Here is a 42,299-nt window from a genome sequence, read left to right as displayed (position 1 = left end):
CGAATTCTACAGCGTTACACGCTGCTGTCAACACCTCTTTTTCTCCGCTTTCGACCGAGAAGATCGAAACGTTAATAAAGCTAAACAACACTGCTCTATTAACTCCTTCTGGGCTTCGATGAACTGAAGCAACTCGCTGTCGATTCTTGCGTAACTCTTTGTTTACTAAGGAGTTTTCCGTTTCGACTGCGCCGGAAGTGGGGCGAATTATAGACTTCCAGAATCTGCCGTCAACCCTTTATTACGCTTTTCTATCAATTACTTAGGTTTGATCAAAAAACCACCAAAAAGAACCAATTAACTCTTCTATATAGAAGAGCGCACTCAGATAACACCCGACTCTTTTAAAGCAGCCACGTTGGCCGCCCCCAGCCCTAGAACGTCTTGCAGTACCTTGGCCGTATGCTCTCCTAATAGAGGAGGCGCACTGCGATACTCCACAGGCGTCTTGGACAAACGCATCGGGCTGGCAACCTGAGGCACCATCCCCGCCAGCGGATGCGGTAATGCCATTGCCAACCCGCGCGCTTTCACCTGGGGGTCGGCAAACACCTGCTCCAGATCATTGATCGGCCCGCAGGGCACACCCACGCGTTCCAGCTGCGCCACCCACTCAGCCGTCGTCTTGAAGACCGTGGCCTGACGAATCAGCGGAATCAGCTCAGCGCGATTGGCCACCCGCACCTTATTAGTGGCGAAGCGCGGATCATCCGCCCACTGCGGCTGCCCAGCCACTTCAGCGAACTTGCGAAACTGCCCGTCATTACCCACGGTCAGGATGAAGTCGCCATCTGCCGTGGGGAAATCCTGGTACGGCACGATATTAGGATGAGCATTACCCAGCCGCTTGGGTGACACACCCGTCGTCAGGTAATTCATTGCCTGGTTAGCCAGGCAGGCGACCTGCACGTCCAGCAATGCCATGTCGATATGTTGCCCGCCACCGTCATGATCCCGATGAGCCAACGCCGCCAGAATCGCAACCGTCGAGTAGAGCCCCGTCAGGATGTCGGTCAGCGCCACGCCGACCTTCACCGGCCCGGCACCCTCATCGCCCTCAGGTCGGCCGGTGAGACTCATCAGCCCACCCAAGCCCTGAATCATGAAGTCGTAGCCTGCACGCCCCGCGTAAGGCCCGGTCTGACCAAACCCGGTGATCGAGCAATAGATCAACTCCGGATTAATCTCCTTCAGCGATTCATAATCCAGCCCATAGGCTGCCAGACCGCCCACCTTGAAGTTCTCGATCAGGATGTCGGACTTGGCCGCCAGGTCACGCACCAGCTTCTGCCCCTCCGGCCGCGTGAAGTCGATGGTCACCGACTCCTTATTGCGGTTGGCCGACAGGTAGTACGCCGCCTCACTGGTGTTCTCACCATAGGCATCCTTAAGGAAGGGCGGCCCCCACGCACGCGTGTCATCCCCATTACCCGGCCGCTCGACCTTGATGACCTCCGCACCAAGGTCCGCAAGAATCTGCCCGGACCAGGGGCCCGCCAGCACTCGCGATAAATCCAGTACCCGCAGATGTGAAAGCGCGCCCATGCCGTGCTCCTATTAATAGAAAGCCTGAAGACCGGTTTGCGCGCGCCCAAGGATCAAGGCATGCACGTCATGGGTCCCCTCATAGGTGTTCACCACTTCCAGGTTGACCAAGTGACGCGCCACCCCGAATTCGTCGGATATGCCGTTGCCACCCAACATGTCCCGCGCCATGCGCGCGATATCCAGGGATTTGCCGCACGAGTTGCGCTTCATGATCGATGTGATCTCAACCGCCGCCGTACCTTCATCTTTCATACGCCCCAAACGCAGACAGCCCTGCAAGGCGAGGGTGATCTCCGTCTGCATATCCGCCAGCTTCTTCTGGATCAACTGAGTCGCTGCCAGTGGGCGGCCAAACTGTTGACGGTCCAGAGTGTACTGGCGGGCGGTGTGCCAGCAGAACTCGGCAGCACCCAGCGCCCCCCAGGAAATGCCGTAGCGCGCCGAGTTAAGGCAGGTGAATGGCCCCTTCAAGCCGCGCACATCCGGGAAAATGTTCTCGTCCGGCACAAACACATTGTCCATCACGATCTCACCGGTGATGGAGGCGCGCAGGCCGACCTTGCCGTGAATCGCCGGAGCGCTCAGCCCCTTCCAGCCTTTCTCGAGGACAAACCCGCGGATATCGCCGGCATCGTCCTTGCCCCACACCACGAACACATCGGCGATCGGGCTATTGGTGATCCACATCTTCGCGCCGGTCAGGCTGTAGCCGCCGTCCACCTTGCGCGCACGGGTAATCATCGCACCCGGGTCGGAGCCGTGGTCAGGTTCAGTCAGGCCGAAGCAGCCGATCCACTCGCCGGAAGCCAGTTTTGGCAGGTACTTCTGCTTTTGCGCCTCGGTGCCAAACTCATTGATGGGCACCATGACCAGTGAGGACTGCACACTCATCATCGAGCGGTAGCCGGAATCGACACGCTCGACCTCACGGGCAATCAACCCGTAGCTGACGTAGTTCAAGCCACTGCCGCCGTACTGCTCTGGAATCATTGCGCCCAGCAGGCCGATTTCGCCCATTTCGCGAAAGATTGCAGGGTCGGTCTTCTCATGACGGAAGGCTTCGAGCACACGGGGCGCCAATTTGCTCTGGGCGAACTGCTCAGCACTGTCGCGCACCATGCGCTCTTCTTCGGTGAGCTGTTGATCCAGCAGCAGTGGATCGATCCAGTTGAAGCTTGCCTTGCCAGCCATGAATAAGTCCTCGCGAAGAAATCAGAAGTCGTAGAAGCAGACTAGGCCGCGCAGGCGAGGAGGGCAAACGAGGTTTGTGCATAGGGTTGTGCTAATTTCTCACTTCGAAACCGCGACGAATGCCATAAAAGCGTTTTTCAAGTGAGGACAAGGTACATGCGCAGAAAAATTCCCAGCACCACCGCCCTGGTCAGTTTTGAGGCAGCAGCCCGCCACGAGAGCTTTACAAAGGCGGCGCACGAGCTTTCCATCACCCAAGGCGCGATCTGCCGACAAATTGCGAGTCTTGAGGAGTTTTTGAGTGTCGAGCTGTTTCGCCGCTCTCGGCGCGGCGTAAAACTGACTGAAGCCGGGCTGTCTTACAGCCGCCGCGTGGCCATGCAGCTGGATGCCGTAGAACGCGACACCTTGTCAGTAATGGGACAGCAGGGCGCCAACGTCATCGAACTGGCGGTGGTGCCTACCTTCGGCACCCAATGGCTGATCCCTCGCCTCAAGGATTTCCAGGTCAAGCACCCGGAGGTCACGGTCAACCTTACCAACCGCACGCGACCCTTCCTGTTTGCCGATACCGAATTCGACGCAGCGATCTACTTCGGCGATGCCGACTGGTCCGGTACCGAATCCCACCGGCTGATGGGCGAGAACCCCGTGCCCGTCTGCAGCCCGCGATTACTCGGGACGCGAACCCGTTTCAGTCCACATGAAATCGCAGAGCTGCCACTGCTGCAGCAAACCACTCGGCCTTACGCTTGGCGCCAGTGGTTTAACGCCCGGCAGCTCAACGTGCCCCGCGACATGACAGGCCCTCGTTACGAGCTATTCTCGATGTTGTCCCAGGCGGCCATGCATGACATGGGCATAGCGCTGATACCGCCGTTCCTCATTCAGCGCGAGCTGGACGAGCAGCAATTAGTGATCGCCAACCCTGAAGCACTGACCAGCTCGAAAGCTTATTACCTGATAATTCCTGAGAGAAAGGTCGAATCGGCCTCATTGCACGCATTCAGAGACTGGTTAATTGATCAATCGCAGCACTACAGCCCAAGCGTTTAAAGGTGATCAGCATATTGCTGACCCTGTAGTCAGCTAAATTAAGACGCTACAGATATACGTATATGTCGCATTTAAGCAGACTGTACTTATCGATCATAAATCCCCTCCAACACCTTATTTTTCATGGCTTGCAGCGACTATTACCTGCCAATGCACGACCATTCACAGCAATCATTCAAAACCACTCAAAAAACAGCCAAATCTCTTTAAACACCTGTATTTAAAGCGGTTATTCCAAACCAATGCGACAATCAGTCACAGGGTGACTTGTAGTTAATTTTTCGTCACCCGTCATAATTCCTTGATGACCGTAAAGTTCGCCTGCAAAATGCCGCGCCCCGCTGTCATTTCGGCGGGATCGTGCTGATCGGTCGCCCCAGATGCGCTCCTCACGGTGCACTGGCCTTTTTACAAAAAGATCAAAAGCAAAAAGATCATGCAGGAGATTTGACGTGCACATTGGTGTTCCTCTCGAAACCCAGACCGGTGAAACGCGGGTGGCTGCCACCCCGGAAACCATCAAGAAGCTGATCGGCCAGGGCCATAAGGTCACTGTACAAAGCGGCGCAGGCATTAACGCCAGCATCGTCGACAGTGCCTATGAAACGGCAGGCGCGACCATTGGCAGTGCCAACGATGCGTTTGGCGCAGAGCTGATTCTCAAGGTGGTTGCCCCCAGCGACAGCGAACTGGCGCGAATCAAAAGCGGCACCGTATTGGTGGGCATGCTCAACCCGTTCAGCAACGAAACCATCGCCAGGCTGGCCGAGCGCGGCATCACCGCCTTTGCGCTTGAAGCTGCGCCGCGCACCTCTCGGGCCCAGAGCCTGGACGTGTTGTCGTCCCAGGCCAACATCGCCGGCTATAAAGCAGTATTGCTGGCCGCCCATCACTACCCGCGCTTCATGCCGATGCTGATGACCGCCGCCGGCACTGTTAAGGCTGCCCGCGTGCTGATTCTCGGCGCAGGCGTCGCAGGCTTGCAGGCCATCGCCACAGCGAAACGTCTGGGTGCGGTGATCGAAGCGTCTGACGTACGCCCGGCCGTGAAAGAGCAGATCGAGTCCCTCGGCGCCAAGTTCGTCGACGTGCCTTACGAAACCGATGAAGAACGCGAATGCGCCGTCGGCGTCGGCGGTTACGCACGCCCGATGCCGAGCAGCTGGATGCAACGCCAGGCCTTGGCTGTGCACGAACGCGCCAAGCTTGCCGACATCGTCATCACCACTGCGCTGATTCCAGGCCGCAAAGCACCGACGCTGCTGAGCGCCGACACCGTGGCGCAAATGAAGCCTGGCTCGGTGGTCATCGACCTCGCCGCTGCCCAAGGCGGCAACTGCCCGCTGACCGTCGCCGACCAGGTGGTGGTGCAGAACGGCGTGATCATTTGCGGCCCTACCAACCTGGCCGGTGCCGTCGCCGCCGATGCTTCTGCTTTATATGCACGCAACCTGCTGGACTTTCTGAAGCTGGTCTTCAACAAGGAAGGGCAGTTTGAAATCAACCTCGAAGACGACATCGTCGCCGCGTGCCTGATGTGCCGCGACGGCCAAGTCATCCGCAAAAACGCCTAAGCAGGGATCCAGACGATGGAAGAGCTTATCTCCCCCGGTATCTACAACCTGATCATCTTTGTGCTGGCGATTTATGTCGGTTACCACGTGGTCTGGAACGTAACGCCCGCGCTGCACACGCCGCTGATGGCGGTGACCAACGCGATTTCCGCGATCGTTATCGTCGGCGCCATGTTGGCTGCGGCGCTCACCGTGACTCCGCTAGGCAAAACCATGGGCACGCTGGCCGTGGCGCTTGCGGCGGTTAATGTGTTCGGTGGTTTCCTGGTCACGCGCCGCATGCTCGAGATGTTCAAGAAGAAAGCCCCGAAAGTAAAAGAAGAGGCGCCATCGTCATGAGCATGAATCTCGTCACGACGCTCTACCTGATCGCGTCGATCTGCTTTATCCAGGCCCTCAAAGGCCTGTCGCACCCAACCACCTCGCGACGCGGCAACCTGTTCGGCATGCTCGGCATGGCGCTGGCGGTGCTCACCACCGTGGGCCTCATCTATAAGCTCGGCGCTGAGCTTGCCACCGCTGGAATCGGCTATGTGATTGTGGGCCTGCTGGTCGGCGGCACTGCCGGTTCGATCATGGCCAAGCGCGTTGAAATGACAAAGATGCCGGAGCTGGTCGCATTCATGCACAGCATGATCGGCCTGGCAGCGGTGTTTATTGCCATTGCGGCGGTGGTCGAGCCGCAATCGCTGGGCATCGTCAAACACTTGGGCGACGCGATCCCGGCGGGTAACCGCTTGGAGCTGTTCCTCGGCGCAGCCATTGGTGCAATTACCTTCTCCGGTTCGGTTATCGCGTTCGGCAAGCTGTCGGGCAAGTACAAGTTCCGCCTGTTTCAGGGCGCACCGGTACAGTTCGGAGGTCAACACAAACTCAACCTGGTGTTGGGCCTGGCGACGCTGGGTCTTGGACTGGTGTTCATGTTCACCGGCAACCTCACAGCCTTCGCGCTGATGCTGGCCCTGGCCTTCGTGTTGGGCGTGCTGATCATCATCCCGATTGGCGGTGCCGACATGCCGGTCGTGGTCTCGATGCTCAACAGCTACTCTGGCTGGGCGGCGGCGGGCATTGGCTTCTCGCTGAACAACTCGATGCTGATCATCGCCGGCTCACTGGTGGGCTCCAGCGGCGCGATCCTGTCGTACATCATGTGCAAGGCGATGAACCGTTCCTTCTTTAATGTACTGCTGGGCGGTTTCGGCAACGCACCGGACGCCGGCGCAGCGGCAGGTTCGAAAGAGGCCCGACCGGTGAAATCCGGTTCGGCCGATGACGCAACCTTCCTGCTGACCAACGCCGACACCGTGATCATTGTGCCGGGCTATGGCCTCGCGGTTGCCCGGGCGCAACATGCGCTCAAGGAACTGACCGAGAAGCTGACCCACCGCGGCGTGACCGTGAAGTACGCGATCCATCCGGTGGCAGGCCGCATGCCCGGCCACATGAACGTGCTGCTCGCCGAGGCGGAAGTGCCTTACGACCAGGTGTTCGAGATGGAAGACATCAACTCCGAATTCGGCCAGGCCGACGTGGTGCTGGTGCTCGGCGCGAACGACGTGGTCAACCCGGCCGCCAAGAATGATCCCACCTCGCCGATTGCCGGCATGCCGATCCTCGAAGCGTTCAAGGCCAAGACCATCATCGTCAACAAGCGCTCGATGGCCAGCGGCTACGCCGGCCTGGACAACGAGTTGTTCTACCTGGACAAGACCATGATGGTCTTCGGTGATGCCAAAAAGGTCATCGAAGACATGGTCAAAGCCGTCGAATAACACTGCGCCAGCGCAATACAAAAACCCTGGCCTCCCGTAGGCTGGGGTTTTTTAACGCTTATGAAACCCGACCAAAGGCTCTAAATCGCGCCCCGGCATTCGACCATGGTAGCGGGCCGAATTTTTTTGAAATCACTAAACTGCCCACCTTGCTTCCGTAGCCCGAGATAACAATCCATGCACCGTGAACGTATCCGCTTGCCTTCGTTGTTGAACAAGGTCATGAGCGCGGCAGACGCCGCAGCGCTGATCGAGGACGGCATGACCGTCGGCATGAGCGGCTTCACCCGCGCCGGTGAAGCCAAGGCCGTCCCCCACGCCCTGGCCGAACGCGCCAAGACTTCCCCGCTGAAAATCACCTTGATGACCGGCGCCAGCCTGGGCAATGACCTGGACAAGCAACTGACCGAAGCCGGCGTGCTGTCCCGCCGTATGCCATTTCAAGTCGACAGTACCTTGCGTAAGGCCATCAACGCCGGCCAAGTGATGTTTATCGACCAGCATTTGTCGGAAACCGTCGAGCAACTGCGCAACAATCAGCTCAAGTTGCCGGACATTGCCGTGATCGAAGCCGTCGCCATCACTGAGCAAGGGCATATCGTGCCCACGACCTCCGTCGGCAACTCGGCCAGCTTTGCGATTTTCGCCAAGCAGGTGATCGTCGAGATCAACCTCGCGCACAACCCGAATCTGGAAGGGCTGCACGACATCTATATCCCGACTTACCGGCCGACCCGCACGCCGATCCCGCTGGTGAAAGTCGACGACCGCATTGGCAGCACCGCGATTCCGATCCCGCCGGAGAAGATCGTCGCCATCGTGATCACCAATCAGTCCGACTCCGCCTCGACCGTAACGCCGCCGGACGCCGATACCCAAGGCATTGCCAATCACCTGATCAACTTTCTCAAGCAGGAAGTGGACGCCGGGCGCATGACCAACAAGCTCGGCCCGCTGCAGGCCGGGATCGGCAACATCGCCAACGCAGTGATGTGTGGCCTGATCGACTCGCCGTTCGAAGACCTCACCATGTATTCAGAAGTGTTGCAGGACTCGACCTTCGACCTGATCGACGCCGGCAAACTGAGCTTTGCCTCCGGCAGCTCGATCACCTTGTCGGAGCGGCGCAATGCCGACGTTTTCGGCAACCTGGAGCACTACAAGGACAAGTTGGTACTGCGCCCGCAGGAAATCTCCAACCACCCTGAAGTGGTACGGCGCCTCGGGATTATCGGGATCAACACCGCGCTGGAGTTCGATATCTATGGCAACGTCAACTCCACCCACATCTGCGGCACGCGGATAATGAACGGCATTGGCGGCTCCGGGGACTTCGCGCGCAACGCGCACCTGGCGATCTTCGTGACCAAATCGATTGCCAAAGGCGGCGCGATTTCCAGCGTGGTGCCGATGGTCAGTCATGTGGACCACACCGAGCATGACGTGGACATCCTTGTGACCGAAGTAGGCCTGGCCGACCTGCGCGGCCTGGCGCCACGCGAGCGTGCACGGGTGATCATCGACAACTGTGTGCACCCGGCCTACCGCGATGCGCTGAACACTTACTTCAATACAGCCTGCGCCATCGGCGGCCACACGCCGCACATCCTGCGCGAAGCACTGAGTTGGCACATTAACCTGGAAGAAACCGGGCATATGCTCAAGGCTTGATTGATACAGATTCGGGCTGATGCAAACACAGTTTCATCAGCTCGGCTTCCCAACTCGCACTTCTGCAAAAAACTGTACTGCTGTACCGGTCTTTTCCTACCGAAATATCCCGCACACTTCACTGAAAACACCTATTTCGCACTGTTTAAGTGCGGACAGGTACAGTTGCCCCATTTACGTACAGTACAGCCGCTATAAACAGTTAACTGGCCTCTCACAATACAGGTGAACTGTATCTGGAGAGTCTTGCGCCGGAAGCGGATCATTGGCATCAGTTAAACCACTACCTAATCCCGCCACAAGCGGAAGGATGTCACCATGGAACGTACACTCAGTTCCGATCTGTTCTCCGAAAAAGCTGTAAACAACCAAGCTGCAATGCCTTTGCGCGTTCTCGCCAACCTGATGTTGTGGCAGCGTCGCATCTCCAGCCGCCATCAACTGGCTCGCCTGGATTCGCGTCTGCTGGCTGACGCCGGTATCAGCGAAGCTCAACGCTACGAAGAGCTGAGCAAGCCGTTCTGGCGCTGATTCAGCGCTCGCTGGCCCTGACCTGACGGGTCCACTGCCAGCACTCTGATTTGTCAAAACAAAGCCCGCCCCGGGAAACCGGAGGCGGGCTTTGTTGTTTCCGGCATCTGGATTTCAAGGGCCAAACAAACCCATTGCATGCAGACAAGTACAGTTTAAAAAACATAACAATTTATAGGTACAATTCTGCATGGGTGTATCTGTAATGGTTGTGTCAGGCCGCTCAACATGGTGTTCCAGGACCTCACTAAAGGCGCTCACCATGACAACCCACCAACTGGCCCAGCTCGATTCCCGTGAACTGTCCGACGCCGGTATCACCTCGGGCGACCGAACGGCGGAGTTGTCCAAGCCCTTTTGGCGTGGCTAACCCGCCAAGAGGCTTCCCCAACGGATAAACGGCAGCTTAAGATCCACTCCCTACGTGGCGAACCTTGTAGAACTGGCGTCTGATGCTCAACAGCAACAATGCCCGTTTCACAGTGGCCGCTTTGCGCCGCTTTATTCGTTCATCTACAGGAGTCATTCCATGTCCCGTCTTCGTCTGCTGAGTGCTGCCGCCCTGTTGGCCGTAGCTGCCAACGCCAACGCGAGCAGCTTCATTGTGACCACCGACTCCATCGTCGGCGCACTGAAAGCCACTTCCGACGCCAGCTCCGATGCCACTTCGTCCCTGCGCGACAACAAAGTGGTGCAGGCCGCCCGTGACGACGCTGCCAGCTTTGTCGCCAGTGAAGGCGCCATCCGTGGGGTGAAACTGGAAAGCGCCCTGGCTGAGATCCGCCAACAAGCGCCGCAACTGAATACCGCCACCGACGCACAGTTGGCCCAGGCCATTCTGGCCATCTGACGGTAGATGAAATTTGGAAGCGCCAGGCGCTTCCAAATGTGTCAGCGCTGGCTCTCGCTTGGGCATTGCGCTAGCCTTGGCGCTCGCTTTCAGTTGTCGAGTCCCATGGCTTTTTCATACCGTCTATTGATTGTTCCCGTGTTGTTTTCCGCCTGCTGGTCGCCCTTGGCTTCGGCCTTTGAAACGACCGCCCAGAGCACCGTCATCAGTGCGTACGCCACCAGCAAGGTGACGTCTGCACCTTTTGACAGAAAGTTGGTATTGGCCGCCCAGGATGATGCAGCCGCGTTTATTGCCACTGACGGCCAATGGCGGGGTGCACGACTGGAATCCGCACTGGATTACCTGCGCCGCACCCGGCCAAAACTTCATGCAAGCGACCTTGAACTGGCGCAGGCAATTCTCGTCCAATAATCATCGTGTATTTCCATCTTTGTATTCTGGAGTTATTCCATGCGTAGCCCGCTGATCGCCGCCGCTCTCGGCCTGCTGTTGTTGGCCGATGTTGCCCACGCGCAAACCTTGAAGGCCACCAGTAACATTATCGTGCGAGCCTCTGCGCGCACCATTGATTTCACCTCGGACACCACCACCTCAATCCGCGACTCCAAAGTCGTACGCGAAGCCCACGATGACGCCGCCAGCTTCGTCGCCAGCGACGGCGAAATCCGTGGCGCGCAACTGGAAGCCGCGTTCGACACCCTGCGCACCCGCGTACCGGAAGCCCGCGACGCCACCGACCAGACCCTCGCCGAAGCTATCCTCGCTCTGTGAGGCGATTCGTCGCGTGGCTCCTGGCCGGGACTGTGCTGCTCTGTGCAGGCGCAGCCCAGGCCAGCCTGCAACTGCGGCTCAAGACCGACGGCCTGAGCCCGGCCGAACAGCAGGCCAGCCAGGCATTGCTCGATGAAGCCATGCGCTCTTTGCCACCGCGCTTTATCGAGCAGTTGGACCGGCGCATTGATGTCGGCTGGACCGACAAGATGCCGGAAAACGCTTACGGCCAGGCCTCTTTGGTGTCCGAACTGGACCTCAACAGCAACCTGCTCGCCAGCCTGACCGACGGCAGCGCCGCCACCCAAAAGACCAATCGCCCCCACGGCACTGTGCGCCGCGAAATGCTCGCCACCGTGCTGCACGAACTGACCCACATTTATGACCGCGCGCGCCTATGGACCAAAGAGGACCGCGCGCTGATCAATCGCTGCAGCCGCCAGAACAACATCACCGGCCTGATTGGTTTGCCCGATCAATGCCGGGGTCAAAACGACCGCCGCTTTACCCTCAGTGACGATCCGCGCCTGCTGGACCTTGCCGGCTGGCCGCAATACGTGGGCCGTCGCGGAGAGCGCGAACAAAACAACCATCAGGTTGCGCGCAGCCCGGACATCTACGAAACCACCAGCCCGCTGGAGTTCGTGGCGGTCAACATGGAGTATTTCCTGCTCGACCCAAGTTACGCCTGCCGCCGTCCCTCGCTGTTCCGCTATTACAAGGAACACTTCGGCTGGGCGCCGCCGGAACAGGACACCTGCGCCAAGACTTACGCGTTCCTGAACGCGGGCAACGATTTCGCCAAGACTCCGCTGGGCCAGATCGACCCGGAGCGCGTTTACGAAATCGACTACCTGCTGGCTGAAGCCAATGAAAATCTGGTGAGCCGCTGGGGCCACAGCATGTTGCGCCTGGTGATTTGCGCGCCCGGCCGCCCGCGCGGCCCGGATTGCCGGCTGGATCTGGACCAGCATCTGGTGTTGTCCTACCGCGCCTTCGTCGGTGACGTACAGCTGTCGAGCTGGGACGGCCTGGTCGGCAAATACCCGTCGCGCCTGTTTGTATTGCCGCTGTCCCAAGTCATCGATGAATACACCAAGACCGAACTGCGCGGCCTGGCCTCTGTGCCGCTCAAGCTCTCGCGCCAGGAAATCAACGACACCGTCGAACACGCCGCCGAGATGCACTGGAGTTACGACGGCAATTACTTCTTTATTTCCAACAACTGCGCGGTAGAGAGCCTGAAACTGCTGCGCAGTGGCAGTGCCAACCCGCAATTGACTGGCCTGGACAACATCACCCCCAACGGCTTGCTGGAAGTCCTCGCCGCGCGCGGTCTGGCCGACACCAGCGTGTTGAACGACAAACGCGAAGCGCTGCGTCTGGGTTATCACTTTGACTCGTTCCGCGAGCGCTACCAGGCGATGTTCGACGTGCTGCGCAAGCACCTGCCGATCAAGCAGACAAGGGTTGAAGACTGGCTGTCCCTCAGCGCAGAAGAACGCCGCCAATGGTTCAGCCAGGCCGACCTGCGCACCAGCGCCGCGCTGTTGTTGCTGGAACAGGCCAGCTATCGCAAGCAATTGATGCTGGCCCAGGACGAAGTCAAACAGCGCTACCTCAATGCCCGTGAGTTGAAAAACGGCGGCATGGAGAAAGCTAACAACACGCTGCAACAAATCCTCACCAATAGCGGCTTCCTCAGCCGCCCGGCGGAACTGCTCGGCAGCGGTGGCTACGGCTTGCCGCAACCGTCGGAATCCAAACGCCTCGAATCCGAAAGCGCCCAGCGCCAGAAGCAGCTGCAATCGTTGACCGGCGACCTGGATAAAGAGGTGAGGGCACTGTTGGATCCTTCCCGCGCCGACGAAATCGCCGCCTGCGAAGCCAACCTCAAGCAGATGGGCGAACACCTGCGCGCGTTGCACAAAGCCGTTGGCGGCCTTGAACTGCCCTGAAACCTGCTGCCGAACGCAGTCCAACTGTGGGAGCCTAAAGACCGTGTGTCCCCTGTTTTTCCAGCGAAAGCTGGCTGAAAGCTTCCCCGTCTAGGATCGCCTCCACTGCCGGCAACAGACCGGCTATTAACAACAACAATGGTGATTCCTGATGTCCGTTCCTACCCGCCTGTGTGCCCCAACTCCGCCCGTACGCCTCGTGCCTTTCGTACTGCGCTGACCGCCACCCGGTTCGCCATTCCCTAGCCACGCTACGCCTGGAGTATTCCTATGCTGACTTTCCTTGGCTTTGCCATGGTCATCACGTTCATGTTCCTGATCATGACCAAGCGCCTGTCTGCGCTGATCGCTCTGATCATCGTGCCAATCCTGTTCGCGCTGTTCGGCGGTTTCGCACCGAAGATCGGCCCGATGATGCTCGAAGGCATCACCAAGCTCGCGCCGACCGGCGTGATGCTGATGTTCGCCATCCTCTACTTTGCCCTGATGATCGACTCCGGCCTGTTTGACCCGGCCGTGCGCAAGATCCTCAAGATGGTCAAGGGCGACCCGCTGAAAGTCTCGGTCGGCACCGCCGTGCTGGCGCTGGTCGTCTCCCTCGACGGTGACGGCGCCACCACCTACATGATCTGCGTGGCCGCCATGCTGCCGCTGTACCAGCGCATCGGCATGAGCCCGCGGATCATGGCCGGCCTGATCATCCTCGCCGGTGGCGTGATGAACATGACCCCCTGGGGTGGCCCGACCGCCCGCGCCGCCAGTGCGCTGCATGTGGACCCATCGGATATTTTCGTGCCGATGATCCCGGCCATGGCCGCAGGCGTCGTGGCGATCCTGGTGATTGCCTACCTGTACGGCAAGCGCGAACGCGCCCGACTGGGTGAGTTGCACCTGCAAGGTGACGATATCGACCACAGCGAAATCAGCGTGTCGCAATACCCGGATGCCCGCCGTCCGAAACTGATCTGGTTCAACGGCGCGCTGACCCTGGCCCTGATGTGCACACTGATCGCTGGCCTGCTGCCATTGCCCGTGCTGTTCATGGTGGCGTTCAGTATCGCGATGATCGTCAACTACCCGTGCCTGCAACAGCAGAAAGACCGTGTCGCCGCCCACGCCGGCAGCGTACTGGCGGTCGTCGGGTTGATCTTCGCCGCCGGTATCTTCACTGGCATCCTGTCGGGCACCGGCATGGTCGACGCCATGTCCAAGAGCCTGCTGGCGGTCATCCCGGAAGCGATGGGCCCGTACCTGGCCGTGATCACCGCGCTGGTGAGCATGCCGTTCACCTTCTTCATGTCCAACGACGCGTTCTACTACGGCGTGCTGCCGGTACTCGCCGAAGCCGCCAGCCACTACGGCATCACCGCCGTGGAAATGGCCCGCGCCTCCATCGTTGGCCAACCCGTGCATTTGCTCAGCCCGCTGGTACCCTCGACCTACCTGCTGGTGGCTCTGGCCGGTATCGAATTTGGCGATCACCAGCGCTTCACCCTCAAGTGGGCAGTGCTGGTGTGCCTGTGCATAATGTTCGCTGCTTTGCTGATGGGGATTTTTCCGCTGTTCAGCACTCTATAATCCTACACACCCAACCGCGCGGCGCTGCAGCTTGCGCGGTTTAACACTTGCTCAAAGGAATACACATGGAATGGCTGACCAATCCGGAAATCTGGATTGCCTTCTTCACCCTGACGGCCCTCGAGATCGTCCTGGGCATCGATAACATCATCATGATTTCGATCCTGGTCAGCCGCATGCCCAAGCATATGCAGGCGCGCACCCGGATCTTCGGTTTGGCGCTGGCCATGGTCACGCGGATCCTGTTGCTGCTGTCGATCACCTGGGTCATGCAACTCACCGCCGACTTGTTCGTGGTGTTCGGCCAAGGCATTTCCGGTCGCGACCTGATCCTGTTCTTCGGTGGCCTGTTCCTGCTGTGGAAAAGCTCGCAAGAGATGTACCACGCGCTCGAGGGCGAAGACGAAACCCACGACGAGCCGGGTGGCAAGGGTGGCAAGTTCATCTACACCATCATCCAGATCGCGATTATCGACATCGTGTTCTCGCTGGACTCGGTGATCACCGCCGTCGGCATGGTCTCCCACGTGCCGGTCATGGTTGCAGCCATCGTCGTGGCGGTGCTGGTGATGATGCTGGCCGCCGGCACCATCAGCGAATTCATCGACAAGCACCCGTCGCTGAAAATGCTCGCGCTGTCGTTCCTGCTGGTCGTAGGTACCGTGCTGATCGCCGAATCCTTCGGTGTGCACGTACCGAAAGGCTACGTCTACTTCGCCATGGCGTTCTCGCTGGCGGTGGAAGCGGTCAACATCAAGATGCGCACCTCGATCGCGAAAAAGCGCAAACAGCAAGACCCAGTGAAACTGCGCAAGGACATACCGGGTCAATAAAACGCACCCGCTGCTGAAAAAGGGGCTTTCGAGCCCCTTTTTTTCATCTGCAAAAAGCTGATTTCATGACAGTTTTGTTTCAAACACTACTTTAGCTATGCGATGCTGGCGCCGAGTCCATTCGCCAACTACAGCTTAAGCACAAGACGTAGAACGGCACGCGGTCAATTCACTTCGCTCCACTTGGGGCACACCCACACGGGGGGCCGAGCATGCTGACCTTGCTCAATCTGCTTTCCGCCGTGACCCTGCTTATCTGGGGCACGCACATCGTCCGTACCGGCATCTTGCGGGTCTACGGTTCCAACTTGCGCCAAGTCATCGGGCAGAACATGTCCAAGCGCTGGCTGGCATTTGTCGCCGGTATTCTGGTGACGGCCATGGTGCAGAGCAGTAACGCCACGGCCATGCTGGTCACATCCTTCGTCGGCCAAGGCCTGATGGGCTTGATGCCCGCCCTGGCGACCATGCTCGGCGCCGACGTCGGTACCGCATTGATGGCGCGGGTGCTGACATTCGACCTGTCCTGGCTGTCGCCGCTGCTGATTTTTCTCGGGGTGATTTTCTTCCTGTCGCGCAAACAGACGCGGGCAGGGCAGATGGGCCGTGTCGGGATCGGCCTGGGCCTGATCATTCTGGCGCTGCAATTGATCGTCGAGGCCGCCGAGCCGATTACTCACGCCCAAGGCGTCAAAGTCATCTTCGCCTCGCTGACCGGCGACATCTTGCTCGACGCCCTGGTCGGCGCACTGTTCGCGATGATTTCCTACTCCAGCCTGGCCGCCGTATTGCTCACCGCCACCCTGGCCGGCGCGGGTGTAATCGGCTTGCACGTGGCCATCGGCCTGGTAATCGGCGCCAACATTGGCAGCGGCGTGTTGGCGTTTCTCAGCACCAACATGCAAAACGCCGCCGGTCGCCAAGTGGCGCTGGGCAGCCTGCTGTACAAACTCATCGGCTTGCTGCTGATTATCCCGGTACTCGACCCTCTCGTACGCTGGATGGACGGTCTGGACTACAGCGCCCAAGGCATGGTCATTACCTTCCACGTTCTATACAACCTCAGTCGCTGCCTGATCCTGCTGCCGACGATCGGCCTGATGGCCCGCCTGTGTGCCTGGCTGCTGCCGGAACAGCCGGAGCTGAACGGCAAAGCCAAGCCGCGCCACCTCGACCTGGCCTCACTTGCCACCCCAAGCCTGGCGCTGGCCAACGCTGCGCGGGAAACCCTGCGCCTGGGCGACCTGATCGACAACATGCTCATGGCGATGCTCGAGGTGCTGAAAGGCAAACAAACCGCGATCACCCAGGAAATGCGCAGCCTCAGCGATGACGTCGAAGCGCTGTACAGCGCGATCAAGCTGTACCTGGCGCAAATGCCCCGCGAAGACCTCAGCGAACACGACAGTCGCCGATGGGCCGAGATCATCGAGCTGTCGATCAACCTGAAACTGGCCGGCGACCTGATCGAACGCATGCTGCGCAAGGTCCAGCAGCAAAAAACCTCACAGCGCCGCCAGTTTTCCGAAGTCGGCCTGGAAGAGCTCGCCGGCCTGCATACCCAGTTGATTGCCAACCTGCGCCTGGGCCTGACGGTGTTCCTCAGTGCCGACCCGGAAAGCGCTCGCCAATTGCTGCGCGAGAAACGCCGCTTCCGCGCCCAGGAACGCCGCCTGGCCCACGCCCACGTCAGCCGCTTGCAGCGCAAGATCGTCCAGAGCCTGGAGACCAGCTCCCTGCACCTGGAGCTGATTGCCGACATGAAGCGCCTCAACTCACTCTTCTGCAGCAGCGCTTATGTGGTGTTGGAAACCTCCGACACTGGCGCACTCTCGGCCGAAGATATTGCCGACATCACCCATTCGCCCTGAACGTAAGACGGCGAGTGAAGTCAGTTACCAATGGACTCCACTCGCCAGGAAGCTTGTTATGCGTCGCCTGTTATTCGCCTGCCTGCTCATGGGCTCTGCACACGCCTTTGCCTTTGACCGCCTGCAAGTCGAGGGCTACACCTTGCCCAACGGCCTGCAATTGCTGCTCAAACCGGGCACCGAGCGCGGGCACGTGGCCATTCGCCTGGTGGTGGGTGTAGGCCTGGATGACTTCAAGTGCGAGGAAAAAGAGCTGCCGCACTTGCTCGAACATGTGCTGTTCAGCGGCATCGACGGCGGCGGTGAAGGCGACCTCGAAGACCGCATGCAAGCCCTCGGCGGCGAGTGGAATGCGTACACCAGCAACGCCGATACCACCTTCGTGATCGAAGCCCCGGCACAAAACCAGCGCAAGGTGCTCGACCTGTTGCTGGCGATCCTCACCCGCACCGAACTGACTGACGCGAATATCAACGCTGCCAAGCAGGTGGTCGAGCGCGAAGACGGCGGCCACTACTCGCACCTGCAACGCCTGCTCGACCGTCAGGACCTGGGCCACACCGCCAGCAATCAACTGGCCGTGGAACTGGGCCTCAAATGCGCCGAGCGTGCCGAGGTCGATCACCTGACCCGCGACCAACTGGAGAAGCTGCGAAAAAGTTGGTACGCACCGAACAACATGACCCTGATCATCGTCGGCGACCTCGACAAACTGCTGCCCGCCTACCTGGAACGCACCTACGGCCAACTCGACCCGGTCGAGCCGAGTGAGCATCTGCCACTGCCGCAAATCCAGCACGCCGCTGCCAGCCACCGCGACCTGATCCACGGCTGGGTCGGTGACAGCGCCAAGCTGCACCTGCTGCTTCCCGAACCGGTGCTGGACGACGGGCATGATGAAACCTACGACTTGCTCAAGGACTACCTCGACTGGGCGCTGTACCGCCAGCTGCGTCTTAAGCACGGCTTGTCCTACGGCCCCTGGAGCGAACGTGAAGTGCTCGGCGGCGTCGGTTTCCTCAGCTTGAATGCCGACGTTGAGCGGGAAAACCTCCCGGAGGCCGAACAGGTGCTGCAAGACCTCAAGGCCCAGTTGCTTAAAGACGGCCTCGACCCGGCAACCTTCGCCCGCCTTAAACAAGCCGCCATCGCGCGCCAAGCGTGGGCGATTCAAGGTAACAGCGCGTTGGCCGACTATTATTGGAGCGCTGCCGGCGACTACAACAACGGCCGCTTCAGCGACCCGGTCAAACGCATCAAAGCCGTTAGCCTGGAACAAACCGACAAGGCCATGCGTCAAGTGTTTAACCAGCCGGGTTACTGGCGTATCGAGAAACCGTTGCTGAGCTACGACAGCCTCAGTTGGATCGGCGCCGGCGTCGTTGCACTGATCGCCATTGCGTTGGGCGGTATGCGGCTTTATCGCAAACGGGTCACGTAATGAGGCACCGAACACCGGGCCAAGACGTTATTCTGTCCGGGATTTTTCCTACACCAAATGTGAACTGCCAATGCCAAACCTGCCGCCCCTCGTCCAGCGCGTCATCGAACTGATCAAGCGCTACCCAGGGGTGATCGCACTCGGCGGTTTTATCTCGGGTGTGTGCAGCTTCATTCTGGTGGACCGCCAGCAAGGCATGGCCAGCTGGATCGCGGTCATCATGCTGGTGAGCTGGCTGTGGCTGATGCTGGAAAACAGCTTTACTCAACTGTTCGCCAAGGTATTCAAGCGCGAAATCCCCGAACCGCTGCTGCGTTACGCCACCCAGATGATCCACCAGGAAAGTCTGTTCTTCGTGCTGCCGTTCTTTTTCGTCACCACCGCGTGGAACAGCGGCCAGTCGGTGTTTACCGGCCTGCTCGGCGCGGCGGCGCTGGTGTCGATCATCGACCCGCTGTACTACAAGTGGCTGGCGCCGAAACGCTCGCTGTTCCTGGCGCTGCACACCCTGACCTTGTTTGCCGCGCTGCTCACCGCGCTGCCGATCATCCTGCACCTGACCACCGCCGAAAGTTACAAACTCGCACTCGGCGTAGCCATCGCACTGTCGATCCCAAGCCTGGCCGTGAGCCTGCCACTGCGCAGCCTCAAAGGCTGGGCGATGCTGCTGGGTGTGACGGCCGTCATTGGCTGCGCCGGTTGGTTCCTGCGCAGTTGGGTACCGCCGGCCACCCTGTGGATGACCGAAGTGGCGATCAGCACGCAGCTGCAAGACCGCACGCCGGGCGATGACCTGCGCGAAGTCAACGCCGCTCAACTGCGCAGCGGCGGGCTGTACGCCTACACCGCGATCAACGCCCCGCGCGGGCTGGACGAGCGCATCTACCATGTGTGGAAATTCAACGGCAAGGAAGTCGACCGCATCGCCCTGGATATCCACGGCGGGCGCAAGGAAGGCTACCGCGCCTGGACCCACAAGCAGAACTTCCCGCCCGAGGCCGTGGGTCGCTGGCAGGTGCAAGTGCTCACCGAAGACGGCCAGGTGATTGGCGTACTGCGCTTCAAAGTCACTGACACAGCACAAACGGACAACCCCAAGTAGGCGGTATCGTGCTATTACGTAGCCACTGTGGATAGCCAAACAAGCTCGGAGCTTATGACCACCAGCACGACAGCCGGCGCAGCCCTTCTCGACACCTCGACCACTCCGCCGTTACTCCGGATTACGGGGGACTGGACGCTTGCCCACTACGCCAACCTGAAGAAGCTGTCGGACAAGCTCGACGGTCAATACGACGCCGGCGCCCGCATCGAGCTTAACGGCCTCGGCACCCTGGACACCGCCGGCGCGTCGTTGCTGGTTGAGCTGCTTGGCCCCACCCGAATCGAGCATTCCACCGAGCAATCCGATTGCAGCCTGTCCACCGCCGACCGGGCGCTGCTCAAGACCGTCTACCGCTCCCTCAATGATTTTTGCGTACCCGACAAAGCACCGGAAGAAGCCGCCGGCATTCAGGTGTTGGCGCGCATCGGGCGGGCGGTGGACACGGTCTGGCAAGACAGCAAGCAACTGCTCGGGTTTATCGGCCTGATCCTCGAAACGTTCGCCCGGGGCATTCTCCGACCCAAGCGTTGGCGCATCACGCCGATGGTCGCGCACATCGAACAAACCGGGCTCGACGCGGCGCCCATCGTGGCCTTGCTGACTTTTCTGGTGGGCGCGGTAGTGGCGTTTCTCGGCGCCACCGTGCTTAAGAGCTTTGGCGCGACGGTGTTCACTGTCGACCTGGTGGCCTTCTCGTTCCTGCGCGAATTCGGCGTGTTGCTCACCGCGATCCTCATCGCCGGCCGCACCGCCAGTGCCTTCACCGCGCAAATCGGCTCGATGAAAGCCAACGAAGAAATCGACGCAATCCGCACACTGGGCCTGGACCCGATGGAGCTGCTGGTATTGCCGCGCGTGATGGCACTGCTGGTGTCGCTGCCGATGCTGACGTTTCTGGCGATGCTCTCGGGCATCGTCGGCGGCGGCGTGGTCTGCGCCGTGGCACTGGATATTTCACCGGCGATGTTTCTTTCGCTGCTGCAATCCGACATTGGCGTACAGCACTTCCTCGTCGGCATGGTGAAAGCGCCGATCTTCGCCTTTCTGATCGCGGCGATTGGCTGTCTTGAAGGCTTCAAGGTCAGTGGCAGTGCGGAGTCGGTCGGTGCCCACACCACCTCCAGCGTGGTGCAATCGATTTTCGTGGTGATCGTGCTGGATGCGGTGGCCGCAATGTTCTTTATGGAGATGGGCTGGTGAGTCGTCAACACCGTGCGCCGACAGAGGCGGTGATCGAAGTGCGCGGCCTGTGCAACCGCTTTGGCAGCCAGAGCGTGCACGAAAACCTCGATCTTGAGTTGTACAAAGGCGAGATTCTCGCGGTGGTCGGCGGCTCCGGCAGCGGCAAGTCAGTGCTGTTGCGCAGCATCGTCGGCCTGCGCCGGCCCAGTGAAGGCGAGGTGCGCGTATTCGGCAAAAACCTGCCCAACCTCTCCGAGCATGAACGCTCGCTGGTGGAACGGCGCTTTGGCGTGCTGTTCCAGAAGGGCGCGCTGTTTTCCTCGCTGACCGTCACCGAGAACGTCGCGCTGCCGTTGATTGAACATGCCGGCCTCAGCCGTCGTGATGCCGAGCACTTGGCCGCGGTGAAGCTGGCGCTGGCCGGGCTGCCGCTGTCGGCGGCGGATAAATACCCGGCGTCGCTGTCCGGCGGCATGATCAAGCGGGCCGCATTGGCGCGGGCCCTGGCGCTGGACCCGGACATCCTGTTTCTCGACGAACCCACCGCCGGCCTCGACCCGATTGGCGCGGCGCAATTTGATCAACTGATCCTGACCCTGCGCGATGCGCTGGGCCTGAGTGTGTTTCTGGTCACCCACGACCTCGACACGCTCTACACCATCACCGACCGCGTGGCGGTGCTGGCACAAAAGAAAGTGCTGGTGGCCGATGCCATCGATGTCGTCTCGGAAACCGACGACGCGTGGATTCACGAATATTTCCACGGCCCCCGTGGCCGCGCGGCATTGGATGCCGCTCAATCGCTAGACGAGGTATGACATGGAAACCCGAGCCCATCATGTGATGATCGGTCTGTTCAGCGTGATCGTGGTGGTCGGCGCGATGCTGTTCGGCCTGTGGCTGGCCAAGTCCAGCGTCGACAGCGCCTTCCAGGACTATGAAGTGGTGTTCAACGAAGCGGTCAGCGGCCTGTCCCAGGGCAGCGCGGTGCAGTACAGCGGGATCAAGGTGGGCGACGTCACCAGCTTGCGCCTGGACCCCAAAGACCCGCGCCGCGTATTGGCACGCATCCGCCTGGCCGGGCAAACGCCGATCAAGGAAGACACCCAGGCCAAGCTGGCGCTGACCGGCATCACCGGCACCTCGATCATCCAGCTAAGCGGCGGTACACCGCAAAGCCCGGAACTGCGGGGCAAAGACGGCAACCTGCCGGAAATCATCGCCTCGCCGTCGCCAATCGCGCGCCTGCTCAATAACAGCAACGACCTGATGACCAGCATCAACCTGCTGCTGCACAACGCTAACCACATGTTCTCCCGCGAGAACGTCGAGCGCCTGAGCAACACCCTCGACAACCTGCAACAAACCACCGGCGCCATCGCCGACCAACGCGGCGACATCAAGGTGGTGATGCAGCAACTGATGCAAGTGAGCAAACAGGCCAGCGCCGCGCTGGAACAAACCACCACGCTGATGCGCAGCGCCAACGGCTTGCTCAACGATCAAGGCAAGCAAGCTTTCGGCAGCGCCGAACAGGCCATGAAGTCCCTCGAAAAAAGCACCGCGACCATCAACACCTTGCTGACCGACAACAAGGACTCGGTCAACAGCGGCCTGCAAGGCCTCAACGAACTGGCGCCGGCCGTGCGCGAACTGCGCGAAACCCTCGGGTCGCTGCGCGCCATCTCCCGCCGCCTCGAAGCCAACCCAAGCGGTTACTTGCTGGGCAGCGACAAGAACAAGGAGTTCACGCCATGAAGCGTGCTTACCACATCATCGCTCCCGCGGCCTTGGCCCTGATCAGCGCCTGCTCGATCCTGCCCAAGCCGGACCCGTCCGACGTTTACCGCCTGGCTTCGGCGCAAGCCACCACTCAAGCCGCTCCAGTGAGTTGGTCGCTGCGCATCAGCAAACCGCAGACCAGCGAGTTTCTCGACAGCCCGCGCATTGCCGTGGTGCCCAATGGCGACCTGATCAGCAGCTACGCCAACTCGCGCTGGAGCGACCCGACGCCGGTGCTGCTGCGCAATCGGTTTATGGACGGCTTCCAGCGCGATGGGCGGGTGACGCTGCTGAGTACCGACGAGACCAACCTGCAGGCCGATTATGAGCTGGGCGGGCAGTTACAGGCGTTTCAGAGTGAGTACCGGGGCAGTGCGGTGGAGGTAGTGATTCGGCTGGATGCGCGGCTGGTGCGCGGGCGTGACCAGCGGATTATCGCCAGCCGGCGGTTTGAAGTGCGCCAGCCTGTCAGCGATACCAAGGTGCCGGCGGTGGTGGCCGGGTTTGGGGTGGCGGGGGATCAGTTGAACAGGCAGGTGGTTGATTGGGTGGTGCAGCAGGGCAATGGGGCCTTTGTGGCGAGGGAGCTTGCTCCCGCTGGGCTGCGCAGCAGCCCCAAAATCAGCCAGTGAGTTTTAACTGACACACCTGCGAAACCTTGTTGGGGCCGCTTCGCGGCCCAGCGGGAGCAAGCTCCCTCGCCACAGGATTTAAGCCTCAGCCAAAGAACCAGTAGCACACCGCGATCGCCGCCACCACACCGGCAAACTCAGCCAGCAACGCACAGCCAACGGCATGCCGCGCCCGCTGAATCCCCACCGACCCAAAGTACACCGCCAACACATAAAAGGTGGTTTCCGTACTGCCCTGAATCGTCGCCGCCACCAGTGCCGGGAAACTGTCCACACCCTTGGTCTGCATGGTCTCGATCAACAGCGCACGCGCGGCACTGCCTGAGAACGGCTTGACCATCGCGGTCGGCAAGGCGTCAACGAAACGCGTGTCCATGCCCGTCCAGGCCACCAGATGGCGAATCCCTTCCAGGCCAAAATCCAGTGCGCCGGAGGCGCGCAATACCCCAACCGCGCAGAGCATCGCCACCAGATACGGCAGCAGGTTCTTGGCAACGTCGAATCCCTCTTTGGCACCTTCGACAAACGCCTCGTACACCTTCACCTTGCGCAGCGCGCCGATCACCAAAAACAGCATGATCAGGCCAAACAGCGTCAGGTTGCCGAGGATCGAAGACAAGCCCGCCAGCGCCGTGGCCGACAACGTCGCCAGCAATGCCATGAAGCCGCCGAGGATCAGCGCACCGGGAACCAGGTACGCCAACACCACCGGATCCCACAGGCGCAGGCGTTGCATCACGGCCACCGACAGCAGGCCGACCAGGGTTGAGGCGCTGGTGGCCAACAGGATCGGCAGAAACACCAGTGTCGGGTCAGCAGCGCCTTGTTGGGCGCGGTACATAAAGATGGTCACCGGCAGCAACGTCAGCGAAGACGCATTGAGTACCAGGAACAAAATCTGCGCGTTGCTCGCGGTATTGGGGATGGGGTTGAGTTCCTGCAACGCCTTCATGGCCTTGAGGCCGATGGGCGTGGCAGCGTTGTCCAGGCCCAGGCCATTGGCAGCGAAGTTGAGGGTAATCAAACCGATGGCCGGATGGCCCGCCGGCACTTCCGGCATCAGGCGGCGGAACAGCGGCCCGAGGGCCTTGGCCAGCCAGTCGACGATCCCGGCTTTTTCGGCGATTCGCAAAAAGCCCAGCCACAAGGTCAGGGTGCCGAACAGCAGCACCATCACTTCCACCGACAATTTGGCCATGGCGAAAATGCTTTCGACCATCGCCGCGAAAATCCCGGCATTACCGCCGATCAGCCATTGCGCCAGTGCTGACACCATTGCCACGACAAAGAAGCCAAGCCACAGGCCATTGAGCATCAGTTAAATCCCCCGAAAGATGGGGCGAATGATAGCGGGGCTGACAGAAACGACAAACCCCGGAATTTTCCGGGGTTTGCTTTCAAGCCGTGAGCTGTCAGCCGCGAGTGGCTTGGGCGGTCGGCAAGGCTTCTTTGCTGCGCCAGTGCGGCAGGGAGTTCCAGTAGCGCTCGCCCTTGGCGTCGTCGTACATGCCTTCCCAACGGGAGATGACCAACACGGCCAAAGCATTGCCGATTACGTTGAGTGCGGTACGCGCCATGTCCATCACACGGTCGACACCGGCAATGAACGCCAGGCCTTCCAGCGGGATGCCCACGCTGCCCAGAGTGGCCAGCAGCACCACGAAGGACACGCCCGGCACGCCGGCGATGCCTTTGGAGGTGACCATCAGCGTGAGTACCAGCATCAATTGCTGGCCGATCGACAGGTCGATGCCGTACAGCTGGGCAATAAAGATCGCCGCGATGCTCTGGTACAGGGTCGAACCGTCGAGGTTGAACGAGTAGCCGGTCGGCACCACGAAGCTGCAAATGGCTTTCGGCGCGCCGTAGGCTTCCATCTTCTCGATCACGCGCGGCAGCACGGTTTCGGAGCTGGCGGTGGAGTAGGCCAGTACCAGCTCATCCTTGAAGATGCGCATCAGCTTGATCACCGAGAAGCCAAACAGGCGAGCGATCAGGCCCAGTACCACAAAGGCGAAGAACAAAATGGCGACGTAAACCAGGATCACCAGCTTGGCCAGCGGCAGCAGCGAGGCGAAGCCGAAGTTGGCGACGGTCACCGCGATCAATGCGAACACGCCAATCGGCGCGTACTTCATGATCATGTGGGTGACTTTGAACATGCTCTCGGAAACGCCCTGGAACATGGTCACCAGCGGCTCGCGCAGCTCGGGCTTGAGGCTCGACAAGCCGAGGCCGAACAACACCGAGAAGAAGATGATCGGCAGCATGTCGCCACGGGCCACGGCGGCAAAGATGTTCGACGGGATCAGGTTGAGGATCGTCTCGATGAACGCATGCTCATGCTGCACTTCGGCTGCGGTGGCGGTGTACTTGGAGATGTCGACAGTACCCAGGGTACTCATGTCGATGCCGGCGCCTGGGTGGAACAGGTTGGCCAACAGCAGGCCGACCACGATGGCGATGGTGGTGACGATTTCGAAGTAAAGGATGGTTTTGACGCCGATACGCCCGAGCTTTTTCGCGTCGCCCACACCGGCAATGCCGACGATCAGCGAGGAAATCACAATCGGGATCACGATCATCTTGATCAGGCGGATAAAGATATCGCCCGCTGGCTGCAACACATTGCTGATCCACCAGGCTTTTTCAGCACTGAAATGGTTGAGCACTGCACCGATTGCGATCCCCAGCACCAAACCGATGAGGATCTGCCAGGCGAGGCTTAGCTTTGCCTTCTTCATGTCATTACCCTTACTTCAAGTGGACTTAAGGCAAATGCGCCCGCTGCAACGCTCGAAAGCGAAAAAGTGTGTGCATCTGCCTCCGTAGAAGGTCACCGCAGCGTGGCCGAAATGGCTTACTGGCAGGCGAAAAAAGGCGCAACTATTCCCATGCAAGCGTGCGACGTCTAATGCCGTAAACGCCTACCCTATGCCGAATCGGCATGACTTTTATCGAAATTAACTGTCCGACTGGTCAGTTCGATTCCGCCATTACAGCGGGTGAATATGCCGTCGACGTGCCAGTACCGGCTCGCTCAGAGAAGTTGGACGACCTGTGACAGTTGGCAGAAATGCCTGAGAATTCACGGGATTGACGTCAGCAGAGCTCGTTAGCGTGGGTGAAATTTTCTCGATAGATGGTCGCTCAGACACACCAGGAAATGATTAGTCCTGAGCAATGCAGAAAATTTCGGCTATGAGCTGTATGAGAAGAGTGGCGTACGAGTCATAAGCCCGCCGCAAGTTCAGCAAGCTTGAGGACTTGTGAACTTGCGTCGCAGCTCTTCACCTGACCCGGCCCTTTCGCAGGCACTCCCTGTACCCGTAGGTGACGCCGATCTTAAACGATCAGAGCAACCCGGCCCCCTGGTCATGCACCTCTCTTGGCGAGCGGTGCAGGCAGAAAGAAGCGAAGGGCTTCTTTCTATGGACAAAGGCTTCATTGACGCGGTTCGCGTCAGAAGCAACCTAGTACCAATTCGGGTCTTTCTTCAGTTGCTCCATGAGCAACTTCTGCATGCCTTCTTTCGGCTCACCCAGGAAACGGTAGTCGGCGTGCCGGGTTGGCGACTTGTCCGCCGGCAAACCGGCCGGGACTTGTACCAACATGGCGTAGGCATGTTTCTTGTCGTAACTGAAGGCAACAATAAGGCGATTGTTCAGGCACGTGTCTGCGGTCTCGCAGAGTGGGCCGACCAAATACTTGTCGCCATCTTCTTGCACAGCATTCATCTGCTCAGCCGTACCGGACAGGTTCATCACCCATTCCGGCAGGCGCTCTTCTTTCTTCACCACGCCTTGCCACGTCTCGCGAAACTGCGGGTCCGACGTGAGCAATTCATTGGCCCGGGTCTGGCCGTCATTGGCGGCCATCACCAGACCGCTGCCGCCCAGGAGCAGGGCGACAGCAATGGCTTTGAGGGTCAGAGTGGTCATATTCAGCCTCGGCCGCGACGACCGAAGAAGAACGAAGCGATGAACATCACCAGGAAGACCACGAACAGGATCTTGGCGATACCCGTGGCGGTGCCCGCGATACCACCGAAGCCCAGAACTGCAGCCACAATGGCGATGATCAGAAATGTGATTGCCCAACTCAACATGATGATTCTCCTTAGCTCTTATAGAAGTAACAACGGTGATGCCGTACAGCCGCTCAACATGAGCGGCGGTTTATTGCCTAGAACACCCAACGCTCTTGAACGGGCAGCTCGCCAAGGGTCGAATCCTGGTCAGCCACTCTCAGTTGCGGGGCGGTAACGTCGGCGGAGGCGCTGCCAACGGAACGGAAATGGGTTTGAGTCATTACTGGACGTTCAAATTGCGGGGTTTGCTGCTGACTGTGTTGCACATGCTGCAACTGCTGGCCGGCAATCATCGTGACCATCAACGCCAGGCTGGCAAACAGACCTTGCTGCAAGCGCAGTGGCGATACACGTAGTTGGCTGAGGCTTTGGCGAGTCATGCTGCATTTCTCCCGCATTCTGATTATTCGTCTGTTGGGAGGGATATTGCAGAGTGCATGCCAGTTTTTTTACAAAATAAAACCTAATAAAATCAGCAGCTTATGAATCAATCACCGATACATGGCCCAGCATCCTGCACGATGGCCCTATCCTGGCCGTGCGAAATGCACGATAGCCAATGGTCGGGTCGACGGATCGAAAGCCATTAACCCATTGCCGAACTGGCAAGAAGGCATAAAAAGCCACTATCCAGAGCGCTTGTAGGAAGGAGCGCAGATACCTGCGCGAAAATGCTTTTTATGAATCAGAATAAACCATGCAACTTGCCCGATTATTCCGGGACTAATCACCATCATTCATATAGTTAAGGAGCGCGGGACAGATGGAATCAGCCAAGGAACTTCAAGGCCGCATTCTTTTAGTGGATGACGAATCCGCGATCCTCCGCACCTTCCGTTATTGCCTGGAAGATGAAGGCTACACCGTCGCCACCGCCAACAGCGCCGCTCAAGCCGACGCCCTGATGCAGCGCCAAGTGTTCGACTTGTGCTTCCTCGACCTGCGCCTGGGCGAAGACAATGGCCTGGATGTACTGGCGCAAATGCGCATCCAGGCGCCTTGGATGCGCGTGGTGATTGTGACTGCGCATTCCGCTGTAGATACCGCTGTGGATGCCATTCAAGCGGGTGCAGCTGATTACCTGGTTAAGCCGTGCAGCCCAGACCAACTGCGCCTGGCCACCGCCAAGCAGCTGGAAGTGCGTCAGCTGTCGGCGCGGCTGGAAGCACTGGAAGGCGAAGTGCGCCAGCCCAAAGATGGCCTCGATTCCCACAGCCCGGCGATGATGGTGGTGCTGGAAACGGCACGCCAAGTGGCAGGCACCGACGCAAACATTCTGATCCTCGGTGAGTCCGGCACCGGTAAGGGTGAGTTGGCCCGTGCCATCCATGGCTGGAGCAAGCGCTCGAAAAAATCCTGCGTGACCATCAACTGCCCGTCGCTGACGGCGGAATTGATGGAAAGCGAGCTGTTCGGTCACAGCCGCGGCGCGTTTACCGGCGCCAGCGAAAGCACTTTGGGACGCGTCAACCAGGCGGATGGCGGCACGCTGTTCCTTGACGAGATCGGCGACTTCCCTCTTACCTTGCAACCCAAGTTGCTGCGTTTCATCCAGGACAAGGAATACGAACGCGTAGGCGACCCGGTGACGCGCCGCGCCGACGTGCGCATTCTGGCGGCCACCAACCTGAACCTGGAAGACATGGTGCGTGACGGCCGCTTCCGTGAAGACTTGCTGTACCGCCTCAATGTCATCACTTTGCACCTGCCGCCACTGCGTGAGCGCAGTGAAGACATCCTGACCCTGGCCGACCGCTTCCTGGCGCGCTTCGTCAAGGAATACGCCCGGCCTGCGCGGGGCTTCAGCGATGACGCACGTGAGGCGCTGCTCAACTACCGCTGGCCGGGCAACATCCGCGAGCTGCGTAACGTGGTGGAACGCGCCAGCATTATTTGCCCGCAAGAGAAGGTCGAAATCAGCCACCTCGGGATGGCCGAGCAACCGACCAATAATGCACCGCGAATTGGCGCAGCCTTGAGCCTGGACGAGCTGGAGAAAGCGCATATCGGCGCCGTACTCGCCACCAGCGACACCCTGGACCAGGCGGCCCGCACGCTGGGCATCGATGCGTCGACGCTCTACCGCAAACGTAAACAGTACAACTTGTGAGCTGTACCCTATGAAGCTTGCGATGAAATTGCGCACTCGGTTGTTCCTGAGCATCTCAGCGCTGATTACCGTCGCCCTGCTGGGTTTGATTCTGGGCTTGGTCAGCGTCATGCAAATGGCCAAAACCCAGGAGTCGCTGATACGCAGCAATTTCATCACCCTGGACCTGGGGCTGAAGCTGCGCCAAAGCCTGGGCGACCAATTGATCATGATGCTGGAAAAGCGCCCCGACCCCGAGGCGCTGCAAGCGTCGAAACAGCATTATTTTGACCTGCTGGATCAGGGCGTCGCCCACGAAGAGAGCGACGGCCACAGCCACGGCTTCAAACAGGCCCGCACGAATTACCAAAACCTGCTGGAGGCGTTTGACGAATCCCAGCAAGCGTCACCGCCGCCCGGCAGCAAGGAAAAACTGACCGAAAACTTCAATGTGCTGCGCAACGGCTTGATCGCTGAGCACAAGAAGGCGTTGGAAAACATCAGCACCAGTGAACACAAATCCCGCGAGCGCGCGCTGCTGATTGCGGGGCTGCTCGGGCTGGTAGGGCTGGCGGTGCTGATCATCGGTTTCGTCACGGCGCACGGGATCGCCCGGCGTTTTGGCGGGCCGATCGAGGCGCTGGCCAAAGCTGCCGACAAGATCGGGCAAGGCGACTTCGAAGTGACGCTGCCGATTTCCTCGGCGGCAGAAATGAATCAACTGACCCGTCGCTTCGGCATCATGGCCGAAGCGCTGCGCCAGCATCAGGCGACCAATGTGGATGAGCTGCTGGCCGGTCAACAGCGCCTGCAAGCGGTGCTCGACAGCATCGACGATGGCCTGCTGATGATCGACCGCCAGGGCCGCCTGGAGCACCTCAACCCTGTTGCACAGCGGCAACTGGGCTGGGACGAGGCGCGCCTGGGTCAGGGTTTGGGCGAGGCACTCGGCCGCCCGGAAATGGATGAACAACTGCAACTGGTGCTGCGCGGCGGTAACCTGGAGCGGGCGCCGGAAGACCTGGAAGTGGAAGTCGACGGCGAATTGCGCCTGCTGACCTACAGCATGACGCCGGTCAGCCACACCCAAGGGCATATTCTGGGCGCGGTGATGGTGCTGCATGACGTGACTGAACAACGCGCCTTCGAGCGCGTACGCAGCGAGTTCGTGTTGCGCGCCTCCCACGAATTGCGCACACCCGTGACCGGCATGCACATGGCGTTCGGGCTGTTTCGCGAGCGTGCAAAGTTTCCGGCGGAGTCTCGTGAAGCGGACCTGCTGGACACGGTCAATGAAGAAATGCAGCGCCTGATGCAGCTGATCAACGACCTGCTCAACTTTTCCCGCTACCAGAACGGCCTGCAAAAACTCACGCTGGGGCCGTGCGATGTCACCGATCTGCTGGAACATGCGCGCGCCCGGTTCGCGGAGCTGGCGAATGCGCAACAGATCGAACTGCTGGTGGAAGCGCAATCGGACTTGCCACGGTTGTATGCCGACCAAGCTCAATTGGAGCGGGTGCTCGACAATCTATTGGCCAACGCCCTGCGGCACACCGCCGATGGCGGGCAGATTCGCCTGCAGGCGCGCCGTCATGGCGAACGGGTGATTATCAGCGTTGAGGATAACGGCGAAGGTATTGCCTACGGCCAGCAAGGACGCATCTTCGAACCCTTCGTGCAGGTGGGCCGCAAGAAAGGCGGTGCCGGCCTGGGCCTGGCGCTGTGCAAGGAAATCGTGCAACTGCATGGCGGTCGCATGGGCGTGTATTCGCGGCCGGGGCAGGGCACGCAGTTCTATATGGCGCTGCCGCTGTAATCTGGTTGAAAAAAATGTGGGAGCGGGCTTGCTCGCGAATGCGGTGGATCAGTCTATGAATCTGGTGACTGACACTCTGCATTCGCGAGCAAGCCCGCTCCCACATTAGGTTGGGTTCATCTTTTAAGTGCGGTTCAACGCGCGCAGGATCGCGGCACTTTCAGCATCTGGCGTGCCATCAAACAGTGATGGACGGAAATGCATCTGGAACGCGGCGATCACGTGGCGCGTGGCGACATCCAGCTCACCGGTCTGTGGCGTCTGATAGCCCAAGCGCGCCAGTTCTTCCTGGAACCACGTAATGCTCGGCAGCTCTGCTGCGTACTGCACCTGGAATCGTGCGACCGCTTGTTCATCCGGCCAAACCCCTAAGCCTTCAGCAGCCAGACGTTTCCATGGGAACAACGGGCCCGGGTCAAGTTTGCGCAGCGGCGCGATGTCGCTGTGGCCAATGATGTTCTTGGGGTCGATGCGGTTGCGCTTGCTGATGTCCTTGAGCAACACAATCAGCGACTGCACTTGCGGTTCGGAGTACGGGAACCATACCCGGCCTTTCGGCGTGTCCTGATAACCAGGGTTCACGATCTCGATGCCGATGGAGCTGGAGTTGAGCCAGGTGCGGCCCAACCACTGGCTTTCCCCGGCATGCCAGGCGCGCTGGCTCTCGTCCACCAGTTTGTAGATGGTGCCCGAGGCGTCGTCGCCGATCAGGTAATGGCTGCTGACCTGGCCGTGGGTCAATAGCGCCAGGGAGCGTTCAAGGTTGGTTGAGGTGTAATGAACGATGACAAACTGCACGCGGTTGTCGTGGTTCACCGAAGGGTAACTGGTGTTCAGTCGCGGGCCACTGGCGCAGCCGGCGAGGAGGAGAAACGCAAAGGCGAAGTACAGTGATTTCATGGCGGAAGACGTCACGCTGAAGACGATAATGCAACAGTGTAACGTATGGTGTGGCGCCCGACGGTCAAATTACAAAAAGGAACATTTTTTACGCCGCCTGCACCTGATTACGTCCCGCCGCCTTGGCTCGGTAAAGCGCTTCGTCGGCGCGCTTGAGTGCCGAGTCACTGCGCTCGCCCGGCTGAAACTGCGCCACGCCCATGGACACGGTGATGGTCACCGGCTCGCCCTTGAAGTGGAACGGGCACGCTTGGATTGCCTCACGCAGTACTTCGCCTACGGCCAAAGCATCTGCCAGGGATGAATCGGGCATCAGCAGCACAAACTCTTCACCGCCAAAACGCGCGATAAAGTCAGTCGGGCGCAGACGCTTGCCCAACACGCTGGCAATGATCTTCAGCACCTTGTCGCCCGCCAGGTGGCCGTAGTTGTCGTTGATGCGCTTGAAATGGTCGAGGTCGAGCATGGCCAGGGCCAGGCTGTTGCCTTGCTGGTGCCATGTGTTGACCTCATGGTCCAGGCGTTCGCTCCACGCCGCACGGTTGGGCAGGCCGGTAAGCGGGTCGATCAGGGCCTTCTGGCGCTGAACCTCCAGATGCTCGCGATAGCCCTGGGCCTCCTGTTCCATGTTGGCAACACGTTCGGCCAAGCCTTTGAGGCGCGCCGTCACTTCCTGCTCGCGCTGGTCGCGCTGCTGGCGGTGTTCGTCCATCGTGCCGAGCAGGGCTTCGAGGTGGCTTTCCAGGACGTGCTTGAGGCTGTCCAGGTCGGCCGCGTCCTGCACTCTGCTTTGCAAGCCGTCAACTTGCTCACGGATTTGCGTATCCAACTCGCGTGCGGCCGAGCGGCTGTCGGCGTGACCGTCGCTGGCCACTTGCAGATGGCCCTGGAAGGCTTCAAGACGCTCATTGAGCTGCTTGAGGTAAGCCTCGAATTCATGCTGGCCGCTGTCCGTGACCGCCAGCATCAGCACCGTCAGGTCATCAAGGATCGGCAGTAGCTCGTACCAGTTCAAACCGTGGGCCAGACGCTCACGCATGGCTTCGGCCTGGGGACGGTGGCGCTCGGGCAGCGAGAGGTCTTCCAGCAGGCCAAGCAGGGTGTCTTCAATATGTTTGGCCACCGAGCTGTAGGACGGCTCGGGGGAATCGGGCAAGGCGTAGATACCGTCCGGGTGCTGCGCATCGGGCTCCGGCTCGTCAACGTCCAGCACAGGCGGCAGAGACAGGCTGCCGATGGAGGTTTCATCCGGCGTGTCGAGCTCAACCTCGGGCGTTTCAATAAAAGCCGCGAGCGCGCTTTCGGGCGCCAATTGTTCCACAGGCGGCTCAACACCTTCGGGCTCAAGCGCCTCGACAGGCTGCACGGTGGCGGGCGCCTCGAAGACAAATGTCTTGCCAGCGACGTCTGCCTCGTTGGCAGGCGCAACAGGTTCAGGTGAGGCGGCGACGGGTGTCGGCGGCACCGGTGCGAAGGCGCGCAGGGCTTGTTCCAGCTCATCGGACTGCGCGGGTGCTTGAGGCTCGGGCTCGGACTTTGGCGCAACGGGTTCAGGCTTCGCCGGCGGTGGGTGTTCGACCTCCGGCGCTTCATTCGACACCTCTTTCGCGCCAAACAGACGCTGCAGCAGCCCCGGCCCGGCACGCGCAGCGTCGCCCTCAGGCTCCAGGTTATTCAGCGCCTGACCTTGCAGGCTGCTCAGCTCACTGAGCAGCAGCGGTATCTCCCGTGCGTGCCCGACGCGGCCATCCAACTGCTTGGCGAAGGTTTTCAGCGGGCGCGCCACCTCACGCGGCAGCGGCAATTTCTGTAGCTGCGTGACTAACGCGGTGAGCGCGGTGCTGATCTGGTCGACCCGGGTTTCGCGGCGCTGTTCCGAATCCAGCACGGCCTTTTCCAGGCGCGGCAGCAAGGCGGCGAGGGCGGCGTCCATGTCGTCGGTGCGCACTACGTCGCGCATTTCCTTCATGCATTGATCGACCGCGCGGTCAGTCCCCTCAGCCGCCAGCGTGCTGCGGACCAGGCCTCGACGCAGCAGGTCGAGACGGGCAGCCCAACGCCGCTCGAGCTTGTCTTGTTGCTCAACGCTTATAAGGTATTTCTCTTTCCAGCGCTGGGCGTCGTCACTCATGCAAGGGGTCCGCGAGGGCCAGGGCTCAACGCGGGGTATGCATCAGCCGTGAGCGAACCCGGCAGACGAATCTCTACCGCGACGGGCAGGTGATCAGAGATGGGCTGCGCAAGAACCTGCACGCTCTCGAGCGTGAGGGTCGGGCTGAGCAGGATATGGTCAAGACAGCGCTGCGGGCGCCAGCTGGGAAACGTGGCTTCGACTTGCGGCGCCAGCAGCCCGAGGTCCCGCAGCGGGGAATTTTGCAACAGGTCGCTGGCATGGGTGTTCATGTCACCCATCAGCACCTGATGTTTGTAATTGCCGATCAGCTCGCGGATGTAAGCCAACTGCATCATGCGGGTTCGTGAGCCGAGCGACAGGTGCATCATGACCACCACCAGGGCTTCCGGGCCTTCGCCAAAGCGCACAAGGATCGCGCCCCGGCCCTTGGGGCCAGGCAACGGGTGATCTTCGATAGCCCATGGCTTCAAGCGGCTGAGCACGCCATTGCTGTGCTGGCCCAGACGCCCAAGGTTGCGGTTGAGTTGCTGATACCAATACGGGAAGGCACCCAGCTGGGCCAGGTGTTCCACTTGGTTGATGTAACCGGAGCGTATGCTGCCGCCGTCGGCTTCCTGCAGGGCGACCAGGTCGAAGTCGTTCAGCAGGTTGCCGATCTTTTGCAGGTTCAGCGCCCGCCCGTTGTGGGGCAGCAAGTGCTGCCAGCCACGGGTCAGGTAGTGCCGATACTTCTCGGTACTGATGCCCACCTGAATGTTAAAGCTCAGCAAGCGCAGGCGGCTGTCAGCCGGCAGTCCTGTAGATTCCAGGTGATGTTCGTTGACCTGCGGATCATGCAGGCCAACCACACGTTCGGTACCCCAGCGGCGCATGGCGTCTCCTTTACTTGGCTGCCCGCTCTTTGGCGATCAGCTGGTCGGCAACGTTGAGGGTTTGCTCAGGGCCACCGGTGGTGCCCAGGTCAAAGCGGTATTTGCCGTTGACGATCATGGTCGGTACGCCCTGCACGCCGTATTTCTGCGCGAGTTCCTTGGCCTGCTTGATCTGGCCCTGGATAGCGAAGGAATTGAAGGTGGCCAGGAACTTGTCTTTGTCGACGCCTTGGGTGGCGACGAAGTCAGCCATTTCGTCTGGCTTGGTCAGGCGCTTGCCTTGTTTCTGGATGGCATCAAATACGGCGTTGTGGACCTTGTGCTCAACACCCATGGCTTCCAGGGTCAGGAACAGTTGGCCGTGGGCGTCCCATGGGCCGCCGAACATGGCCGGAATGCGTTTGAAGTTTACGTCGGAAGGCAGTTTCTCAACCCATGGGTTGATGGTTGGTTCGAAGGCGTAGCAATGCGGGCAGCCGTACCAGAACAGCTCTATCACCTCGATCTTGCCTGGCACCGAAACCGGGACCGGGTTAGCCAATTCAACGTAGGTTTTACCGGCTTCAAGCGGCACGTCGGCAGCTTGTGCGGTCATGCCGAAGAGGCTGACAGTGACGAGAGCGGCGCTGAGGATCAGATTACGCATTCTTTACTCCAGGACAAATAAAGTCGCCTCACGCGACCTCTGTTGTGACAGGTCTACGCGGGCATGAGTTCGTTAGTGTAACGGCACAGGGCACAAAAAAGGGCGGCCTAAGCCACCCTTTTTATGCTTGCATCGATGGATTAATCGAGCGTTAACGTAGTCTTGGGATCAATGCAAACCCTGGATGTACTGGGAAACCGCTTCGATGTCCTTGTTGCTCAATTTGTTGGCGATGGTTTGCATGATTTTGGTGTCGCCATCGTTGGTGCGATTACCTTCACGGAAGTCTGTCAGTTGCTTGGCGATGTACTGCGCATGCTGGCCGCTCAAGTGCGGGAAGCCTGCGGCGGCAAGGCCTGCGCCGTTAGGCGAGTGGCAACCGAGGCAGGACGGCATGCCTTTTTCCAGGTTGCCGCCTCGGAACAATTCTTCACCGTGAGCCACCGTTTTAGGGTCGGCAGCTCCCACACTGCCTTGCTGGCTGGCAAAATACGCCGCGATGTCTGCCAGGTCCTGATCGCTGAGGTTGGTCAGCAAGCCGGTCATTTCCAGTACCGTGCGCTTGCCGTCCTTGATGTCGTGCATCTGCTTGGTCAGGTAACGTTCACCCTGGCCAGCCAGCTTGGGGAAGTTCGGCGCCGGGCTGTTGCCGTCCGGTCCATGGCAAGCACCACACACGGCGGCTTTCGCCTGGCCGGCTGTGGCGTCGCCCGAGGCATGGGCAACACCGGTGATGCCCAGGGTCAACAGCAGACTCACGATCAATTTGTTCATCAGCTAATCCAACTACGGCTAAGAGGTTTAAGAGTTATCTACCGGGTTTACTCACCATCATCTGAATGATGGCCTGGTAATCCTCAGTACTGCAGTCCATGCACAAACCACGCGGCGGCATTGCCTTGAAACCCTGGGTCACGTGTTGCACCAGCGTGACCACGCAAACTCGGTTGTACAGCGCTTCCGGATCCTGTGTAGCCTGAGCGCCGTAAAGCGGAATCAGCACACCAAAAGCGGGCAACCATCAGGTCATACATCGACCTTTTCAGGGTTTGAGAGCGTTTTGCGTTCTAATGCGCAATGAAGGTCTTTCGCTCCCGTGAACTTCATCCTTCGCTGGGACAAAGCACACACAAAATCTGCGGCATTATATACTGGCGCTACTCAAACGGAAACGACACCGCTTGCCGCACCCTTTTTCGGCACCGCCCACATCGGAAATCTCATGCAACTCAAGAATCCCATCCTCGGCCTGTGCCAACAGTCCACGTTTATGCTCAGCGCCGCCAAAGTTGACCAATGCCCCGATGACGAGGGCTTTGAAGTCGCCTTTGCCGGCCGTTCCAACGCCGGTAAATCCAGCGCGCTGAACACCCTGACTCACGCCAGCCTGGCGCGCACCTCCAAAACTCCGGGCCGCACGCAACTACTCAACTTCTTCAAGCTAGACGATGATCGGCGTCTGGTCGACCTTCCGGGCTACGGTTACGCAAAAGTACCTATCCCGTTGAAGCTGCACTGGCAGCGTCACCTTGAGGCTTATCTGGGTGGCCGCGAGAGTTTGAAGGGTTTGATTCTGATGATGGACATCCGTCATCCAATGACCGATTTCGACTTGTTGATGCTCGATTGGGCGGTGGCCAGCGGCATGCCAATGCACATTCTGCTGACCAAGGCCGACAAGCTGACTTACGGCGCAGCCAAGAACACGCTGCTCAAAGTGCAGGCCGACATTCGCAGAGGTTGGGGTGATGCGATCACTATCCAGCTGTTCTCGGCGCCCAAGCGCATGGGCCTGGAAGACGCTTACACCGTGCTGGCCGGCTGGATGGAATTGGCGGACAAGGGCGCAGAAATCGCGGAATAACGTTTCTGCGGGCAAAAAAAACCCCGGACTTCGTATGGGGAGGGGAAGTTCGGGGTTCAAGTTCTGGACCGTTAGGGCGGGGCCCAGATATCTGCCAACACTTAACACAACATAGGAGCATTGAAGGGCTTCACCACCCATTCAGTAACTCTGAGTAGCAATTCACAGGTTAAGTTCCGGCACAAAAAAACAATTTGAAATAATTCACGCTGACTTCCGAGCTAAAGCATTCTGCCATCACGCAAGGTGATGGCCGCGCCGCTCGATCAGTGCGCTTCGTCCCAGTTATCACCCACGCCCACGTCAACCACCAACGGCACGTCCAGCTGGGCCGCAGCACTCATGTGCTCGCGAATCTTCTCGCTGACTTCAGCAACCAGATCCTCACGCACCTCAACCACCAATTCATCGTGCACCTGCAGGATCACCTTGGCGTCCAGGCCGGAATCGGTGAGCCAGTTGTCGACCCGCACCATGGCTTTCTTGATGATATCTGCCGCCGTGCCTTGCATCGGCGCGTTGATCGCCGTGCGTTCTGCGGCTGCGCGGTCCTGAGGCTTGTTGGAGTTGATGTCCGGCACGTACAGCCGACGCCCGAAGATGGTTTCGACAAAACCCTGATCGGCAGCCTGCGCACGGGTGCGCTCCATGTATTCACGAACCCCCGGGTAGCGGGCGAAATACACATCGATATACGCCTTGGCGGTCTTGGTATCGACGCCAATGTCTTTACCCAGCTTCTGCGCGCCCATGCCGTAGATCAGGCCGAAGTTGATCGCCTTGGCGCTGCGACGCTGATTCGAGGTCACCTCGGTCAGCTCGACCTTGAACACCTCCGCCGCCGTGGCCGTGTGCACGTCCAGGTCATTACGGAAGGCATTCATTAAGCCCTCGTCCTTGGACAAGTGCGCCATGATCCGCAGCTCAATCTGCGAATAGTCTGCCGCCAGCAGTTTGTAACCCTTGGGCGCAACAAACGCCTGGCGAATCCGCCGACCTTCGGCGGTGCGCACCGGGATGTTCTGCAGGTTCGGGTCGCTGGAAGACAAGCGCCCGGTCGCCGCCACCGCCTGATGATAAGACGTGTGAATGCGCCCGGTGCGCGGGTTGATCTGCTCCGGCAGACGATCGGTGTAGGTGCTTTTCAACTTGCTCATGCTGCGGTACTGCATCAGCACTTTAGGCAGCAGGAAATCATCTTCGGCCAACTTGGCCAGCACTTCCTCGGCCGTGGAGGCCTGGCCCTTGCCCGTCTTCTTCAGCACCGGCAAACCGAGTTTTTCGTAGAGGATCGCGCCGAGCTGCTTGGGCGAGCCCAGGTTGAACTCCTCGCCGGCGATCTCGAACGCCTGGCGCTCCAGCTCCACCATCTTGTCGCCCAACTCGATGCTCTGGATGCCCAGCAGCTTGGAATCCACCAGCGCGCCCTGGCGTTCAATACGCGCCAGCACGGGTACCAGCGGGATCTCGATGTCGGTCAGCACACTGGCCAGCGTGGGTATGGCGGCGAGTTGGGCGTGCAGCGCCTGATGCAAGCGCAGCGTCACGTCGGCATCTTCAGCCGCGTAAGGCCCGGCCTGCTCAAGGGCGATCTGGTCGAAAGTCAGCTGCTTGGCGCCTTTGCCGGCGATGTCCTGGAAGCTGACGGTGTCGTAATCCAGGTACTTCTTCGCCAGGCTGTCCATGTCGTGCCGCGTCGCGGTGGAATTCAACACGTAGGATTCAAGCATGGTGTCGAACGCGATGCCGCGCACAGTGATGCCCTGCGCAGGGTCGCCACCAATGGCGCAGTTGGCCAGGATGTTCATGTCGAACTTGGCGTGCTGGCCGACCTTGAGCTTGGTCGGGTCTTCCAGCAGCGGTTTCAACGCCAGCAGCACCGTGTCGCGGTCCAGTTGCTCGGGCGCGCCGATGTAGGAATGGGTCAGCGGAATGTAAGCCGCTTCAAAAGGCTGCACAGAGAAAGAAACACCCACCAACTGCGCTTTTTGGGCGTCGATCCCGGTGGTTTCGGTATCGAACGCAAACAGCTTGGCGTCGTTGAGTTTCTTCAGCCAGGTATCGAACGTCGCCTGGTCGAGAATCGTGGTGTAAGTCGCCTCTACCGGGGCGGCCGCAACGGCCTCAATCACATTGTCTGCGACAGGCGCCGCTTTGAGCTCCACACGCTTGGCATCGCGCTGAACCTCATCAATCCAGCTCTTGAACTCCAGCAGCGTGTACAGCTCCAGCAACTTCTCACGGTCCGGTTCAATCAGGTACAAATCGTCCAGGCCTACGTCCAGCGGCACGTCACACTTGATCGTCGCCAACTGGTAAGACAGGAACGCCGACGCCTTATGCTCTTCCAGCTTGGCCGGCAGCGTCTTGGCGCCCCGAATTGGCAAGGACGGCACAATGTCCATTTGTTCGTAAAGTTCTTTGATCCCGCCATTCACGCCCACCAGCAAACCGGAAGCCGTCTTCGGACCAATGCCCGGAACGCCCGGAATGTTGTCGGACGAATCGCCCATCAACGCCAGATAGTCGATGATCTGCTCGGGAGCGACGCCGAATTTCTCCTTCACGCCCTCGATGTCCATCGCGCTACCGGTCATGGTGTTGACCAAGGTAATGTGCCCGTCGACCAATTGCGCCATGTCTTTATCGCCGGTGGAAATCACCACCGGGCGGTTGGCGGCGGCGCTGCTGCGAGCCAGGGTGCCGATCACGTCATCGGCTTCGACGCCTTCGACGCACAGCACGGGGAAGCCCATGGCTTTCACGCTCTGGTGCAGCGGCTCGATTTGCACGCGCATGTCATCGGGCATGCTCGGGCGGTTGGCCTTGTAGTCGGCGTACATGTCATCGCGAAAGGTCCCGCCCTTGGCGTCGAATACGACGGCGAACGGGCTGTCGGGATACTGCTTGCGCAGGCTCTTGAGCATGTTCAACACGCCCTTGACCGCGCCGGTAGGCAGGCCTTTGGAGGTGGTCAGCGGTGGCAACGCGTGGAAGGCGCGGTACAGATATGAAGAACCGTCCACCAGGACGAGGGGGGCTTGGCTCATGAGAGGGATCAACCTTTTCGGCGGGTCAGGCGCTAGAATAGCCGGACCATTGACGACAAAGGGACAAGGTTATCATGCGTACATTCAATCGCCTGCTCTTCGCTGGCTTGATTGCACTCGCGCCGATGGCTGCCATGGCGGCAGACAGCGCTCCTTCGGGCGATCCGGAAGTGACCATTCGCACGGAAGGCAACAGAACCATCCAGGAGTACCGCCAAAACGGTTTCCTTTACGCAATCAAGGTCACGGTCAAGGGCGCGCCGCCGTACTTCCTGGTGCGCGCGGACGGAACCGACGCGAACTTCATCCGCTCTGACCAGCCGGATATGCTGATACCGTCATGGAAGATCTTCGAATGGAAATGATTTCTTAACTTAAATCGGCGCCGTCCACTGCGGCGCCCGTACTGGCAGTTTTAACCATGTCTGTGTTCACCCCCCTGGCTCGGCCCGAGCTGGAAACCTTTCTCGCCCCTTACGGGCTCGGCCGCCTGCTTGATTTCCAGGGGATTGCCGCCGGCAGCGAAAACACCAATTTTTTTGTCAGCCTGGAAAAAGGCGAGTTCGTCCTCACCCTGGTTGAACGCGGCCCGGTCGCGGAAATGCCGTTCTTCATCGAATTGCTCGACGTGCTCCACGACGCCGACCTGCCAGTGCCTTACGCGCTGCGCACCACCGACGGCGTGGCGTTGCGCGAATTGAAGGGCAAACCGGCGCTGCTGCAACCGCGCCTGGCCGGCAAGCACATCCTGGAGGCCAACGCGCAACATTGCGCCCAGGTCGGCGACCTGCTTGGCCATCTGCACCTGGCCACACAGGGCGAGAAGGTGCTGGAGCGCAAGACCGATCGCGGGCTGGAGTGGATGCTCAGTGAAGGTGCGCAGCTGATTTCGCACCTCAACAGCGCGCAACAGCGCCTGCTGCAAGATGCGTTGACCGAGATCCAGGCGCACAAGGCCGAGATACTCGCGCTGCCCCGCGCCAACGTGCACGCTGACCTGTTCCGCGACAATGCGATGTTCGAAGGCACGCACCTCACAGGCCTGATCGACTTCTACAACGCCTGCTCCGGCCCGATGCTGTACGACGTGGCAATTGCGTTGAACGACTGGTGCTCGGACGAGGATGGCGTGATCGACGGCCAGCGCGCTCGTGCGTTGCTGGGTGCGTACGCAGGTCTGCGACCGTTTACCGCGAAGGAAGCCGAGCTGTGGCCGACCCTGCTGCGCGTGGCGTGCGTGCGGTTCTGGCTGTCACGTTTGATCGCGGCTGAGTCGTTTGCCGGGCAGGATGTGCTGATCCATGATCCGGCGGAGTTTGAGCACCGGTTGGCGCAACGTCAGCAGGTTACGGTTCACTTGCCGTTTGCCCTCTAATCCACAGACCTACTCGGTCAATGTGGGAGCTGGGGTTGGGGGGCGGTCGCTGTTGGGTGGGTACAACCCACCAACCCGGCCCCCCCCCCCCCCCCCGCAGAGAAATATGTC

Annotated in this window: 38 protein-coding genes and 2 pseudogenes; 25 read left to right on the top strand and 15 right to left on the bottom strand. The window is 59.8% G+C overall.

Annotation, left to right across the window (positions count from 1 at the left end; translation table 11 throughout):
• Nucleotides 1–324: 324 nt before the first annotated feature.
• Both Q7C20_RS23450 and Q7C20_RS23445 read right to left on the bottom strand, forming a co-directional pair.
• The gene (locus Q7C20_RS23450; RefSeq protein ID WP_375070615.1) at nucleotides 325–1,545 is read right to left on the bottom strand and encodes a CaiB/BaiF CoA transferase family protein; all 1,221 of its coding nucleotides are present in this window, start codon (nucleotides 1,543–1,545) and stop codon (nucleotides 325–327) included.
• 12 nt (nucleotides 1,546–1,557) lie between these two features.
• Nucleotides 1,558–2,739: an acyl-CoA dehydrogenase gene (locus Q7C20_RS23445; protein ID WP_348054650.1), complete on the bottom strand. Its 1,182-nt coding sequence runs from the start codon at nucleotides 2,737–2,739 to the stop codon at nucleotides 1,558–1,560.
• 156 nt (nucleotides 2,740–2,895) lie between these two features.
• On the opposite strand from Q7C20_RS23445, the gene Q7C20_RS23440 reads away from it, so the two are divergent.
• The 20 genes from Q7C20_RS23440 to Q7C20_RS23345 all read left to right on the top strand — a co-directional run bounded on the left by Q7C20_RS23440 (nucleotide 2,896) and on the right by Q7C20_RS23345 (nucleotide 23,349).
• Entirely contained in the window at nucleotides 2,896–3,795 is a 900-nt protein-coding gene (locus Q7C20_RS23440) for a LysR family transcriptional regulator (RefSeq protein ID WP_375070612.1), read from the top strand.
• Between the two features lie 452 nt (nucleotides 3,796–4,247).
• Complete coding sequence (locus Q7C20_RS23435) at nucleotides 4,248–5,369, top strand: Re/Si-specific NAD(P)(+) transhydrogenase subunit alpha (protein ID WP_375070610.1); 1,122 nt, start codon at nucleotides 4,248–4,250, stop codon at nucleotides 5,367–5,369.
• A 15-nt stretch (nucleotides 5,370–5,384) separates the two neighbouring features.
• Nucleotides 5,385–5,708 (top strand): NAD(P) transhydrogenase subunit alpha, encoded by a 324-nt coding sequence (locus tag Q7C20_RS23430; protein WP_003170836.1) that lies wholly within the window; start codon nucleotides 5,385–5,387, stop codon nucleotides 5,706–5,708.
• A complete protein-coding gene (locus Q7C20_RS23425; protein ID WP_375070608.1) occupies nucleotides 5,705–7,141 on the top strand; it encodes an NAD(P)(+) transhydrogenase (Re/Si-specific) subunit beta in 1,437 nt (478 codons plus the stop codon). The genes Q7C20_RS23430 and Q7C20_RS23425 overlap by 4 nt, the downstream gene beginning before the upstream one ends.
• Before the next feature lie 177 nt (nucleotides 7,142–7,318).
• On the top strand, nucleotides 7,319–8,812 hold the full coding sequence (locus Q7C20_RS23420) for an acetyl-CoA hydrolase/transferase family protein (protein WP_375070606.1): 1,494 nt from the start codon (nucleotides 7,319–7,321) through the stop codon (nucleotides 8,810–8,812).
• A gap of 318 nt (nucleotides 8,813–9,130) precedes the next feature.
• Nucleotides 9,131–9,343 (top strand): DUF1127 domain-containing protein, encoded by a 213-nt coding sequence (locus Q7C20_RS23415; protein ID WP_049710714.1) that lies wholly within the window; start codon nucleotides 9,131–9,133, stop codon nucleotides 9,341–9,343.
• A gap of 262 nt (nucleotides 9,344–9,605) precedes the next feature.
• Nucleotides 9,606–9,713, top strand: a complete 108-nt coding sequence (locus tag Q7C20_RS23410) for a DUF1127 domain-containing protein (RefSeq protein WP_375070603.1) — start codon at nucleotides 9,606–9,608, stop codon at nucleotides 9,711–9,713.
• Nucleotides 9,714–9,872: 159 nt separating this feature from the next.
• On the top strand, nucleotides 9,873–10,193 hold the full coding sequence (locus Q7C20_RS23405) for a DUF2388 domain-containing protein (protein ID WP_348054655.1): 321 nt from the start codon (nucleotides 9,873–9,875) through the stop codon (nucleotides 10,191–10,193).
• Between the two features lie 105 nt (nucleotides 10,194–10,298).
• A complete protein-coding gene (locus tag Q7C20_RS23400) occupies nucleotides 10,299–10,607 on the top strand; it encodes a DUF2388 domain-containing protein (protein ID WP_375070600.1) in 309 nt (102 codons plus the stop codon).
• A 39-nt stretch (nucleotides 10,608–10,646) separates the two neighbouring features.
• The gene (locus Q7C20_RS23395; protein ID WP_375070598.1) at nucleotides 10,647–10,967 is read left to right on the top strand and encodes a DUF2388 domain-containing protein; all 321 of its coding nucleotides are present in this window, start codon (nucleotides 10,647–10,649) and stop codon (nucleotides 10,965–10,967) included.
• The gene (locus Q7C20_RS23390) at nucleotides 10,964–12,925 is read left to right on the top strand and encodes a DUF4105 domain-containing protein (RefSeq protein WP_375070596.1); all 1,962 of its coding nucleotides are present in this window, start codon (nucleotides 10,964–10,966) and stop codon (nucleotides 12,923–12,925) included. Before Q7C20_RS23395 ends, Q7C20_RS23390 begins: the two co-directional genes overlap by 4 nt.
• A 270-nt stretch (nucleotides 12,926–13,195) precedes the next feature.
• Nucleotides 13,196–14,503, top strand: a complete 1,308-nt coding sequence (locus Q7C20_RS23385; protein ID WP_375070594.1) for a CitMHS family transporter — start codon at nucleotides 13,196–13,198, stop codon at nucleotides 14,501–14,503.
• 65 nt (nucleotides 14,504–14,568) lie between these two features.
• Nucleotides 14,569–15,336, top strand: coding sequence for a TerC family protein (locus Q7C20_RS23380; RefSeq protein ID WP_348054660.1), 768 nt, complete (start codon nucleotides 14,569–14,571; stop codon nucleotides 15,334–15,336).
• Nucleotides 15,337–15,548: 212 nt separating this feature from the next.
• Nucleotides 15,549–17,207, top strand: coding sequence for a Na/Pi cotransporter family protein (locus Q7C20_RS23375; protein ID WP_348054661.1), 1,659 nt, complete (start codon nucleotides 15,549–15,551; stop codon nucleotides 17,205–17,207).
• A 58-nt stretch (nucleotides 17,208–17,265) separates the two neighbouring features.
• A complete protein-coding gene (locus tag Q7C20_RS23370; protein ID WP_375070592.1) occupies nucleotides 17,266–18,648 on the top strand; it encodes a M16 family metallopeptidase in 1,383 nt (460 codons plus the stop codon).
• 70 nt (nucleotides 18,649–18,718) lie between these two features.
• The gene (locus tag Q7C20_RS23365) at nucleotides 18,719–19,750 is read left to right on the top strand and encodes a DUF5924 family protein (RefSeq protein WP_375070590.1); all 1,032 of its coding nucleotides are present in this window, start codon (nucleotides 18,719–18,721) and stop codon (nucleotides 19,748–19,750) included.
• Between the two features lie 54 nt (nucleotides 19,751–19,804).
• On the top strand, nucleotides 19,805–20,953 hold the full coding sequence (locus tag Q7C20_RS23360; RefSeq protein WP_375070588.1) for an MlaE family ABC transporter permease: 1,149 nt from the start codon (nucleotides 19,805–19,807) through the stop codon (nucleotides 20,951–20,953).
• Complete coding sequence (locus tag Q7C20_RS23355; RefSeq protein ID WP_375070586.1) at nucleotides 20,950–21,753, top strand: ABC transporter ATP-binding protein; 804 nt, start codon at nucleotides 20,950–20,952, stop codon at nucleotides 21,751–21,753. Before Q7C20_RS23360 ends, Q7C20_RS23355 begins: the two co-directional genes overlap by 4 nt.
• A gap of 1 nt (nucleotide 21,754) precedes the next feature.
• Nucleotides 21,755–22,693, top strand: a complete 939-nt coding sequence (locus tag Q7C20_RS23350) for an MlaD family protein (protein WP_375070584.1) — start codon at nucleotides 21,755–21,757, stop codon at nucleotides 22,691–22,693.
• Nucleotides 22,690–23,349, top strand: a complete 660-nt coding sequence (locus tag Q7C20_RS23345; protein WP_375070582.1) for an ABC-type transport auxiliary lipoprotein family protein — start codon at nucleotides 22,690–22,692, stop codon at nucleotides 23,347–23,349. The genes Q7C20_RS23350 and Q7C20_RS23345 overlap by 4 nt, the downstream gene beginning before the upstream one ends.
• 85 nt (nucleotides 23,350–23,434) lie before the next feature.
• On the opposite strand, the gene Q7C20_RS23340 is transcribed toward Q7C20_RS23345, so the two are convergent.
• The 5 genes from Q7C20_RS23340 to Q7C20_RS23320 form a co-directional block, all read right to left on the bottom strand.
• Nucleotides 23,435–24,664 carry a nucleoside recognition domain-containing protein gene (locus Q7C20_RS23340; protein WP_348054668.1) on the bottom strand — a complete coding sequence of 410 codons (1,230 nt, stop codon included), beginning with the start codon at nucleotides 24,662–24,664 and terminating at the stop codon, nucleotides 23,435–23,437.
• Nucleotides 24,665–24,761: 97 nt separating this feature from the next.
• Nucleotides 24,762–26,093 (bottom strand): glutamate/aspartate:proton symporter GltP, encoded by a 1,332-nt coding sequence (gene gltP / locus Q7C20_RS23335; protein ID WP_348054669.1) that lies wholly within the window; start codon nucleotides 26,091–26,093, stop codon nucleotides 24,762–24,764.
• A 729-nt stretch (nucleotides 26,094–26,822) separates the two neighbouring features.
• Nucleotides 26,823–27,290 carry an inhibitor of vertebrate lysozyme family protein gene (locus Q7C20_RS23330; RefSeq protein WP_375070579.1) on the bottom strand — a complete coding sequence of 156 codons (468 nt, stop codon included), beginning with the start codon at nucleotides 27,288–27,290 and terminating at the stop codon, nucleotides 26,823–26,825.
• Between the two features lie 2 nt (nucleotides 27,291–27,292).
• Entirely contained in the window at nucleotides 27,293–27,457 is a 165-nt protein-coding gene (locus tag Q7C20_RS23325) for a DUF1328 domain-containing protein (protein WP_003170804.1), read from the bottom strand.
• A gap of 77 nt (nucleotides 27,458–27,534) precedes the next feature.
• Complete coding sequence (locus Q7C20_RS23320; RefSeq protein ID WP_375070575.1) at nucleotides 27,535–27,819, bottom strand: hypothetical protein; 285 nt, start codon at nucleotides 27,817–27,819, stop codon at nucleotides 27,535–27,537.
• Nucleotides 27,820–28,202: 383 nt separating this feature from the next.
• Between Q7C20_RS23320 and algB the strand changes: the two genes are divergently transcribed.
• Both algB and Q7C20_RS23310 read left to right on the top strand, forming a co-directional pair.
• Nucleotides 28,203–29,549 carry a sigma-54-dependent response regulator transcription factor AlgB gene (gene algB / locus Q7C20_RS23315; protein WP_094949662.1) on the top strand — a complete coding sequence of 449 codons (1,347 nt, stop codon included), beginning with the start codon at nucleotides 28,203–28,205 and terminating at the stop codon, nucleotides 29,547–29,549.
• Between the two features lie 10 nt (nucleotides 29,550–29,559).
• Nucleotides 29,560–31,347: an ATP-binding protein gene (locus Q7C20_RS23310; protein WP_348054673.1), complete on the top strand. Its 1,788-nt coding sequence runs from the start codon at nucleotides 29,560–29,562 to the stop codon at nucleotides 31,345–31,347.
• Nucleotides 31,348–31,470: 123 nt separating this feature from the next.
• Here Q7C20_RS23310 and Q7C20_RS23305 read toward each other — a convergent pair whose 3' ends face one another.
• The 7 genes and pseudogenes from Q7C20_RS23305 to Q7C20_RS23275 form a co-directional block, all read right to left on the bottom strand.
• Entirely contained in the window at nucleotides 31,471–32,247 is a 777-nt protein-coding gene (locus Q7C20_RS23305) for an N-acetylmuramoyl-L-alanine amidase (protein WP_375070572.1), read from the bottom strand.
• A gap of 88 nt (nucleotides 32,248–32,335) precedes the next feature.
• Nucleotides 32,336–34,378, bottom strand: a complete 2,043-nt coding sequence (locus Q7C20_RS23300) for a diguanylate cyclase (protein ID WP_375070570.1) — start codon at nucleotides 34,376–34,378, stop codon at nucleotides 32,336–32,338.
• Nucleotides 34,375–35,253 (bottom strand): endonuclease/exonuclease/phosphatase family protein, encoded by an 879-nt coding sequence (locus Q7C20_RS23295; protein ID WP_348054676.1) that lies wholly within the window; start codon nucleotides 35,251–35,253, stop codon nucleotides 34,375–34,377. Before Q7C20_RS23295 ends, Q7C20_RS23300 begins: the two co-directional genes overlap by 4 nt.
• Nucleotides 35,254–35,263: 10 nt before the next feature.
• A complete protein-coding gene (gene dsbA / locus Q7C20_RS23290; protein ID WP_348054677.1) occupies nucleotides 35,264–35,899 on the bottom strand; it encodes a thiol:disulfide interchange protein DsbA in 636 nt (211 codons plus the stop codon).
• A 168-nt stretch (nucleotides 35,900–36,067) separates the two neighbouring features.
• Complete coding sequence (locus tag Q7C20_RS23285; RefSeq protein WP_348054678.1) at nucleotides 36,068–36,673, bottom strand: cytochrome c4; 606 nt, start codon at nucleotides 36,671–36,673, stop codon at nucleotides 36,068–36,070.
• Nucleotides 36,674–36,707: 34 nt separating this feature from the next.
• Nucleotides 36,708–36,830: pseudogene (locus Q7C20_RS23280) on the bottom strand (hypothetical protein); the annotation flags it as partial.
• A 3-nt stretch (nucleotides 36,831–36,833) separates the two neighbouring features.
• Nucleotides 36,834–36,917 (bottom strand): annotated as a pseudogene (locus tag Q7C20_RS23275) (cytochrome); the annotation flags it as partial.
• Nucleotides 36,918–37,121: 204 nt separating this feature from the next.
• Between Q7C20_RS23275 and yihA the strand changes: the two are divergent.
• Entirely contained in the window at nucleotides 37,122–37,763 is a 642-nt protein-coding gene (yihA, locus tag Q7C20_RS23270) for a ribosome biogenesis GTP-binding protein YihA/YsxC (protein ID WP_348054680.1), read from the top strand.
• A 266-nt stretch (nucleotides 37,764–38,029) separates the two neighbouring features.
• Here yihA and polA read toward each other — a convergent pair whose 3' ends face one another.
• Nucleotides 38,030–40,813, bottom strand: coding sequence for a DNA polymerase I (gene polA / locus Q7C20_RS23265; protein WP_375070567.1), 2,784 nt, complete (start codon nucleotides 40,811–40,813; stop codon nucleotides 38,030–38,032).
• Nucleotides 40,814–40,887: 74 nt separating this feature from the next.
• Here polA and Q7C20_RS23260 point away from each other — a divergent pair, with 74 nt between their 5' ends.
• Nucleotides 40,888–41,178: a DUF2782 domain-containing protein gene (locus tag Q7C20_RS23260; protein WP_348054682.1), complete on the top strand. Its 291-nt coding sequence runs from the start codon at nucleotides 40,888–40,890 to the stop codon at nucleotides 41,176–41,178.
• 56 nt (nucleotides 41,179–41,234) lie between these two features.
• On the top strand, nucleotides 41,235–42,188 hold the full coding sequence (locus Q7C20_RS23255) for a homoserine kinase (RefSeq protein WP_348054683.1): 954 nt from the start codon (nucleotides 41,235–41,237) through the stop codon (nucleotides 42,186–42,188).
• The last annotated feature ends 111 nt before the right edge of the window (nucleotides 42,189–42,299 follow it).

The sequence above is a fragment of the Pseudomonas sp. AMR01 genome (assembly GCF_041946035.1).
GTDB classification, from domain to species: Bacteria; Pseudomonadota; Gammaproteobacteria; order Pseudomonadales; family Pseudomonadaceae; genus Aquipseudomonas; species Aquipseudomonas antarctica_B.
This window is presented reverse-complemented; position numbering and strand designations above follow the sequence as displayed.

Coding starts and splice junctions, on each gene's coding strand:
- yihA (WP_348054680.1), top strand. CDS start 37,122: ATGCAACTCAAGAATCCCATCCTCGGCCTGTGCCAACAGTCCACGTTT.
- Q7C20_RS23285 (WP_348054678.1), bottom strand. CDS start 36,673: ATGAACAAATTGATCGTGAGTCTGCTGTTGACCCTGGGCATCACCGGT.
- Q7C20_RS23415 (WP_049710714.1), top strand. CDS start 9,131: ATGGAACGTACACTCAGTTCCGATCTGTTCTCCGAAAAAGCTGTAAAC.
- Q7C20_RS23345 (WP_375070582.1), top strand. CDS start 22,690: ATGAAGCGTGCTTACCACATCATCGCTCCCGCGGCCTTGGCCCTGATC.
- Q7C20_RS23255 (WP_348054683.1), top strand. CDS start 41,235: ATGTCTGTGTTCACCCCCCTGGCTCGGCCCGAGCTGGAAACCTTTCTC.
- Q7C20_RS23295 (WP_348054676.1), bottom strand. CDS start 35,253: ATGCGCCGCTGGGGTACCGAACGTGTGGTTGGCCTGCATGATCCGCAG.
- Q7C20_RS23375 (WP_348054661.1), top strand. CDS start 15,549: ATGCTGACCTTGCTCAATCTGCTTTCCGCCGTGACCCTGCTTATCTGG.
- Q7C20_RS23260 (WP_348054682.1), top strand. CDS start 40,888: ATGCGTACATTCAATCGCCTGCTCTTCGCTGGCTTGATTGCACTCGCG.
- Q7C20_RS23445 (WP_348054650.1), bottom strand. CDS start 2,739: ATGGCTGGCAAGGCAAGCTTCAACTGGATCGATCCACTGCTGCTGGAT.
- Q7C20_RS23385 (WP_375070594.1), top strand. CDS start 13,196: ATGCTGACTTTCCTTGGCTTTGCCATGGTCATCACGTTCATGTTCCTG.
- dsbA (WP_348054677.1), bottom strand. CDS start 35,899: ATGCGTAATCTGATCCTCAGCGCCGCTCTCGTCACTGTCAGCCTCTTC.
- Q7C20_RS23300 (WP_375070570.1), bottom strand. CDS start 34,378: ATGAGTGACGACGCCCAGCGCTGGAAAGAGAAATACCTTATAAGCGTT.
- Q7C20_RS23325 (WP_003170804.1), bottom strand. CDS start 27,457: ATGTTGAGTTGGGCAATCACATTTCTGATCATCGCCATTGTGGCTGCA.
- Q7C20_RS23305 (WP_375070572.1), bottom strand. CDS start 32,247: ATGAAATCACTGTACTTCGCCTTTGCGTTTCTCCTCCTCGCCGGCTGC.
- Q7C20_RS23450 (WP_375070615.1), bottom strand. CDS start 1,545: ATGGGCGCGCTTTCACATCTGCGGGTACTGGATTTATCGCGAGTGCTG.
- Q7C20_RS23365 (WP_375070590.1), top strand. CDS start 18,719: ATGCCAAACCTGCCGCCCCTCGTCCAGCGCGTCATCGAACTGATCAAG.
- gltP (WP_348054669.1), bottom strand. CDS start 26,093: ATGAAGAAGGCAAAGCTAAGCCTCGCCTGGCAGATCCTCATCGGTTTG.
- Q7C20_RS23410 (WP_375070603.1), top strand. CDS start 9,606: ATGACAACCCACCAACTGGCCCAGCTCGATTCCCGTGAACTGTCCGAC.
- Q7C20_RS23350 (WP_375070584.1), top strand. CDS start 21,755: ATGGAAACCCGAGCCCATCATGTGATGATCGGTCTGTTCAGCGTGATC.
- Q7C20_RS23380 (WP_348054660.1), top strand. CDS start 14,569: ATGGAATGGCTGACCAATCCGGAAATCTGGATTGCCTTCTTCACCCTG.
- Q7C20_RS23425 (WP_375070608.1), top strand. CDS start 5,705: ATGAGCATGAATCTCGTCACGACGCTCTACCTGATCGCGTCGATCTGC.
- Q7C20_RS23405 (WP_348054655.1), top strand. CDS start 9,873: ATGTCCCGTCTTCGTCTGCTGAGTGCTGCCGCCCTGTTGGCCGTAGCT.
- Q7C20_RS23320 (WP_375070575.1), bottom strand. CDS start 27,819: ATGACTCGCCAAAGCCTCAGCCAACTACGTGTATCGCCACTGCGCTTG.
- Q7C20_RS23360 (WP_375070588.1), top strand. CDS start 19,805: ATGACCACCAGCACGACAGCCGGCGCAGCCCTTCTCGACACCTCGACC.
- polA (WP_375070567.1), bottom strand. CDS start 40,813: ATGAGCCAAGCCCCCCTCGTCCTGGTGGACGGTTCTTCATATCTGTAC.
- Q7C20_RS23310 (WP_348054673.1), top strand. CDS start 29,560: ATGAAGCTTGCGATGAAATTGCGCACTCGGTTGTTCCTGAGCATCTCA.
- Q7C20_RS23330 (WP_375070579.1), bottom strand. CDS start 27,290: ATGACCACTCTGACCCTCAAAGCCATTGCTGTCGCCCTGCTCCTGGGC.
- Q7C20_RS23440 (WP_375070612.1), top strand. CDS start 2,896: ATGCGCAGAAAAATTCCCAGCACCACCGCCCTGGTCAGTTTTGAGGCA.
- Q7C20_RS23395 (WP_375070598.1), top strand. CDS start 10,647: ATGCGTAGCCCGCTGATCGCCGCCGCTCTCGGCCTGCTGTTGTTGGCC.
- algB (WP_094949662.1), top strand. CDS start 28,203: ATGGAATCAGCCAAGGAACTTCAAGGCCGCATTCTTTTAGTGGATGAC.
- Q7C20_RS23420 (WP_375070606.1), top strand. CDS start 7,319: ATGCACCGTGAACGTATCCGCTTGCCTTCGTTGTTGAACAAGGTCATG.
- Q7C20_RS23340 (WP_348054668.1), bottom strand. CDS start 24,664: ATGCTCAATGGCCTGTGGCTTGGCTTCTTTGTCGTGGCAATGGTGTCA.
- Q7C20_RS23370 (WP_375070592.1), top strand. CDS start 17,266: ATGCGTCGCCTGTTATTCGCCTGCCTGCTCATGGGCTCTGCACACGCC.
- Q7C20_RS23430 (WP_003170836.1), top strand. CDS start 5,385: ATGGAAGAGCTTATCTCCCCCGGTATCTACAACCTGATCATCTTTGTG.
- Q7C20_RS23400 (WP_375070600.1), top strand. CDS start 10,299: ATGGCTTTTTCATACCGTCTATTGATTGTTCCCGTGTTGTTTTCCGCC.